This is a genomic window from Bacillus sp. JJ1533 (genome assembly GCF_036965045.1).
Lineage (GTDB): Bacteria > Bacillota > Bacilli > Bacillales > Bacillaceae_L > Ferdinandcohnia.
This window is the reverse complement of record NZ_JBALOV010000005.1, coordinates 65,880-123,550: the sequence shown is the minus strand read 5'-3', so window position 1 is coordinate 123,550 and position 57,671 is coordinate 65,880. Positions and strand designations below refer to the sequence as shown.

General features: G+C 40.5%; 61 protein-coding genes and 3 pseudogenes (1 of these 64 only partly in view). 37 read left to right on the top strand and 27 right to left on the bottom strand.

The window, feature by feature from the left end; all coding sequences use genetic code 11:
- The 5 genes from V7138_RS03305 to V7138_RS03285 form a co-directional block, all read left to right on the top strand.
- Positions 1-324 carry the 3' end of an exo-beta-N-acetylmuramidase NamZ family protein gene (locus tag V7138_RS03305; protein WP_335394248.1) on the top strand. It extends 828 nt beyond the left edge of the window, so 324 of the gene's 1,152 nt are visible here — the last part of the coding sequence; the start codon falls outside the window, past its left edge; it ends in the stop codon at positions 322-324.
- 17 nt (positions 325-341) lie between these two features.
- Positions 342-1,289: a GNAT family N-acetyltransferase gene (locus tag V7138_RS03300; protein ID WP_335394246.1), complete on the top strand. Its 948-nt coding sequence runs from the start codon at positions 342-344 to the stop codon at positions 1,287-1,289.
- Positions 1,290-1,432: 143 nt separating this feature from the next.
- The gene (locus V7138_RS03295; protein ID WP_335394244.1) at positions 1,433-2,269 is read left to right on the top strand and encodes a MurR/RpiR family transcriptional regulator; all 837 of its coding nucleotides are present in this window, start codon (positions 1,433-1,435) and stop codon (positions 2,267-2,269) included.
- Positions 2,270-2,621: 352 nt separating this feature from the next.
- Positions 2,622-3,809: a glycine C-acetyltransferase gene (locus V7138_RS03290; RefSeq protein ID WP_335394242.1), complete on the top strand. Its 1,188-nt coding sequence runs from the start codon at positions 2,622-2,624 to the stop codon at positions 3,807-3,809.
- Positions 3,810-3,834: 25 nt separating this feature from the next.
- Entirely contained in the window at positions 3,835-4,794 is a 960-nt protein-coding gene (locus V7138_RS03285) for an L-threonine 3-dehydrogenase (RefSeq protein WP_335394240.1), read from the top strand.
- A 57-nt stretch (positions 4,795-4,851) separates the two neighbouring features.
- Here V7138_RS03285 and V7138_RS03280 read toward each other — a convergent pair whose 3' ends face one another.
- Positions 4,852-5,046 (bottom strand): hypothetical protein, encoded by a 195-nt coding sequence (locus tag V7138_RS03280; RefSeq protein ID WP_335394238.1) that lies wholly within the window; start codon positions 5,044-5,046, stop codon positions 4,852-4,854.
- A gap of 189 nt (positions 5,047-5,235) precedes the next feature.
- Here V7138_RS03280 and V7138_RS03275 point away from each other — a divergent pair, with 189 nt between their 5' ends.
- Complete coding sequence (locus tag V7138_RS03275; protein WP_335394236.1) at positions 5,236-5,601, top strand: cupin domain-containing protein; 366 nt, start codon at positions 5,236-5,238, stop codon at positions 5,599-5,601.
- Between the two features lie 104 nt (positions 5,602-5,705).
- Here V7138_RS03275 and V7138_RS03270 read toward each other — a convergent pair whose 3' ends face one another.
- Entirely contained in the window at positions 5,706-5,852 is a 147-nt protein-coding gene (locus tag V7138_RS03270) for a hypothetical protein (RefSeq protein WP_335394234.1), read from the bottom strand.
- 223 nt (positions 5,853-6,075) lie between these two features.
- Here V7138_RS03270 and V7138_RS03265 point away from each other — a divergent pair, with 223 nt between their 5' ends.
- Both V7138_RS03265 and V7138_RS03260 read left to right on the top strand, forming a co-directional pair.
- Positions 6,076-6,876 (top strand): DUF817 domain-containing protein, encoded by an 801-nt coding sequence (locus V7138_RS03265; protein ID WP_335394232.1) that lies wholly within the window; start codon positions 6,076-6,078, stop codon positions 6,874-6,876.
- A gap of 426 nt (positions 6,877-7,302) precedes the next feature.
- A pseudogene (locus V7138_RS03260) lies at positions 7,303-7,520 on the top strand (DUF896 domain-containing protein).
- A 50-nt stretch (positions 7,521-7,570) separates the two neighbouring features.
- Here V7138_RS03260 and V7138_RS03255 read toward each other — a convergent pair.
- From V7138_RS03255 to V7138_RS03205, 11 genes are all read right to left on the bottom strand, one after another.
- A complete protein-coding gene (locus V7138_RS03255) occupies positions 7,571-9,802 on the bottom strand; it encodes a YhgE/Pip domain-containing protein (RefSeq protein WP_335394230.1) in 2,232 nt (743 codons plus the stop codon).
- Positions 9,803-9,898: 96 nt separating this feature from the next.
- Positions 9,899-10,471: a TetR/AcrR family transcriptional regulator gene (locus V7138_RS03250; protein ID WP_335394228.1), complete on the bottom strand. Its 573-nt coding sequence runs from the start codon at positions 10,469-10,471 to the stop codon at positions 9,899-9,901.
- A gap of 198 nt (positions 10,472-10,669) precedes the next feature.
- Complete coding sequence (locus V7138_RS03245; protein WP_335394226.1) at positions 10,670-11,692, bottom strand: DUF3231 family protein; 1,023 nt, start codon at positions 11,690-11,692, stop codon at positions 10,670-10,672.
- Positions 11,693-11,797: 105 nt separating this feature from the next.
- Positions 11,798-12,619, bottom strand: a complete 822-nt coding sequence (locus V7138_RS03240; RefSeq protein ID WP_335394225.1) for a carbohydrate ABC transporter permease — start codon at positions 12,617-12,619, stop codon at positions 11,798-11,800.
- Positions 12,619-13,596 carry a carbohydrate ABC transporter permease gene (locus tag V7138_RS03235; protein ID WP_335394223.1) on the bottom strand — a complete coding sequence of 326 codons (978 nt, stop codon included), beginning with the start codon at positions 13,594-13,596 and terminating at the stop codon, positions 12,619-12,621. The genes V7138_RS03240 and V7138_RS03235 overlap by 1 nt, the downstream gene beginning before the upstream one ends.
- A 65-nt stretch (positions 13,597-13,661) precedes the next feature.
- Positions 13,662-14,936, bottom strand: a complete 1,275-nt coding sequence (locus V7138_RS03230; protein WP_335394222.1) for an ABC transporter substrate-binding protein — start codon at positions 14,934-14,936, stop codon at positions 13,662-13,664.
- Between the two features lie 156 nt (positions 14,937-15,092).
- A complete protein-coding gene (locus tag V7138_RS03225; RefSeq protein ID WP_438824306.1) occupies positions 15,093-15,926 on the bottom strand; it encodes a response regulator transcription factor in 834 nt (277 codons plus the stop codon).
- Positions 15,919-17,388 carry a sensor histidine kinase gene (locus tag V7138_RS03220; RefSeq protein ID WP_335394220.1) on the bottom strand — a complete coding sequence of 490 codons (1,470 nt, stop codon included), beginning with the start codon at positions 17,386-17,388 and terminating at the stop codon, positions 15,919-15,921. The genes V7138_RS03225 and V7138_RS03220 overlap by 8 nt, the downstream gene beginning before the upstream one ends.
- A complete protein-coding gene (locus V7138_RS03215; RefSeq protein ID WP_335394218.1) occupies positions 17,385-18,389 on the bottom strand; it encodes a sugar-binding protein in 1,005 nt (334 codons plus the stop codon). The genes V7138_RS03220 and V7138_RS03215 overlap by 4 nt, the downstream gene beginning before the upstream one ends.
- 106 nt (positions 18,390-18,495) lie before the next feature.
- Entirely contained in the window at positions 18,496-18,636 is a 141-nt protein-coding gene (locus V7138_RS03210; RefSeq protein WP_335394216.1) for a hypothetical protein, read from the bottom strand.
- 16 nt (positions 18,637-18,652) lie between these two features.
- The gene (locus tag V7138_RS03205) at positions 18,653-18,931 is read right to left on the bottom strand and encodes an alpha/beta-type small acid-soluble spore protein (RefSeq protein WP_335394214.1); all 279 of its coding nucleotides are present in this window, start codon (positions 18,929-18,931) and stop codon (positions 18,653-18,655) included.
- A gap of 249 nt (positions 18,932-19,180) precedes the next feature.
- Here V7138_RS03205 and V7138_RS03200 point away from each other — a divergent pair, with 249 nt between their 5' ends.
- From V7138_RS03200 to V7138_RS03190, 3 genes are all read left to right on the top strand, one after another.
- On the top strand, positions 19,181-19,459 hold the full coding sequence (locus tag V7138_RS03200) for an HU family DNA-binding protein (RefSeq protein ID WP_010677267.1): 279 nt from the start codon (positions 19,181-19,183) through the stop codon (positions 19,457-19,459).
- A 166-nt stretch (positions 19,460-19,625) separates the two neighbouring features.
- Positions 19,626-19,838, top strand: coding sequence for a uracil-DNA glycosylase (locus V7138_RS03195; RefSeq protein WP_335394212.1), 213 nt, complete (start codon positions 19,626-19,628; stop codon positions 19,836-19,838).
- A gap of 12 nt (positions 19,839-19,850) precedes the next feature.
- The gene (locus tag V7138_RS03190; RefSeq protein ID WP_335394210.1) at positions 19,851-20,138 is read left to right on the top strand and encodes a YwdI family protein; all 288 of its coding nucleotides are present in this window, start codon (positions 19,851-19,853) and stop codon (positions 20,136-20,138) included.
- Positions 20,139-20,219: 81 nt separating this feature from the next.
- On the opposite strand, the gene V7138_RS03185 is transcribed toward V7138_RS03190, so the two are convergent.
- From V7138_RS03185 to pxpB, 3 genes are read right to left on the bottom strand one after another with little or no spacing between them, the layout of a single operon-like run.
- Entirely contained in the window at positions 20,220-21,146 is a 927-nt protein-coding gene (locus V7138_RS03185) for a biotin-dependent carboxyltransferase family protein (RefSeq protein ID WP_335394208.1), read from the bottom strand.
- A gap of 5 nt (positions 21,147-21,151) precedes the next feature.
- Positions 21,152-21,910 (bottom strand): 5-oxoprolinase subunit PxpA, encoded by a 759-nt coding sequence (locus V7138_RS03180; RefSeq protein ID WP_335394206.1) that lies wholly within the window; start codon positions 21,908-21,910, stop codon positions 21,152-21,154.
- Positions 21,897-22,619, bottom strand: a complete 723-nt coding sequence (gene pxpB, locus V7138_RS03175; protein ID WP_335394204.1) for a 5-oxoprolinase subunit PxpB — start codon at positions 22,617-22,619, stop codon at positions 21,897-21,899. Before pxpB ends, V7138_RS03180 begins: the two co-directional genes overlap by 14 nt.
- A gap of 78 nt (positions 22,620-22,697) precedes the next feature.
- Here pxpB and V7138_RS03170 point away from each other — a divergent pair, with 78 nt between their 5' ends.
- Complete coding sequence (locus V7138_RS03170) at positions 22,698-23,069, top strand: DUF423 domain-containing protein (RefSeq protein ID WP_335394202.1); 372 nt, start codon at positions 22,698-22,700, stop codon at positions 23,067-23,069.
- A gap of 39 nt (positions 23,070-23,108) precedes the next feature.
- On the opposite strand, the gene gerQ is transcribed toward V7138_RS03170, so the two are convergent.
- From gerQ to hemQ, 3 genes and pseudogenes are all read right to left on the bottom strand, one after another.
- On the bottom strand, positions 23,109-23,594 hold the full coding sequence (gene gerQ, locus V7138_RS03165; RefSeq protein ID WP_335394200.1) for a spore coat protein GerQ: 486 nt from the start codon (positions 23,592-23,594) through the stop codon (positions 23,109-23,111).
- A gap of 51 nt (positions 23,595-23,645) precedes the next feature.
- Positions 23,646-23,849: pseudogene (locus tag V7138_RS03160) on the bottom strand (cell wall hydrolase); the annotation flags it as partial.
- Between the two features lie 152 nt (positions 23,850-24,001).
- Positions 24,002-24,754 (bottom strand): hydrogen peroxide-dependent heme synthase, encoded by a 753-nt coding sequence (gene hemQ / locus V7138_RS03155; protein ID WP_335394198.1) that lies wholly within the window; start codon positions 24,752-24,754, stop codon positions 24,002-24,004.
- Positions 24,755-25,230: 476 nt separating this feature from the next.
- Between hemQ and pta the strand changes: the two genes are divergently transcribed.
- The gene (gene pta, locus V7138_RS03150) at positions 25,231-26,202 is read left to right on the top strand and encodes a phosphate acetyltransferase (protein WP_335394196.1); all 972 of its coding nucleotides are present in this window, start codon (positions 25,231-25,233) and stop codon (positions 26,200-26,202) included.
- A 111-nt stretch (positions 26,203-26,313) separates the two neighbouring features.
- Here pta and V7138_RS03145 read toward each other — a convergent pair whose 3' ends face one another.
- Positions 26,314-26,742 carry a MarR family winged helix-turn-helix transcriptional regulator gene (locus V7138_RS03145; RefSeq protein WP_335394195.1) on the bottom strand — a complete coding sequence of 143 codons (429 nt, stop codon included), beginning with the start codon at positions 26,740-26,742 and terminating at the stop codon, positions 26,314-26,316.
- A 142-nt stretch (positions 26,743-26,884) separates the two neighbouring features.
- Here V7138_RS03145 and V7138_RS03140 point away from each other — a divergent pair, with 142 nt between their 5' ends.
- From V7138_RS03140 to V7138_RS03115, 6 genes and pseudogenes are all read left to right on the top strand, one after another.
- Positions 26,885-27,418 carry a CarD family transcriptional regulator gene (locus V7138_RS03140; protein WP_335394192.1) on the top strand — a complete coding sequence of 178 codons (534 nt, stop codon included), beginning with the start codon at positions 26,885-26,887 and terminating at the stop codon, positions 27,416-27,418.
- A 23-nt stretch (positions 27,419-27,441) separates the two neighbouring features.
- Positions 27,442-27,564 (top strand): annotated as a pseudogene (locus tag V7138_RS03135) (hypothetical protein); the annotation flags it as partial.
- 123 nt (positions 27,565-27,687) lie between these two features.
- On the top strand, positions 27,688-28,227 hold the full coding sequence (locus V7138_RS03130) for a CarD family transcriptional regulator (RefSeq protein WP_335394190.1): 540 nt from the start codon (positions 27,688-27,690) through the stop codon (positions 28,225-28,227).
- Positions 28,228-28,308: 81 nt separating this feature from the next.
- Complete coding sequence (locus tag V7138_RS03125) at positions 28,309-29,136, top strand: lipoate--protein ligase family protein (protein ID WP_335394188.1); 828 nt, start codon at positions 28,309-28,311, stop codon at positions 29,134-29,136.
- Positions 29,137-29,456: 320 nt separating this feature from the next.
- Complete coding sequence (locus tag V7138_RS03120) at positions 29,457-30,476, top strand: ABC transporter permease subunit (RefSeq protein ID WP_335394186.1); 1,020 nt, start codon at positions 29,457-29,459, stop codon at positions 30,474-30,476.
- A 15-nt stretch (positions 30,477-30,491) separates the two neighbouring features.
- Positions 30,492-32,072, top strand: coding sequence for an ABC transporter permease subunit (locus V7138_RS03115; protein WP_335394184.1), 1,581 nt, complete (start codon positions 30,492-30,494; stop codon positions 32,070-32,072).
- 52 nt (positions 32,073-32,124) lie between these two features.
- On the opposite strand, the gene V7138_RS03110 is transcribed toward V7138_RS03115, so the two are convergent.
- The gene (locus V7138_RS03110) at positions 32,125-32,817 is read right to left on the bottom strand and encodes an RsfA family transcriptional regulator (protein WP_335394182.1); all 693 of its coding nucleotides are present in this window, start codon (positions 32,815-32,817) and stop codon (positions 32,125-32,127) included.
- Between the two features lie 292 nt (positions 32,818-33,109).
- Between V7138_RS03110 and V7138_RS03105 the strand changes: the two genes are divergently transcribed.
- The 3 genes from V7138_RS03105 (at position 33,110) to V7138_RS03095 (ending at position 35,370) form a co-directional block, all read left to right on the top strand.
- On the top strand, positions 33,110-33,337 hold the full coding sequence (locus V7138_RS03105; protein WP_335394180.1) for a DUF1450 domain-containing protein: 228 nt from the start codon (positions 33,110-33,112) through the stop codon (positions 33,335-33,337).
- Positions 33,338-33,546: 209 nt separating this feature from the next.
- Positions 33,547-34,839: an HD domain-containing protein gene (locus tag V7138_RS03100; RefSeq protein WP_335394179.1), complete on the top strand. Its 1,293-nt coding sequence runs from the start codon at positions 33,547-33,549 to the stop codon at positions 34,837-34,839.
- A gap of 24 nt (positions 34,840-34,863) precedes the next feature.
- Complete coding sequence (locus V7138_RS03095; protein ID WP_335394177.1) at positions 34,864-35,370, top strand: YwgA family protein; 507 nt, start codon at positions 34,864-34,866, stop codon at positions 35,368-35,370.
- A 50-nt stretch (positions 35,371-35,420) separates the two neighbouring features.
- Here V7138_RS03095 and V7138_RS03090 read toward each other — a convergent pair whose 3' ends face one another.
- Positions 35,421-36,722: an NCS2 family permease gene (locus V7138_RS03090; RefSeq protein WP_335394175.1), complete on the bottom strand. Its 1,302-nt coding sequence runs from the start codon at positions 36,720-36,722 to the stop codon at positions 35,421-35,423.
- Between the two features lie 93 nt (positions 36,723-36,815).
- Positions 36,816-37,238, bottom strand: coding sequence for a hypothetical protein (locus tag V7138_RS03085; RefSeq protein ID WP_335394173.1), 423 nt, complete (start codon positions 37,236-37,238; stop codon positions 36,816-36,818).
- Between the two features lie 134 nt (positions 37,239-37,372).
- On the opposite strand from V7138_RS03085, the gene V7138_RS03080 reads away from it, so the two are divergent.
- On the top strand, positions 37,373-37,936 hold the full coding sequence (locus V7138_RS03080) for a DUF4256 domain-containing protein (protein ID WP_335394171.1): 564 nt from the start codon (positions 37,373-37,375) through the stop codon (positions 37,934-37,936).
- A gap of 46 nt (positions 37,937-37,982) precedes the next feature.
- Here the strand turns inward: V7138_RS03080 and V7138_RS03075 are convergent, their stop codons facing one another.
- Together V7138_RS03075 and V7138_RS03070 are read right to left on the bottom strand one after the other, a co-directional pair.
- Positions 37,983-38,615, bottom strand: coding sequence for a LysE family translocator (locus V7138_RS03075; protein WP_335394169.1), 633 nt, complete (start codon positions 38,613-38,615; stop codon positions 37,983-37,985).
- 123 nt (positions 38,616-38,738) lie between these two features.
- The gene (locus V7138_RS03070) at positions 38,739-38,927 is read right to left on the bottom strand and encodes a 2-hydroxymuconate tautomerase (RefSeq protein WP_335394167.1); all 189 of its coding nucleotides are present in this window, start codon (positions 38,925-38,927) and stop codon (positions 38,739-38,741) included.
- Positions 38,928-39,023: 96 nt separating this feature from the next.
- Here V7138_RS03070 and V7138_RS03065 point away from each other — a divergent pair, with 96 nt between their 5' ends.
- A complete protein-coding gene (locus V7138_RS03065; protein WP_335394346.1) occupies positions 39,024-39,695 on the top strand; it encodes a site-2 protease family protein in 672 nt (223 codons plus the stop codon).
- A 58-nt stretch (positions 39,696-39,753) separates the two neighbouring features.
- Positions 39,754-40,266 (top strand): YwhD family protein, encoded by a 513-nt coding sequence (locus V7138_RS03060; RefSeq protein ID WP_335394165.1) that lies wholly within the window; start codon positions 39,754-39,756, stop codon positions 40,264-40,266.
- A 385-nt stretch (positions 40,267-40,651) separates the two neighbouring features.
- Here the strand turns inward: V7138_RS03060 and V7138_RS03055 are convergent, their stop codons facing one another.
- Positions 40,652-42,721, bottom strand: coding sequence for a transglycosylase domain-containing protein (locus tag V7138_RS03055; protein ID WP_335394163.1), 2,070 nt, complete (start codon positions 42,719-42,721; stop codon positions 40,652-40,654).
- Between the two features lie 324 nt (positions 42,722-43,045).
- Between V7138_RS03055 and speE the strand changes: the two genes are divergently transcribed.
- From speE to V7138_RS03015, 8 genes are all read left to right on the top strand, one after another.
- On the top strand, positions 43,046-43,873 hold the full coding sequence (gene speE / locus V7138_RS03050) for a spermidine synthase (RefSeq protein WP_335394161.1): 828 nt from the start codon (positions 43,046-43,048) through the stop codon (positions 43,871-43,873).
- Between the two features lie 14 nt (positions 43,874-43,887).
- Entirely contained in the window at positions 43,888-44,763 is an 876-nt protein-coding gene (gene speB / locus V7138_RS03045) for an agmatinase (protein WP_335394159.1), read from the top strand.
- A 162-nt stretch (positions 44,764-44,925) separates the two neighbouring features.
- A complete protein-coding gene (locus V7138_RS03040; RefSeq protein WP_335394157.1) occupies positions 44,926-46,821 on the top strand; it encodes a heavy metal translocating P-type ATPase in 1,896 nt (631 codons plus the stop codon).
- 75 nt (positions 46,822-46,896) lie between these two features.
- Complete coding sequence (locus V7138_RS03035; protein ID WP_335394155.1) at positions 46,897-47,106, top strand: heavy-metal-associated domain-containing protein; 210 nt, start codon at positions 46,897-46,899, stop codon at positions 47,104-47,106.
- Between the two features lie 156 nt (positions 47,107-47,262).
- Positions 47,263-47,640: a cytochrome-c oxidase gene (locus V7138_RS03030; RefSeq protein ID WP_335394153.1), complete on the top strand. Its 378-nt coding sequence runs from the start codon at positions 47,263-47,265 to the stop codon at positions 47,638-47,640.
- A 115-nt stretch (positions 47,641-47,755) separates the two neighbouring features.
- Positions 47,756-48,184 (top strand): DUF1934 domain-containing protein, encoded by a 429-nt coding sequence (locus tag V7138_RS03025; protein ID WP_335394151.1) that lies wholly within the window; start codon positions 47,756-47,758, stop codon positions 48,182-48,184.
- Positions 48,185-49,855: an arginine--tRNA ligase gene (gene argS, locus V7138_RS03020; protein WP_335394149.1), complete on the top strand. Its 1,671-nt coding sequence runs from the start codon at positions 48,185-48,187 to the stop codon at positions 49,853-49,855.
- A gap of 75 nt (positions 49,856-49,930) precedes the next feature.
- A complete protein-coding gene (locus V7138_RS03015) occupies positions 49,931-50,110 on the top strand; it encodes a XapX domain-containing protein (RefSeq protein WP_010677237.1) in 180 nt (59 codons plus the stop codon).
- Positions 50,111-50,231: 121 nt separating this feature from the next.
- Here V7138_RS03015 and cls read toward each other — a convergent pair whose 3' ends face one another.
- On the bottom strand, positions 50,232-51,437 hold the full coding sequence (cls, locus tag V7138_RS03010) for a cardiolipin synthase (RefSeq protein ID WP_335394147.1): 1,206 nt from the start codon (positions 51,435-51,437) through the stop codon (positions 50,232-50,234).
- Positions 51,438-51,598: 161 nt separating this feature from the next.
- Between cls and V7138_RS03005 the strand changes: the two genes are divergently transcribed.
- The 4 genes from V7138_RS03005 to V7138_RS02990 all read left to right on the top strand — a co-directional run bounded on the left by V7138_RS03005 (position 51,599) and on the right by V7138_RS02990 (position 57,580).
- On the top strand, positions 51,599-53,719 hold the full coding sequence (locus V7138_RS03005) for a (Fe-S)-binding protein (RefSeq protein WP_335394145.1): 2,121 nt from the start codon (positions 51,599-51,601) through the stop codon (positions 53,717-53,719).
- 359 nt (positions 53,720-54,078) lie between these two features.
- Positions 54,079-55,257: an acetyl-CoA C-acetyltransferase gene (locus V7138_RS03000; protein ID WP_335394142.1), complete on the top strand. Its 1,179-nt coding sequence runs from the start codon at positions 54,079-54,081 to the stop codon at positions 55,255-55,257.
- A 265-nt stretch (positions 55,258-55,522) separates the two neighbouring features.
- Positions 55,523-56,377 carry a 3-hydroxybutyryl-CoA dehydrogenase gene (locus V7138_RS02995; RefSeq protein ID WP_335394140.1) on the top strand — a complete coding sequence of 285 codons (855 nt, stop codon included), beginning with the start codon at positions 55,523-55,525 and terminating at the stop codon, positions 56,375-56,377.
- Between the two features lie 69 nt (positions 56,378-56,446).
- Positions 56,447-57,580, top strand: coding sequence for an acyl-CoA dehydrogenase (locus V7138_RS02990; RefSeq protein WP_335394138.1), 1,134 nt, complete (start codon positions 56,447-56,449; stop codon positions 57,578-57,580).
- Positions 57,581-57,671 lie beyond the last annotated feature (91 nt).

Sequence of the window (57,671 nt, the reverse complement as noted above, 5' to 3'; positions counted from 1 at the left end):
CGACCTGTCTCCTTCGTTCCGACTTATCAGAAACATAAGGATGCAGTGTGCGAAGGTATTCAGCTTCATGTTACCGACCGCAGGAAAATCAACTCATTGAAAACAGGGTTAACATTACTCGAAACCATTGCTGAGATGTACCCCCATGATTTTGAGTTGCTTCAATTTGGTGAAAAGAAAACCTATATGTTTGACCTTCTAGCGGGGACAAAGGACCTTAAAGAACTAGTTCTGAATGGAAAGACTAGTAGCTTTATAGAATTATGTGAAGCTGAAACGGAAGCCTTTAACAAACAAAGACAGCCTTATCTTTTATACAAATAAGGAAGGGGATGGACCGTGTGGTTTCATTTCGTTATTATGAATCAGGCGATGAAAAGGGAATTGTGGAACTATGGAATGAGTGCTTGCTGAAGGACCCACTCACTCAGAATAGATTTCGAAATCTTGTTCTATTAGATGCGAATTTTGATCCGATGGGATTACGAGTAGCTGTTGATGGAGGAAAAATGATTGGTTGCCTATATGCAATACGGAGACTGCTGCCTATGGCTGGAACCGAGTTAGAACCCGAAAATGGCTGGATTCCCTTCTTTTTTGTACATCCCAATTTTCGAGGTTCCGGTGTCGGCGAAAAATTAATGCAGGATGGCTTGGAATTCCTTGCAACGAATGGTCGGAAGAATGTATTTTTTGCTTCTTACGCACCAAATTACATCCTTCCAGGACTCGATGAAGAAGCTTATCCTGATGGTTATTCCTTCCTTTTGAAGCAAGGTTTTGAAAAACAATATTCACCGGTTGCGATGGATCGAAGCTTAGTTGGTTTTACCCCCTCTTCTGATGTACTTGAATTAAAAATAAAGCGGGAGCAGGAAGGCTACACCTTTTTAACCGCAGAAGATAAAGATTTATATGAGGTCATCCAATTTGCGAATAACGCATTTAATCCTGATTGGGGACGTGCGATTCGGGAAGGAGTCTTGCAGGGACTTCCCCTTCATCGCATTTTAATTGCAAGAGAAGGTGAGAAATTAGTAGGTTTTTGCATTTACGGTGGCTATGAGGGGATTCCAGATCGCTTCGGGCCATTCGGAGTTGACCCGGACCAACAGGGTAAGGGCATAGGCAAGATTTTATTGAATGAATGCCTGAAAAATATGCGGGCTGAAGGTTTGCATGGTGCCTGGTTTCTCTGGACAGGCGAGAAGAGTTCAGCGGGATACCTCTATAAGAAAACAGGATTTGAGATAACGCGAAAGTTCCATGTTATGAAAAAATCGTTATAATTTCCTGTCCCTAAAGAGGCGATAAGTAAGACGCAGAAATTCGATGTTTCATTTTCACCGAGCATGTCAGAAATCCGCTATAATAAAAGTAGAATGAATAAAGAGAGTTGATGATAATGTCCTTTATGACCGGGGGTCTCGTCATGCTTCAGGAAATGCATGAAAACCTTCCACCGTCTGAAAAGAAAATTGCTAAATATATATTAGAAAACCCGCAGGAGACGATTACACTTACGGCCAGTGAGCTTGGAAAAAGAAGCTCAACAAGCAGTGCCGCTGTCATAAGACTTTGCAAATCACTCGATTTAAAAGGGTTTCAGGATTTAAAGCTTCGCATTGCAGGAGATTTGCAAAAGAAGAAAGCTACCGGCTTCCGTGATATTGAGCCGAATGAATCGACGTTGTCGATTATTGAAAAGATGACAAATAATAGTGTCCAAACCTTGAGGGAAACAGCAGAATTGTTAAACAATGAAGAGCTTGCAAGAGCGGTTGAAGTTCTAAAAAATGCAGGGACGATTCACTTTTTTGGAGTAGGTGCATCAAGCATCATCGCCCAAGATGCTCAGCAAAAATTTTTGCGAATAAACAAAAAAGCAACGGCATTTCCTGATGTACATATGGCGGCAACTTTGGTTGCAAATGCTGGTGAAAATGATGTGGTTGTCGGAATATCCTTTTCAGGGGAAACGTTTGAAGTGGCAAAAATCCTTGAGCTTGCGAATAAAAAGGGTGCCCATACAATCAGCTTAACGAAATATGGCTCTTCGATTGTGACTGAGCAGGCCGATATTCGACTGTATACCTCAGCTACAAGAGAACCAACCTTCCGTAGTGGCGCCACTTCATCAAGAATTGCTCAACTACACGTAATTGATATTCTTTTTATGAGTGTTGCTTCACAAGCGTACGACCAAACAGTAAGACACTTAGATGAAACACGAGAAATGATCAATATCTTGCATGACCCAATAAAATAAGACCAGAAATGGTCTTTTTTTTAACTTTGTTTGAATCATGGCGGAGGGACACCGAGCACTATAGAGGGTAGGTGGTCTCCTAGAAACACCCAAAAATTTTACCTAAATTCCCCAAAATCCCACTCGAAACAATACTTCTCCAATTTATAAAACTAACTCTTTGAATCACCAATTCAAAACTAACAAATAATATAATAATAATAAGAAAAAGTGTCCGCTGGGTATAAACATTTGGTGAATAATGTGGTAAAGTATGAAGTATAAATGTTGATATAGAAGGATTTATAATCGTGATAATGTATTTCTGGAGAATACACTTGTGTTTTGTAAACATACAAAAGGAGGATTCTAGATGTCGAAGGTGTTAGACTCATTTTTACGTGAAAATCTGGAGGATTTAAAGAAGAAAGGTCTTTATAATGTAATCGACCCTCTTCAAGGTGCAAACGGACCAATCATCAAGATCAATGGCAAGGAACTGATTAATCTTTCCTCTAATAACTACTTAGGCTTGGCAACGGATGAGCGCTTAAAAGAGGACGCTAAGGGAGCGATCGATACGTATGGCGTAGGTGCAGGTGCGGTTCGTACCATCAACGGGACACTTGATCTTCATCTGAAACTAGAAGAAAAGCTTGCAGAGTTTAAGCATACGGAAGCAGCTATTTCCTATCAATCTGGCTTTAACTGTAATATGGCAGCGATTTTTGCAGTTATGGATAAAAATGACGCGATTCTTTCTGATGAACTCAATCATGCTTCGATCATCGATGGATGCCGTCTTTCAAAGGCAAAAATCATTCGTTTCAACCACTCGGATATGGATGATTTGCGTAAAAAAGCAAAAGAGGCAACTGAGTCTGGCTTATATAACAAAGTTATGGTCATCACCGATGGTGTCTTCTCCATGGATGGTGACATTGCAAAGCTACCTGAAATCGTACAAATCGCAGAAGAATTTGACTTGATTACATATGTAGACGATGCCCACGGTTCAGGTGTTTTAGGAAAAGGTGCGGGTACGGTTAAGCATTTTGGACTTTCTGATAAGGTTGATTTCCAAATTGGAACTCTTTCAAAAGCAATTGGCGTTGTTGGTGGGTATGTAGCGGGTAAAAAGGAGTTAATTGACTGGTTAAAGGTTCGAAGCAGACCATTTTTATTCTCAACTGCTGTGACACCTGCTGATGCTGTCGCTGCGACAAAAGCAATTGAAATCCTAATGAACTCTACAGAACTTCACGATAAGCTATGGGAAAATGCCAACTACTTCAAGCAGCAGTTAAAAGAACGAGGCTTTGATATTGGACATAGTGAAACTCCAATTACACCAGTTATTGTTGGGGATGAAGTGAAGACACAGGAATTTAGTAAGAGATTAATCGAAGAAGGCGTCTATGCGAAATCAATCGTATTCCCAACTGTCCCACAAGGAACAGGAAGGGTACGGAATATGCCGACTGCTGCACATACAAAGGAAATGCTCGATCAAGCAGTCGCAATTTATGAAAAAGTAGGCAAGGAAATGAAGATTATCTAAGTTGACCAACTCGGGGGAATGAATCATGAAGAAAATTATTGTAACCGGGGCTCTGGGCCAAATTGGGTCAGAGCTAGTCATAAAGCTTCGCAAAGAGTATGGTGCCAATCAAGTTATTGCGACAGATATTCGTAAAACGGATTGTGAGGTTGTCCAATCTGGTCCGTTTGAGCTATTAGATGTAACCGATGGAAAAGCTATGTATGAGATTGCAAGAAAATATGATGCCGACACGTTCATTCATTTGGCTGCATTGCTTTCTGCTACTGCAGAGGCTAACCCACTATTGGCTTGGAATTTAAACATGGGTGGACTTGTCAATGCATTAGAGGTTGCTCGTGAGCTGCGCTGCCAATTTTTCACGCCAAGCTCAATCGGAGCATTTGGTCCGTCTACACCAAAGGACGGAACCCCACAGGACACGATTCAGCGCCCCACGACCATGTATGGGGTAAACAAGGTTTCAGGTGAATTGCTCTGTGATTATTACAATCATAAGTTTGGTGTAGATACGAGAGGCTTACGTTTTCCAGGACTCATTTCATATGTGACCCCACCTGGTGGCGGTACTACGGACTATGCAGTGGAAATTTATTATGAAGCACTTAAAAACAAAAGCTATACCTCATATATTGCAGAAGGAACTTACATGGATATGATGTATATGCCGGATGCACTTCAAGCCATCATTGATTTGATGGAGGCAGAAGAATGTAAGTTGAAGCATCGAAATGCCTTTAATGTGACGGCCATGAGCTTTGCGCCAGAAGAAATGGCAGCGGAAATTAAAAAGCATATTCCGACATTTGAGTTAAAATACAAGGTCGACCCGGTTCGCCAAGCCATCGCAGAAAGTTGGCCAAATTCAATTGATGCTACAGCAGCAAAGGAAGAATGGGGTTTTAAAGCCAGATACAATCTTGAAACAATGACAAAGGATATGCTTGATAAATTAAGTATGAGATTCGTGAAAAACGCTGGATAAATAAATGAGGAGTATGAATTTTAGAGATAAATTCATACTCCTTTTTTATCCTTACAATTAAACACCCATTTTTCTGCGAGTATTGCTTGGTTTTTTCGACTGCTGGCTTTTCAATTTTTTTGTTGAAAGGTCTCCATTCATTCGCCCTTTGTTAGCGGAAGACTGAGCTTTTTTGTTTTCAAGTTGCTGTTTCATGGCCTCTTGTAGGCTTATCTTCTTTTTGGGGGCTTCGGATTGATTGTTCTCGGTCATAAGAAATCCCTCCTTATTAGTTATTTGGTTAATCAAGTATAATCTATTTTCGTTTATTTGTGAAACTAGTCAATGTCGGTTGTTTGCACATTGAAAAGAATGGAGTATGTTCTTTGAAAAAATAGGTATGGAAAAAAGAGGATATCCAATAGATCATCCTGAATATTAACGGGTAGAGGAGGTCATATCATGGAATTTTTTAAATTTGATAAAAATAGCGGGAAACAAATATCCCAGTTTCATTCTGATTTCATTATGTCTCGTATTATTCAGACAAGTAAACCAGCTCAGATTGGTTGTATGCACCTCGGTAAAAATGGAATTGTCGGGTATCATCAAGCTGTTGTTCCTCAACTACTTTTAGTGATAAACGGCGAAGGATATGTCAAAAATGAAAAAGAAGAGTACATAAAAGTAGGACCTGGTGATGCTGTTTTTTGGGAAAAGAATGAATGGCATGAAACGAAAACAGATTCAGGGCTAATGGCCATTGTTATTGAAAGTGAAGAGCTAAATCCGTCATTATTCATGCCGGTAAACCATTTATCCATATAAAAAAACTATTCTACTAACTGCAAGGTTTGTTAAAGTTTTAATAAAAGCCTGTACCATTGATTACTTGGTAATCTAGGATACAGGCTTTTATTGTCCCTAAATGGTTAATCGCGCATTGCTCCGGCTTCTCGGGAAGTTATGTCACCTTGTCCTTGGCTGACATCTTTTTGAATTTCTTGTTTCACTTTTTGTGGATCGGTTCCGGCAACATTTGTCTGGGTATTGTTCTTTTTCGGCAATTTTTGCGGCATTTGAATCCTCCTTATTTTGAACTGCAAATTTAGTATTTACAAAAGGCTAAATAATAAAGCATTATCTGTATGAGGAATGCCTTATTATTATTTATTTCAATAACAATTTATTGCAAAACAATAAATTTTATATTAGAATCAATATGAAAATAATGTTGGGAGGTGTCTTCCTAGGACAATGGACCTGTCCTCTGACCCACCCACAAAAAAGGAGGCGCAATTTATGAGAGCAATAAAACAGCTAGTTCGGTTTGGGTGGGAGCAGGCCCTATCGTGTTTATTTCCTGTTGTTATTTTTGCCTCTTTAGCATTGACCCAGGTGATTTCACTTCCTTTCCTACCGAGATATGATTGGCTGCTGATCATTTGTCTCTTAATGCAGTGGGTGATGGTGCAGTCTGGGCTTGAAACACGGGATGAACTAAAGGTTATTACCTTGTTCCATCTGATAGGTCTAGCGCTTGAAGTCTTTAAGACACATATGGGGTCCTGGGCTTATCCAGAGGAAGGTTTTTTCAAATTTTTAGGAGTGCCACTATATAGCGGATTCATGTATGCGAGTGTAGCGAGTTATCTTTGTCAGGCATGGAGGAGGCTTAAGGTTGACCTGGTCAAGTGGCCATCATTTTTGATTGTGGTACCACTTGCAATAGCGATCTATTTAAACTTTTTCACCCACCACTATTGGGTAGACGTCCGTTGGTGGTTATCGGCACTAGTGATGATTGTTTTTTGGAAATCATGGGTCACATATGAGGTTGGTGGAAAGCGTTACCGAATGCCACTCGCTTTTTCTTTTGTACTAATCGGGTTTTTTATATGGGTAGCCGAAAATATCGCAACATTCTTTGGAGCGTGGCAATATCCCAACCAAACCGAGGCATGGAGTCTTGTTCATCTAGGAAAGGTGAGTTCATGGCTGCTGTTAGTGATCGTGAGCTTTCTAATCGTAGCGACGTTAAAACTCGTTAAGGGAAAAAATCCTAGGGTCGATACAAGTCAATCATTAACCCAGTCTAAGTAAAAACGCCATTTTTTCATAGAAAAACATGAGGAACAAGGGGTGTAATATTGAAATTTATCTCATTACTAATCGTACTATTTCATTCCGGAATTTTAATCTTATGGATTAAAAACTCGAGTTATTTATTTTCTAAAGTAGGAATCATGATTTGGGTGATTTCAATTATAATTGGTTTTATCTGTAATAATATGAATAAAAATAGTAGCTTAATAAGAAGTTTATTAAAGCTTTCGTCCTGGTTTATGGTGTTTTTAGTCTTCATTACAATCTGTATTCATTTCATTACAAGCTCCATGCCATGACTTTATTGTACCCCTTGAGGTGGAACAATGGGCCTGTTCTTAGTCGCTCGAACTAGCCCAATCGTGGATGTTATGTAAAAATAAGGTGAAACTAATTGTCGAGCATAGTAGAGGGAGCGATAAAATGATTGAGGGTTTAAAAAGAATCAATGAGTTGGCGAAAAGGCCCGCGAAGAAGGGTTAACACCAGCGGAAAAAGTGGAACAACAAGTATTACGTGAAGATTATCTGCGTGAAATTCGCGGTCAAGTAACTCATACTTTCTCATCATTAAAGGTACTAGATCCACTCGGAAATGACGTGACACCTGAAAAAGTGAAGAAGTTGAAAACTGACGAATAGGACATTTACAAACTTAATGAAAAAGCTAGGGACCCAATCCCTAGCTTTTCTCAAACCGCTTCATTCATTTCAGCTTGCACGTCTTGTTTTTTTAACTTAATTGCAAAGTACCCAATTGTAATTGCCATAAAGGCTACCATGTAACTTAAAAGAATCAAGTTGTTATGCCACATGTAGGCAAAGTCACCGCTTGAAATAACCGCCTTAAAGGATTGAACGGAATATGTCATTGGCAACAATGCATTGATAGGTTGCAACGCATTTGGAATTAACTCAAGTGGGAATGTACCAGCACTTGTTGTTAATTGTAAAATTAAGATGATGATCGCAAGGAAACGACCTGGGTCACCCATCATTGATACAAGCATTTGAATTAACGTTAAAAAGACAAAGCTTGTGATCAATGAGGTAATAAAGAATAATGGAATACTTGCGACCTCAATTTTTAATCCTTCAAGTAAAATGACATCAACGAGAACTGCCTGGATGACGCCAACTATTGCTAATATACCAAATTTGCTAAAGAACCAACGGAATGCATTTTTCGGTTGAACAACAGGTTCTTTAAGTTTAAATACGATTGACATAAGCAATGCGCCTACAAATAAACCGAGTGAAATAAAATAGGGTGCAAATCCTGTTCCGTAGTTAGGAACTTTATTTATTTCTTGTTTTTTGACAGTAACAGGTTCACCCATCATGTCATAGGTTTCATCATTCGCTTCTACAGAATTTGCTTGATCAGCACCTTCTGCTAGTTTCTCTGCAAGTTCAGTTGAACCATCTGTTAGCTGAACTGTACCCTCGCCTAACTCCTTAGAGCCATCTGCAAGTTGTCCGGCACCATTTTGTAATTGACCAGCACCGTTTGTTATTTGGCCCATTCCCGCTGTTAATTCGTTGGCACCGTCGTTAAGTGTGATAGAGCCATTATATAATTGACCAATTCCTTGTTGTAAGCTTATTTGACCTTCGTTAACCTGTTGCAGTCCTGCTAATAAACGGTTAAAGGAAGGACCTGTTTGAGTAGTTAACTGGTCTTCTAAGCCAGTATTTGCTGCTTCAAATTGTTGGTGTAGATCTGTTTTGAATTGTGTGAAGCCCTGATCTAGCCCATTAGAAACTCCTGCTGCGATGCTTGGTTTTAGCTGTTGAGTTAATTGCTGTTCAAGCTGTTGTTGCAGTTGTTCTTTCGTAGGTTGGCCTTGTACCATTTGTGCGATAATGGCTGAAGCCTGCTCACTACCGAGTTTGCTTTCTAGTGCCGTTTTGAGTTGCCCCATTTGTTCTGTTTGAGAGGCAATCATCTGATCTGCTAATTTTTCTGATAAGCTAGCTGTGATACTGTCTGTAAGCTGAGATGCTAGACCAGTGCTAAGATTTGTTTCAAGCTCGTCAAGGCCAACGTCAACTTGATTGACACTTTCACTAAGTTGAGCAGTTATGCTTTCTGCAATTTGTTTTGGAAGTTCTTCCTTCATTTGTGCAACCCCGTCTTGGACCTGGTTTGTTCCATCTACTAAAGTAGGAAGTTTTTCGTTCACTTCGCCAAGACCTGCTTTTACTTGGTCTGTTCCAGAAGCAAGGTCAGTTGCACCTGATGCTGCTTTTTCAACCCCATTTGAGAATTCAATTGATTTAGAGGCTAGCAATGCTAAATTTTCTTCTAGTGTTTTAGATCCATCATTTACTTTCGCAACACCTTCCGCAAGTTGTTTAGAACCGTCACTTGCTTGAGTTAACCCATCTGCTAAGTCTTGTACTTTGTCAAACATAGTTTCTGCATAAGTGGCTGTTACATTTTTAGAGATTTCAGCTTTGATTTTTTCGATTGCTGTTTCTCCAATTTGTGACGATAAAAAGTTTGTGCTTTCATTAGGTACATATTTAAGCTCCAATTTTTGTGGATGGCTATCTAACAAAGTCGTCGCATTCATTGAAAAGTCTTCAGGAATCTCCACTAATAAGTAGTAATCCCTGTTTTCTAGTCCTTTATAGCCCTCTTCCTTTGACACAAATTGAAAATTAAAAGTGTCATTATCAGAAAGCTTATCGGTCAGTTCTTTTCCAAGTTGTAATGGTTCCCCTTCAAAATCAGCACCGCTATCCTCATTTACAATTGCGACCGGTAAGTCCTCCATATGGTCATAAGGATCCCAAAATGCCCAAAGGAACATTCCAGCATATAGGACCGGTACGAAGGCGACTGCTAAAATTGGGATAAGGACTTTTCGATTGGAAAAGATGCTTTTTAATTCAGCAATAAACGAAGATCCCTTCATATTAATTCCTCCTAAATAAATAATTGACTATTTCGTTCAAATGGTCATTTTTGACCAAATAAGATGGGTACTCAATTTGAGGACCCTTGACATGGTTTATTTTTCTAATCCATTGAAGAAATACAGTTTGAATAAATCGGAAATTTCTTCTTTTTCAAGTGGTTCGTGATTTCGTTCCCAATCAAAAATTAACGAAACGTAAAGCTTTAACATCACGAAAGCAGTAATTTCAGGATTGCAAGGCTTGATTTCATCCCGGTCGATTGCTTCTTGAATGATGCCTTTCATATAGTTAATGATCGCTTGCTCAACGCGTTGTACGACCTCTACAACAGCCTGCGTCCCAATATCTCTTTCTTCCTGAAAAAGCTTGATGGTTAATTGATGGGACTTTCGAAATTCTAGCAATCGAAAAAGCACCCGGTGTGCATTCTCATAAAAAGTACTGTTTTTATCCATCGCTTCTTCGGCTACGACCTTCATGTCCCGAATTAACGTGCTGATGATCTCATCGAATAATTCTTCTTTGTTTTTAAAAAAGGTATATATTGTACCTTTTCCAACGTTCGCAAGCTTGGAAACTTGGTCCATTGTCGTCGCTTTGTAACCGAATAAAGAGAATGATTTTGTAGCAGCCTCAATGATGAGTTGCCTTCGATCAATTGCCACCATTGATCACCCCATTTTTAAAAAAATATGACCGAATGAGAAATTTGGTCATTTTATTTACAACGAGAAATATATCACATCGGATACTTCATTGCAAGTATCTATTATTTGGTCGTGTCTGACTACTAGATGTCAAAAGAGAAGAGTCGCATTTAAAAAAGTCCTTATGCTTGTATGCAAAAGGACTTTACATGAGATTTATAAATGATTCTTCTTCCTTATTAATTTATCTCGATCGGAAGCCATTGGAGGTTGTTCCATCCACCCATTCTTTATCAGGATATTTGCTCCATCTTCAGAATACATCTGAACTTCTAAGGATAGCCTGTTATACATGGCGGTAATATCACCTCTAGGACTTTGGCTGACGGCTGTACCGTAATAGCCAATGCTCAATGAAATCAAACCAGATGTAAAGAACATCATCAGTTTATCCGAAAATGTGTGAGTGGTACTATTTGTTATTTCGGATTCCCACCCCATCGGTGTTGGGAGTTTACTTTCCTCTAGCTTACCCCTAAATAATTTTATATGTTTATTTCCAATTTCTAACCCTTTTAAAAAGAATTGCTTAACATCTTTATTTTGTGCAACTTGACTAAATCCAGTAAGTACAGCAACTCCCAAGGCGTTTCTTTGAAGATTTGCAAATAAATTAGAGACTTCAGCTGCTGTTAATGGTCTTTTCTCACCAATCACATCTAACATAAACCATTGTTTTTTCACAAATTCAACTTTTTCCAAATTAGGTAAGTTGGGTGTCCTGCCTAACAATCCTTTAGACAATAATAGGTCTGTTGAATTTTTATATAATTGCATGGTTTCAGTAAGACATTCCATGTAATAGGTTCTAATATCATCTCTTACAGACGCTGCGACACTACCCGCATATGATGTAAGTCCAACCTTAGCCATTTGGTTAATAAAATTCAGTGCAAAAACGTCTGAATAAAGCCTAGGAGCCGTTAAGTCAACATCCTCTTTTAGACTAAAACCATATGGAACAACATTTTTTTCTTCCTGTAAAATGGCTGTGACTTTTTCAATATGTGATTGAGACAAATCTAAGGCGAATTTAATAATTGGCTTAATTTCTTCATCCTCAGCCTTTTCTAAAAAATACGCAAGAACACAGATGCTTGAGCTATCATTTAAGTATTGAACCCAAAGTTGAGCAATTTCACTTGCTGTTAGCCTGATCTGGCTTCCCTTTCCCTCCATACGCTACCTCCAAAAAAGATATACTATAAGGTACAATTCCCATAAATTGCTTATAGTATGTATGGAGAAGCTTTGGGGAGTTTAGGTCTTTTTCTACTTTCAAGACTACCCCTTTACTGACCCTGCAAGAAGGCCACGGACAAAGTATTTGCCTAGGAAGATATAGACAAGTAAGGTTGGCAGAGCTGCAAGTAAGGCTCCAGCCATTTGCACATTCCATTGGACAATTTGACTGCCTGATAAGTTTTGTAAGGCGACCATGATTGGTTGTTGGTCTGATGTCGTAATTGTAACCGCAAATAAGAACTCATTCCAAATATTTGTGAATTGCCAAATGGCAACAACTACAAAGCCGGAAATCGAGAGAGGTACCATAATATATCTAAAAATTCGCAGGAAGCCGGCACCATCAATTTTTGCAGATTCAATCATTTCATCAGGAATGTTGGCATAAAAATTCCTGAACATGAGCGTGGTAATCGGAATCCCGTACACGACGTGCACAAAGACAAGACCTGTAATTGTGTTATAAAGTCCGACCTCACGCAGAAACTGAATCATTGGGATTAATATACTTTGGTATGGAATAAACATCCCGAATAAAATTAAGGTAAATAACGTATTTGCTCCTTTAAAACGCCATTTCGATAAGACATAACCGTTTAATGCGCCTAATAGGGCAGACAGCAAAGTCGCGGGTACAACTAAATAAATGGAATTAAGAAAGTTTGGGACAAGCTTTTCAAACGCGACTTGGTAGCTGCTAAAATCAAGTGTAGCGGGTAAAGTCCACATCTCGCTTAATGAGATTTGATCAAGTGGCTTAAGGCTTGTCACGATAATTACATAAATCGGCATTAAATAAAAAAGGCTGAGGCCAATTAAAACAAGGTATAGCAATGGTCGAGTGACTGTTTTAATCGTCATTAGGCTTCACCCTTTCTACTTGAAATTAAATACGGAACAATAAAAATAGCAACAGAAATGAGCATGATGATTGCAATAGCAGCCCCGTTTGCATAATAATTTCCGCGGAATGTTGTTTCAAACATGTACACTCCAGGTACGTCTGTCACAAAGTTTGCACCTGGTCCAGTCATCGCATAAATTAAATCAAATATTTTTAGGGAGATATGTGCCATAATAATCACGACACTGACTGTAATTGGACGAAGGATAGGAAGAATAATCTTCATGTAGATTTGAAACTCCTTCGCACCGTCCATACGTGCTGCTTCTCTCACTTCTTCAGGTATTCCGCGAAGCCCCGCAAGGTACATCGCAAGTGAGAATCCTGTCATTTGCCAGACCGCGGCAATGATGACAGCGATGATGGCGAAGGGTATTCCGAACTCAATTTTCCCCCAATTAAAGCCAAATAGGATCTCAGTATTGGTATACCATTTCGAATCAAGCCCGATTTTTTCTAAAAATAGGTTAACCCCAGTGGACGGGTTTAACAGCCATTGCCAGACGACTCCTGTTACAACAAAGGATAAGGCCATTGGAAAAAAGAAAATATTTCGGAAGATGGACTCCCCTTTTAATAAACTCTGGTCCAGTAAAATGGCTAAAAGCTGGCCGATTATGATTACTACCCCGATAAATAAGACGGTAAAGACCAGTGTGTTTCGCAAATCGGCTTGAAAACGGAAGTCTCCAAATAAGTAAAGATAGTTTTTCAGGCCAGCAAACGACATATCTGGAACAAGTGAATTCCAGTTACTAAGAGAAACGTATCCAGTCCATCCGATAAATCCATAAACAAAAATAGTAATTAAGAGAATAGAAGGCAAAAGGAAGGCGATTGCCAGTAATTGATCGGTATTGAAAATACGTTTCTTTTTAGGAAGGATTTCTGCTTGTTTTTGGGTGGTTTTTTTCGACGTTTTTGCTAGTTCCATAGATAATCCTCCTCCGCAATTTATAGTGAAAGAAGGGGTGAGAGAGCTCTCAACCCCTTCATACCTTATTTCAATTCAGCTCCAGCTGTAGTAAGTGAATCTATAAATTGATCGACATCCTGCTGCGTGACAAAGATATTAATTGCTTGGTTTACCTTAGTAAGGAAGCCTTCTGCAGCAGCAGAACCATGTGCTAAGCTTGGTGCGAGTTTCGCAGATTTGAAATCTTCAATGGTATCTTTTCCGTATTGATCATATTTCGATACATCAGAATCGACACGTGCAGGAATCGACCCTTTTAATGGGTTAAATGCATCCTGCCCCTCAGTCGAACCTAGTACAGATAAGAATTTCTTCACATCTTCAGCATTTGAGAGTCCCTTTGGTAATCCAAATGTATCTGTAATAACCATAAACATTCCATCTGTTTCAGGAGTTGGGATATACCCAAAATCCTCATTTACTGCAAGCTTTAGGTCGTTTACGAAGTAACCCTTCGCCCAGTCACCCATGACGTTCATAGCAGCTTCACCATCAGCCACTAATTGAGAAGCATCCTGCCAGTTGCGAGAGGCATGGTCTTCGTTAATATATCCAAGCATTTTCTTGTAAATTTCGGTAGCTTCCACAACTTTTGCATCATCAAAAGCTAATTCTCCAGTCCAAAGCTTTCCGTACCCGTCCGTACCAAGCACTCCTAATAGAACTGTTTCATAGAGGTGAGTAGCTGTCCAAGGCTCTTTATCCCCTAAGGCTAATGGTGTAATTCCTTTTGCTTTTAAAGCTTCCGCAACCTCGAAAAATTCGTCAAACGTTGTTGGTGCTTCAAGGCCATTTTCTTCAAATACATGCTTGTTGTACCAAAGCACGTTTCCACGATGAATATTTACTGGGACGGAATAGATTTCCCCGTCTTTACTAACCATGTCAATTAAATCCTGTGGGAATTTGTCATTCCAGCCTTCTGCTTCATATAGGTCGTTTAGCGGTTCCATTTTTCCAGCTGCCACCCAACCATCGTTAAGCTCAGCACCACCATGAACCTGGAATGTAGCCGGTGGATCGTCCCCTTGCATTCGGCTTGCAAGTACAGCCTTTGCGTTTGTTCCAGCCCCGCCTGCAACAGCAGCATTTTCAATTGGAACATCAGGATATTTTTCCTCAAACAAGGCGATTAAAGCCTTTAATCCATCTTCTTCACCAGCACCTGTCCACCAGCTGAAGATATCAAGCTTTGCTTTGTCTTCACCTTTTTCCTCTTTTGAACCTTGCTCAGAGCTACATGCTGCCAATGCAAGAACAAATACAAGAAATAGTGACAAAAGAAACCCTTTTTTCATGTAAAAATCCCCCTTATTTTTAATGGAAGCGTTAACAACCTTAATGTAACATGGATAAGGAGGAGGGGGAGAAACTACAATCTGCACTTTTTTGCGAATGCCTTCACTTTTTTGTTGTAAGAAAAAAATCAGCTTAGAGTTAAGCTGATTTTATGGCTAATTTATGGTTATACTTCGGTATTCTGACGGAGACATACCGGTGTATTTTTTAAATACCCTGCTAAAATAATTGGGGTCCTTGTAGCCAACAGAGTAGCAGATTTCCTTTAGGCTTTTACTTGGGTCATCCATTTCCCGTTTTGCCTGATTGACTCTAACGGTTGTGAGATAATCAATGAAAGTGACGCCCATTTTTTCTTTAAAAAGCTTACTAAAATGATACGGACTCAGTTCCACATATTCCGCAACATCCTCAAGTGTGAGCGATTCATAGTACCGCAAATCAATATAATTTTTGGCTTTTGATAATAGCTCATGAAGTTGATTGTTTTTCCAAAGCTCGGTTGAATGCGGATGATCCTTATTGATTGATGTGATTCCTTCCTTTTGGGCGAGAGCGAGCAATTCCTTCATGCGATTTTTGAGCTCAGATTGTGCTTCGGCCTGTCGTCTTTCTTCCTCAATCTCCTCTTGTACTCTACGAATCGCAGCTAAAATATCATCTTTTCGGCTAGGCTTTAAAATATATTCCTTCACACCCTGCTGCATCACTTCTTTTGCGTATTCAAACGTATTAAAGGCGGATACCATAATAAATTTAATGTCAGGATGTAATTGTTTAATTTGCTTAACAGCTTCCACTCCATCAATCCCAGGCATTTTAATATCCATTAGCATTATGTCTGGCTTGAGTTGTGTAGCCTTTTCAATGGCAATTCTTCCGTTTGGAGCCTCATCAATGACGTCAACATCTGGACATTCCTTCTGAATAATCTTTTTAATCGCCTTCCGTTCAAATAATTCATCATCGACAATAATGACCTTAATCATCAGCAGTCCCCCCTTTATCATCATAAGGAAGCAGAAGTCGAAACGTGGTTCCAACATCTTTAATGGATTCGATTTCGACAATGTCTATTCGTTTATAAAATAGCTGTAGTCTTTGAACGACATTTTTTACCCCAATCCCTGTTGAATGCCCAGTTGAATTTTCGAGTAAAACCAAATCCTCATGTGAAGTTCCTTCTGCCATTTGTCTAAGTTTGGTTAACGTAGGTTCATCCATCCCGGCCCCGTTATCTGAAATCTCCACACATATCCGGTCGTCCCTTTGACATACATTTAGCTTAATAATGCCGCCGTCCTCTTTCGATTCAATCCCATGAATAAATGCATTTTCAATGATGGGCTGCAGGGAGAGTGTCGGTATGTCAATGTGTAAGCAATCAGGGTCAACCTCGACTTTAAAATCAATCCGTTCGCCAAAGCGGGTACGTTGGATATAGAAGTACTCTTTGACAATCTTCACCTCAGTTAAGAGAGTAGAGGATTTATGTAAATCTCCTAAATTATAACGAAGCAACGCAGCGATCGCTTCGATTAACCGAGAAGTGTTTTCAGCCTCTTCCAAGTAAGCCATCTTTGATACTGTATTAAGTGTATTAAACAAGAAATGAGGATTAATTTGGTTTTGCAGGCTTTTTAACTCCAATTCCTTTAGTAATTTATCGAGCTCTGATTGTTGCTTAATTTCACTTACCAATTGACGGATGTTAAGCCTCATTTGATTAAAGGTATTTGTTAATAGTTTTAACTCATCCTTGGTTGTTACCTTGATTTCCTCACCGGAAAAGTTCCCTTCTGATATTTCAGCGGCTGCCTCCGATAATTGCCGAATTGGTTTTGTGATTCCTCCTGATAGCCAAAAGGCCAGGAGCAAACTCAATAATAGAGTTGAACTAAACAAAGACATTCCCATTAAACTAAAATAGCGATTCTGCTTTTCGATTTCTTTATAGAATAATTGATAATCAGTTAGTTCATTATTGACTAATGACAAGGTTGTCTCTTGAATAAAACCCGAAAATTTTGTAGCCTCATTAAGGTGTGACGAGTACCGGTTAATCTCTTTTTTTTGGAACATGCCAATCGTTAAATCGGAAGCCTCAATGTAACTACTTATCATATTTTTATAATTTGATAGAGTAATGGCGTTATTTTCATTCGATAGTCTACTGGTCAATTGCCCTTGATAGGTTATCAACTGTTTTCTCGCGCGATAATAATCTTTGAGGAAGGTGTCTTCTTCTTCAATGATATAGGATTGCATTTTTTCATGAACGAGAGTAACCTGTTGTGAAATATCATTCAATAACAGAAATTTTTCAAAGCTATCATCATACTCTGAAACAATTTTTTCACTGCTTTTATAAAACAAAAAAGCAACGGCATTTAACAGGATAAAGACAATCATAAAATAGAGAAGCAATTTCGTGCGAATTCGAATAATCATGATGGATCCATCCTTATAATACCCTTTGAATCAAGTGGCAGGTCTTGAGCCCGAATGACTCTAGTCTCCGTATGTACTGTATCTGGAACGTTTCGGCCCTCGATTAAATCAATCATCATTTGAACGGATCGGTACCCCATTTGATAAGGTTCCTGCATGATCGTAGCGTCGATTGTGCCTTTTTTCATATAATGAATCGTGTCTTCAATCGTATCAAATCCAATAATATAGATTTGGTCTTGCTTTTGATAATGTTCAACAACCTGGGCAATTCCGATACCATCCAAAGCGCTTGTTCCATAAAAGGCAGTGACTTCTGGATGCTCTTTAAGAATTTTATTCGCAGCTTCAGCAGCTCGAACCCTTGTGATATTTGATTCTTCTATCGCAATAATTTGAATCCCTTCCTCATTCTGAATGGCATCCTTAAAGCCTTGAACACGCAGTTGTTGATGGGAGGCGTAGAAATGTCCAGTAATGATCGCGACATTCGCTTTCCCGGCTGTATCTTGAATTAATGCCTTGCCTGCGATAAAACCTGAATAGTAATTATCAGTCCCAACATAAGAGAATCGCTTGCTTGTTACTGCATCGGTATCAACGGTCATCACCGGTATTCCTTTTTCAACAATTTGATTAATCAGTGGTGTAAATTGTTCTTCTTGAAGCCCTTGTGTCAAAATGCCGTCCACTCTAGAAGCAGCGGCCATTTCGAGCGTCTTAAGATGCTCTTCTGTATTTGCTTGTTTTGGGCCGGTATATTCAAGGGCCACATTTAAATGCTTGGCGGCATCTTTTGCACCATCCTCAACAAGTCGCCAATAATCATTATCAAGCTCCTGTGGAACAAGCACAAAATGATAGCGAGGCTCATTGGCAATGGCTGTTTTGGCTTTGCTACCAAAATGGAAAATTTGATAGGCATAAAAACAGGTAAGCGAAAAGGTAATGAGAAATAACAATGCCCCAATAACGTATAGGAATTTTGAAAGGGTAGACACGTTATGGATCCACCTCCTGGTTGAAAGCGTTTGTATCTCCCATTTTAGCGATAATTAGGTGGAGTGTAAAAGAAAAACTGCCCAACACGTTTTGGGCAGTAAAAGATTATTTGTCTTTTTCTCCAACTTCATTGCCTGTTGTATACTCATAGCTTGCTTCATAGCCGGATTCCCTTGCTTTTGGTCCTTTTGCCACCTTGTATTGGCTGTGATTGGCTTGGCCAACACGATACTTCTTTTTTGCCATTTTGAATTATGCCCCCTTACTGGCGTTTATTTAAGTTTTCCTGTGCCATACGGATCATTTCTTTTACCATGTTGCCACCAATGTTTCCGCCTACCTTGCCAGCCTGTTTGGAGGTAAGGTTACCGTTGTAATCATCATTTAACGGGATGCCTAAATCCCTAGCAACTTCGTATTTCACGTTATCAGGATTAGCTGGGTCTGTTTTATACCCTTGTTTTCTCATGACGTTCGCTTTAAGTTGGTCGAGTTCTTCTCTTGCCTCGGGAACAAGTGGACGACGTTTTCTTCGAGCCATTTTAAAATCTCCTTTCATTTTTTTATAGTATTTCCAAGTATAAAAACGAGAATTTCGGTAAAACTTGGTAGTAACAAATATTTTTTAAATTTTTTAAGGAAATTAGTTTGAAACGCTTGTTTTTTGGCTAATCTAGTGATGTAATAGCTTATACCACAAGTTTAATAGGATATTTTAGCCTAAAATCTTGCGAACCTATGAAAAAAGTGGTAAAAAGAATATGTGCTTATTTGGAGAGGAGATTGAAAAATGAACAAAACAGAACTAATCAGTGCAGTTGCTGAAAGTGCAGAACTATCTAAAAAGGATGCAACAAAAGCTGTAGACGCAGTATTTGAAGCAGTTCAAAATGCATTAAGCAGCGGAGATAAAGTACAATTAATCGGATTCGGTAACTTCGAAGTTCGTGAGCGTGCAGCTCGTAAAGGCCGCAACCCACAAACTGGTGAAGAAATTGAAATCGCAGCTAGCAAAGTACCTGCATTCAAACCAGGTAAAGCTCTTAAAGACGCAGTTGCTGGTAAATAATTTTACATAATTCCTGCGTAAATACCCCTCGGAGACGATCTGAGGGGTTTTTTATGTAATTAGCGTTGTCACTATCCCAATTACTAGATTTTCAAAATGTGAGTTTGACGCACCTCCTTCTCCGTGGGAAAATAGAGGTAACGATTTTTACAAAGGTAGTGAAGGGATGCAGAAGAGAGTCAATTGCTTAAAGTGCAAGCATTTTTATACGACATGGGACCCGAAGTTTCCTCGTGGCTGTCGTGCCTTTAATTTTAAGACACAAGCGATGCCTTCCATCACGGTATTTAGATCCTCTGGTGCACATTGTATGAAGTTTGAAGAAAAGCAGCTAAAGACGAAGCAACAGCCTTCCTGCAACGTAGATATTCGGGCATAGGAGTTGAAATTTGTGAATATATCACTAGGTAAGATTTTAGATAAAATGCAACAGGAATTACAGTCAGCAAAGAGTGAAGCAAGCGAACAAAAGGTAAGAGAGCGGTTAATGGCCATTCGAACCTTATGTGACCTTGTTTTGGATGAGGCGCCAACTGAGGTAAGACGCGTTGAGTCTATGCCAGTTCAGCCGTTGCCGCAGAGTGTGCAGCCAATTCAGACGATGCAGCCGACGACGATTCAAAACACAGCCAAATTAGAAGAAGATGATGCGAATGGGGACTCTCTATTTGATTTTTAAGTAGAGAGCCTCCTTTTTTTGAGTGAAGTTTTGGCTTTGTCCGATATCTAAGTATTGGGCAAAAAAATCCCCAAAGGGACATCACCTTTGGAGGGTCTGAAGAAATTTTTCTCTTTTTTTATACAGTTCATGGGCGGTTTCAATGCTGCATCGCTCAAACCGGATACTGCCACCGGGTGGCAGTTGGGCTATTTTATACATATCAACAGAAATGACGGTTGCAATTCGAGGATAGCCTCCGGTTGTTTGCCGATCCGCTAACAGGATAATAGGCTCTCCATTGCTTGGGACTTGAATCCCACCAAGCGGGATGGCGTCAGAGGCGATTTCAGCTTTGTCTCTATGCTGTAATGGTTGTGTCCCTTTTAACCGGTAGCCCATTCGATCGCCTTGCACAGCTTGATAACTTTCTTTGTAAAATTGTTCAATGGCGTCCTCTGTAAAATAATTTTCGTGTGGCCCTGGAATGGCACGGACGGTGATTTCTTTACTGAAAGTTGGAATAAGGTGGCGAGAAAGACCTGTGTTTTTTCGAGAAGTACAAGAGGTACCGTAAAGAATATCCCCATCTTTGATTTCCGTTCCGAGCTTTGCCTTACCGTAATATGATTTACTTCCGAGCACTTCTTCAGCCTTAAAACCACCGTCAACTGCTAAGTATGCGCGAGCTCCAGAGACTGGTTTACCAAACTGAATCATGTCCCCTTTTTTCACGATAAATGATTTCCATAAAGGCGCTTTGTTTCCGTTCACGGTCATGCTTAGGTCAGCACCGCAAACCGCGATTGCGATCGAGTTTGCTTCTACTTGTAATGTTGGTCCAAGCATGGTGATTTCAATTACTGCCTCACCTCTCGGATTCCCAACAAGGATATTTGCAAGCTGGCTTGAAAAAGTATCCATTGCCCCACTTGTAACAACACCGAATTGCTGGTAGCCATAACGACCTAAGTCTTGAAATGTTGTATAAAGCCCTTTTTTAATGACGGTAAAAAGTGGTTGTCTCATTTTGATCACCTGATTGCCTTAATTGTGATACCTTCATTGCTGAGTGCGTTACGTAAATCCTGTACAAATTGAAGGGCATGGATATTATCGCCATGAACGCAAATGGAGTCTGCTTTGATTGGAATGATGTCCCCAGTTGTCGTTTGGACGGTTTGTTCTTTCACCATTTGTAGGACTTGTTTGATGGCATCATCACTATTGTGAATGAGGGCGTCTGGCCTGGTCCTGGGGGTTAAGGTTCCATCAGATTGATAGGTTCGGTCGGCAAACACCTCTGAAACTGTTTTGAGTCCGACCTTTTCTCCTGCCTCTATTAGCTTGCTGCCGGCGAGCCCGTATAGCGCCAGTTGTGGTTCGAAATTAGCGATTGCCTTAGCGATTGCCTCAGCTAGATTCGCATCGACTGCAGCCATATTATAAAGGGCTCCATGTGGCTTTACGTGTCTGAGCTTGACATCCTGCACCTGGGAAAAGGCAGACAGGGCGCCAATTTGATAGAGAATAAGATCATAGACGTCAGCCGGTGTAACGGCCATAGCCCTCCTGCCGAACCCTACGAGGTCTTGAAATCCTGGATGGGCCCCAATGGAAACACCATATTTTTTCGCAAGCTGTACGGTTTGATTCATCACATGGGGGTCTCCTGCATGAAACCCACAAGCAATATTGGCGCTCGAAATATGGGATAGAACCTTTTCGTCATGCCCCATTTGATAGGCGCCAAAGCTTTCACCTAAATCACAATTTAGATCAATTGTTTTCAATTGTTTTCACCTCAATCTTATATCGATCTTCTTTTACGAGACTTTCAATTTCCTTATATTCTGTGACAGAAATGGGCATAAAACGCAAGTAATCCCCTGCTTTGAGTAAAAATGGATCTCGTTTATCTGGGGAAAAGAGGGGCACCGGGGTACGCCCAATAAGATTCCACCCTCCCGGTGATTCGAGCGGGTACACTCCTGTCTGGTCACCGCCGATGCCCACGGCCCCTTTAGGAACGATAAGTCTGGGATTGGAGAGGCGTGGTGTAGCAAGCTGCGATGGAAGCCCTTTTAAATATGGGAAGCCCGGTAAAAACCCGTTCATATAGACGAGATAGTCGACACTACTATGTAAAGAAATGACCTCTTCGGTTGATAGCCCAGACTTTCGAGCCACATTTTCAAGGTCATCTCCATCGTAACAGGTTGGTAATACGATTATCTCTTTTGGTGAGGCATTCTCCATTGCAGAATTGCCCCTACAAATCTCAGATACCTGCTCAGAAAGATTTTGATAGGAAGTAAGAACGGGATTATAGTAGATCGTGATGGATTGAAAAGCAGGGACAAGCTCGACGACGCCTTGTAATTTCATTTCTTCTATTTGTTTGGTAGTTTGTTGAATTTGGCGTTGCAACCCCTCAGATGCGGGGCTTTTATAAAAAACCTGCAAGGCCATGTCTCCGACAGGAATAATATCTAGGTCCATAACAAAAACACCTCTTACTACTATCTTATAATGAATATGATAAAATGAAATAGAATTTTCAAAAAGGATGGGACGAAAATGAAGCTATTTTTAATATTGGGAGCGATTAACGCATTTTTAGCGGTTGCGCTTGGTGCCTTTGGAGCGCATGGATTAGAAGGTAAGATAACGGAAAAATATTTAAAAACCTGGAATACAGCGGTTCAATATCAAATGTTTCATGCGATTGGCTTGTTTGTTGTGGCGTTTTTAGTGGACAAGTTTTCTCAGGTAAGTCTGATTACGACAGCCGGCTGGAGCTTGTTGGTAGGGATTATTTTATTCTCAGGAAGCTTGTACGTGTTAAGTGTATCTGGAATTAAAATCCTTGGTGCTATCACACCACTCGGTGGTGTTGCCTTTTTACTTGGCTGGGTTTTATTGATGGTCGCAGCAATCAAACATTTATAGCATGCAAAAAGGAGCGTCTTTTGGACACTCCTTTCTTTTTTAGCGTGGTGGATAAGATACTAGGCCTTGGCCTCCGCCGCCAAATGGGTATTGATACTCGATTTCTTCGTCAAAAGTAATGTATTGTAAGTAGACCATTAACAATAAGTAGCGCATGCCTGTTTGTGGGTCGCTTAAAATAAGATGGTCACGACCAGCAGCTTCTATAGCTCCTTTGAATACCTTTTGTTGATTGGTGTTATCAAAGCCCATGTAAACAGTCGCAAGCTTTCCTTTGTTCAGACGAAGAATGTTTTCAATATAGGATTCTTCTAGTGGAAGCATACCCGGTACATTTTGCGCGACACCACCAGTAGGAAATTGTGTTGTCATTGGCGGCACCTGCAAGCCTCCTTGTTGTTGCTGGGACGGATAGCCATACCCGAATTGGCTTGGATCCATGTACCCTCCATATTGGCCATAGCTTTGAGGGTTAAACCCGTAAGCAGCATATGGATTTTGCATTTGTTGATTGTCTTTACTCAATGTAAGCCCTCCTCAGATTATGTTTGTTCTCTTTCTAAAAGGCGAATTGCCTTAGAATACGTCAGGACAATCCTCCCGTGTAGGCTGGTAGAAGCAGTGTGCTTTAAACCTTCCTACGTTCCACTGGTTATACCATTGTGCCGGACAGTTTCCTTCTGGTTCAAAAAACCATAAAGAAAACCTGGCAGGGTGAAATCTTTCCCCTTTTAGTACCCTTCGTGCAAGTGCAATCTCAGTTGGTCGAGCTGCCTGGTATTGTTAAGGTGAAAAATAGGTGTCTACTTTTTGGGATATGTTATTAGACTTTTGGTGGATATATTTTTGAAGATTCATCATTGAATTGTATGAGCGGGGAAAAAGGATTATGAATATGGATGAAAAAAAAGAGAGGAAAGCTCCTCTCTTTTTTAGTTAATATGCAAAAATTGTGGAATTTTTTCTTCAGTTAAAATGTTACCAACGAAGAATGCTCCAAATTCACCGTAACGAGCACTTGCCTCATCAAAGCGCATTTCATATACGAGCTTTTTAAATTGAAGCACATCGTCTGAGAAGAGGGTTACCCCCCACTCGTAATCATCAAAGCCGACTGAACCTGTAATGATTTGTTTTACGAGTCCAGCATATTGACGACCGATTAGGCCGTGGCTGCGCATAAGTTCCCTACGCTCTTCCATAGAAAGCATGTACCAGTTGTCATTGCCTTCACGACGCTTGTCCATTGGATAGAAACACGCATATTTGTTCTTTGGTAGGATTGGGTATAAGCGTCCGCGAACATAAGGATTTTGATATGGATCCTCATTGCTTTCGCCTGCCAAATAGTTACTTAACTCAACAACAGACACATATGAGTATGTAGGAATTGTATATTCAGCCAGCGTTGTTTTGTTGAATTCGTTTTCGATTTCATTCAATTCTTCCATGGTTGGACGAAGAATCATCATCATGAAATCAGCTTTTTGACCAACAATCGTGTATAAGGCATGACTTCCTTGGTTTTCGCTTTGTGTCTTATTCCATTTCTCTACTAAACCAAGAAATTCTTGAATTGCTGCTTGGCGCTCATCACTTGAAAGAGTTTTCCAGGATGTCCAATCGATCGAGCGGAAATCATGAAGGCAATACCAGCCATCTAGCGTTTGTGCTGCTTCAGCCATAACTATTCACTCCTTGTTTTTTATAGAATATGTATTCACCAATACTATATCACAGTTTTCCCTATAGCTAACTTAGTAAACTCCGAACAATTTTGTGAACATAAGGGAGTGTGAGTAATTTGTCAGGTTGTTGGGAAAATTGAAGATAGTGTCATAATACTGTCACAGGATTCCTAAGGCTTTTTGGTTTTCATTTTGTGAAAAAAGCCGTATTCTTATGGTTGGCAGTTTTAACTTTATTCAGTTGGGGTTCAACCCCTACTGAATAAAGTTAAAGCCTCCGGCGGATGCCACGATTTTTCAATGGAAGTTTTTCGAGGCTAAGACCAAAGACTAAATACGCCACATCCTGTGGCAAGTCTTTGTGACCCACTTCAGGTGGGCCTAAAAAAATCGGGCGGCAAATCCGCCAAGGCGCATTTGATTGGGGTATAATGCCCATTACATAAAATGCATTAGATTTAGGAGGAAGAATAGTGAGCGATTTATTTACTCAATTAAAAGAAAAGGTATCTGGGAAGAACATGAAAATTGTATTTCCAGAAGGACTAGATGAGCGTATTTTAACAGCTGTAAGCCGTTTAGCAAGTGACAAGGTATTAGTGCCAGTTGTCATTGGTGAAAAAGCAGCGGTTGAACAAAAGGCAAATGAACTTGGCGTTTCACTTGATGGCGTGGAAATTTATGATGCGAATACATACCCTGAATTCGAACAACTTGTTGCTGCATTTGTTGAAAGACGCAAAGGAAAAGCAACTGAAGAGGATGCTCGAAAAATCCTTAAGGATGAAAATTACTTCGGAACCATGCTTGTCTACACTGGGAAAGCACACGGGCTTGTAAGTGGTGCAGCACATTCTACTGCAGATACCGTTCGCCCTGCTCTTCAAATTATTAAAACAAAGCAAGGTGTGAAGAAAACATCAGGTGTGTTCATCATGGTCCGTGAGGATGAGAAATATGTATTCGCTGATTGTGCAATCAATATTACACCTGACAGCCAAGATTTAGCAGAAATCGCAATCGAAAGTGCAAATACAGCAGATATGTTCGATATTGAACCAAGAGTGGCAATGCTAAGCTTCTCAACGAAGGGATCTGCGAAGTCTCCTGAAACAGAAAAAGTTGTCGAGGCCGTTAAGATTGCAAAAGAAATGAACCCAACGTTAGTATTGGACGGAGAATTCCAATTTGATGCGGCATTTGTTCCATCAGTAGCTAAGAAAAAAGCACCAGATTCCATAATCAAGGGTGATGCGAATGTATTTGTGTTCCCAAGCCTTGAAGCCGGAAATATTGGGTACAAAATTGCACAACGCCTTGGAAACTTTGAAGCGGTAGGACCGATTTTACAGGGCTTAAATCAGCCAGTAAACGATCTTTCACGCGGATGCAATGAAGAAGACGTATATAAGCTTGCTTTAATTACAGCAGCTCAAGCGTTGTAAGGATGAGAGTATAAGGAATAGCCATGTCGGGGACATGGCTATTTTTTATGGGGTATCTTTTGGAGCTAGTGACAGTAAATCGTCAATAATCGAATTTTTAATACCAAACTCTCATATTCCCCAATCCAGTTTTAATACATTTTTAAGATGTTCGATTTGCTCTTCCCCTATTTTTTCTATAAGTTGCTTTTCAATCTTCGCTTTAAGTGCCTCATTTTTCTCGTAGCATTCTTCACCAAGTGGTGTGAGTTCAATCCATTTTTCCTTTTTATTGTGTTCGACATCCATGACGTTGACGAGGCCTTTTGCCTTGAGGTTTTTGATGAATTTATGAGTAGCTTGTCTTGTAATGTCTACATTCTTTGATACATATGCAATTGTTGGTTTCTTTTTATAAATTCTCGACATAATGTACCATTCGGAGTTCGAAATGGCAATGTCGCTCGTCTCATTCCATAATTTTTCGGCAATCCCTCGAAGCTGACCATGCCTTTCACTTAAAAGGTCAATTAAATCTAAATGTTGAAGTACAGGATCCATTTCGTCCACTCCCGTTTTTATAATCGCACCTACTATACAAAAAATTATCACCATTGTCAACTAAGTTGACAAAAAGAAAAATAAAAAGTAAACTAAATATTGTAAACTAGGTTGACAATCAGTGGGATGGGGGTAGTGAGGAATGTTTAAAGTTGGGGATTTGGTTGTCTATTCATCGCTCGGTATTTGTAAAATTAAAGATATTTGTGAAGAAACATATTCGGGTGTTACACGAAAGTATTATATTTTGCATCCAATCGAGGATCACAACTTAATAATTCGTAATCCAGTTGATAATGATAAAGTCCTGATGGTGGGGATCATTGACCGTCAAGATGCCAAAGACATGTTAGAATCCTTTAAACGTCCGGGAATTGCTTGGATCGAGAAAGGAAATGAACGAACAAGAGAATATAACGAGATTGTGATGTCGGGTGATCGGAAGGATATCGCTGGGATCGTGAATACATTAATGTGTAGAAAGTATGAGGTAGAAATGACTGATAAGAAATTAGGAGACCCTGACCGAAGACTTCTTCTACATATTCAACAAATATTGTACAAAGAGTTAGCCATTGCATTGGATACTACGTTTGAGGATATAGCCAAAGAGGTAGAAAGAACCGTTAACCATAAAATTGAACTCTTATTAACTGAAATGGCAACTGAAAAGTAAAAGAATAATGAGGTGTAACGGGGATAAGTTTGCAGGATGCATTTGATGCAAATGAAACCTTTGAAATGCTGATGGGCGATAAGGTAGAACCGCGTCGTCGCTTTATAGAAGAAAATGCACAATATGTGAAAAACCTTGATGTGTAAATCGGGTGAAGCAACATATGCACATTCCGGCTCAAACGTCAACTAAGTTGACATTTTTTGAGAAATGGAGTATGATTAGTATAGTCAACTAAGTTGACAATCCATTGAATAGGAGCATGATACATGTTTAATATTGGGGATCTGGTGATTTATTCAAACATGGGGATTTGTCGAATAGATGATATATGTGAGAAAACATATTCTGGGATTACTCGAAAATATTATATAATGAGCCCAATTGAGGATAGCACTTTGACGATTCAAAACCCAGTAGACAATGATCGTATTCTTATGAAGGGGATCATTGGTAAAAGTGAGTCAGAAGAAATATTGGACTCATTCAAGCTGCCGGGAGTTCAGTGGATTGACAATGGTTCGGAACGCCATAAAAAATATTCTGAAATAGTTTCTTCTGGAGACAGAAAAGAAATTTCAGGTGTGTTAAATACAATCATGAGTAAAAAATATGAATTTGAATTGATCGATAAGAAATTATCTGAACATGATCGCCGACTTCTTCTTCATATTCAAAAAATACTCTTTAAAGAATTAGCGATTACGTTAGATACCTCGGTGAAGGCCATCGAAAAAAAGATCAATCAAATGATTGCCTACAAAATGAGCAAAGCCTCCCATTACGAGGTAGCCAATTTCGTTAATTAAAGGTAAAATAGGGAATGTTAAAACCAGGCTTTGCCTGGTTTTTTGGGTTCAATTGTAATTTATTTATTAGGAGTATGTCTTATGACGGAAAGTCTTTTACACCAGCCGAGCTGGCGGATTATCGATCAATCTAGTCTAGGCTATCAATTTGATGCATTACAATCATTTGCGATAGATGATACGCTTTGTGCGTTTGTAGGAAAAGGAGAATCACCAGCTACTGCACGTTCTTGGGTTCATCATCAAACCATTGTACTTGGAATTCAAGATACAAAGTTGCCTTTTTTAGATGAAGGAATAGAACTCCTTCAGTCAATGGGCTATCGTGTGATTGTACGGAATTCGGGTGGACTAGCTGTTGTTCTTGATGAGGGAGTACTCAATATTTCACTCATATTTCCTGAAACGGAAAAAGGCATTGATATTAATCGAGGCTATGACACGATGCTTGAATTGATTCGAAAAATGCTTGATGGCTATGAAGTGGATATCGTGGCCCGTGAGATTGTCGGATCGTATTGTCCAGGAAGCTATGATTTAAGTATAGCTGGAAAAAAGTTTGCCGGGATATCCCAGCGTCGCCTTCGTAATGGCGTTGCCGTGCAAATCTATTTAGGTGTGACCGGAAGTGGCTCGGAGCGAGCGGAGATCATTCGCCGATTTTACGAGGCAGGACTGCAGGGAGCAGAGACGAAATTTGTCTATCCGAATGTGATGCCGGAAACAATGGCATCCTTGGCGGAATTGATCGATCCAAACATCACTGTTCAAACTGTCATGCTCTTGCTACTTCAAACACTGCAAAAAGAAAGTGAGCATATCTTCGCATCCCAGCTTTCAGCAGACGAAATGCCGCTATTTGAACAAAATTTTTTACGAGTGCTTAATCGAAATGAAAAGGCATTATAAGGATCAAGGAACCGTTGGACGGTTCTCTTGGTCCTTTTTTTATGAGGAATATGGGAGATGGACGTGATTGCTTGATACTTTTGTCTTTGAGTAGGTGTCTCAGAGACAAATACATAAATAGTACCAAGAATATGTTTTCGAGAACAAGTCTTATAAAAAACAGGTCTATGATGGTGTGCCGCCGCTTATTTAACTTTGAAACCTTTCCTCTAATTCTTTCGTCTTATATTATGGGTATTTTCTGAAAATAACATATATGGTAGTCTATAGGTATGTATTCCTATTTTTTACAATTGGCAGTCTGGTAAGGGGGGATTTGGTTGCTTAGAAGATTAAGAGTATTTAGTGGGCGGGATCTTATTTCGATTCTTTATTTTGGTCTTGTTGTTCTTGGCATTGCCTATTTTTTAGGAAATGGGGATGTGGCAAAGTTTTTCTCCACAATAAAAACAATGCTACCTGTTTCCGAAAGCTGGAACACAATCAAGCAGTTTATCAGCAATCTGCAAACCGACGGAAGTCTTGGTGCAACAAAAAATAAGGAGGCGTACGAAGGAATTGTCCTTGAATATTTCCCGCGAAGTTTATCAGTAATTGCTACCGCCTTTTTGTTAGCGATTACTTTAGGGATCGCTAAGGGGATTTTTGATTATCGAAATCGCTATACATACTTAAATTTTTTAGGAACAGGGGTAACCTCCATCCTCAATTCTTTACCGGATTTTTTTATGATTATTGTGTTACAATGGGTCATTTTGATTCACTTTAATTTTATTGACTTTTTCGGTCATGACCAGTGGTTTAACTTCATTTTGCCGGGATTTCTCGTATCCCTATATCCGATGATGTATTTTGCCAGAATCACGTTCACAGCCCTTGCCAATGAAGATGGAGAGATGTATATCCAATATGCACGTGCGAAAGGTTTGACGCAGAGGTTTGTCATCCATAAGCATATCCTAAAAAAATGCTTGCGCTCAATCTTACAGCATATTGGTGTTGTCATGACGTATGTCGTTTCAAATCTATTAATTGTGGAGTGGCTAATGGAATATAAGGGTGCTGCTTGGCGGATGATGGTATCGATTAAACGACTGGATTTAACGAAACCTGAGAATCAGCCATTTCGACAATTTCCAGAAATTGGGCTAATCGTAGAGATTTCGCTCTGCTTTGTCTTGCTTCTATTAATCACCCAAATCGTTAGTGTGATTTGGCAAAACAGGTACGAAGTAGAGAAGCGTAATATTTGGACTACAATCACAAAAGTGATTTTACAATATGCTTTTATTTGGATTTTTGTGCTTTTTATTATCTCGTACTTAAAGGCAGGATACTAGGGAGGAGGGGTGCTTATGAAAAATTGGTCGCTTTGGGCAGGTTTAGTACTATTCGGTCTCATGTTATTTATTAGCCTTGTTGGACCACAGCTTTCGTTTGTTGAGCACACTCCTCCTGAGCATAGAATGAGATTTTACGATGGAGGCGAAATTGGAAGAGCACCATTCCCGCCTTCAAAGGAAGACCTTCTCGGAACAGACCGTGAAGCCCGAGACATCTTAAGTATGATTATTCTAGGAGCAAAAGACACGCTGAAAATTATCGTGTTAATTACATTAATTCGCTACATTATTGCAATACCAATGGCCTTTTTGGCCTCCACGAAAAAAGGAATAGCTTATATGGTGTCCAATGGTTGGTACTCTATGTTTGGAAGTATCCCTACGATTTTTGCGGCGATTTTACTATTGGAAATTTTCCAGGTGGATGGTCTTGAAAACGGTGTGTATTGGAAGGTCATGTTAATAGCGCTCATCGAAGTCGGAAGGGTTAGCTATATTTTTGCTCATCAGATATATGAGGTCTCTCAAAAAGAGTTTGTCCAAGCGAGTGTGACGGTGGGGAGTACGCCGTTTCAATTATCAGTGATGCACTATCTGCCATCCGTTGCTCAAAGTTTGGTCGTCAACTTTTTTAATGATTTGGGCCGGGTTACTTTACTAGTAGGACAGCTTGCATTATTCCAGTACTTTATCGAGCATGCGATTGACTATATTCCTGGTGGTGGGGTTTTTCATGACGAAGCTGGATATAATTCTGCAACTGGAGTGTTTGACTGGCCAGCCTTATTGTCGGCAGCACGATATGAGGTTATGAAAGCTGTGTGGATTCCGTTATTCCCTGCGATAGCCCTTACGTTACTCCTCCTAACATTCCAATTACTAAGTGAAGGGTTCAGGAAGGTGTTTGAAAGACAGATGTCTAGCGGGAAAAATAGGGTTGTGTACCGAATGGCTGAACGAGTAAGCGAGGCGTTCGTTGCAAGTAGAATGGTAGGGGGAGTGACACTAGTCGTGCTTGCGGTAGCAATAAGCGCTATTTTAGTAAAGGATACTATGAATACTTCAACCGAAGCAGATGCACCAGCTGAGGAAGAATTAGGAGTAGTAGAGGAAGAGGAAATCAATGAAGATGACCCATTTGGTGATGGGAGGTATACCTATTACAATAAAAAACTTGAGGCAACGACTATAGCGACCACAGCAAAAGGCGGGTATTATGATAAGCTGGAATTCCTCGAGTCCCAAATGGAGAAGAAAACAGATCGAGACTATGAGACCGATACCTTAACGTTGAAGTGCAGGACAATAGGAACGGGAAGATGTGAGAAACCAATCATCACATTTAAAGAACCAGTTCCAACAGTGGAGGAAGCCTATCAGTTAATCCTCGACCATTTGCCAACTGATGCTACGGTAAAAAATGAATCGCAGAAAAATGAGAGTGAATACATTTATAATGTAACAAGTTCAATGTTGAAAAACAGCTATCATTGGATACATACTGACCCTATGTTGGGTGAATTAGCAGTTATCATGCACATGACACCAGAAAAAACAGTTGAACAAATCGAAATTGATACCGGCTACCGATAAAAAATAAAACCCCTGAACTGTCTGGTAACAAACAGTCAGGGGTTCCTCTAATTTATTCCGCCATTTTTTCCAAATTCCCGTTACGGTCCATTTTAAAGGTAGTGGCTGGGCGCTCTTCGTCTTCAAATAAGACAAGTTTTCGGGCACGGTTCATGATCTTCATCAATGTTTCGTAGTCCTCTTGAATGTTCACTGCGCTTTGTTCAAGCTGTGCAATTTTCTTTTCGAGTTCTTCATTTTTACGAAGTATCTCATTCTTTTCTTTTTTCAATCTCTCATTCTCGGATTTCAGTGCTTCAATTCCGAGATTTGTGTTGCCCATGGATTGAAGGTAGGAAATCACTGAATCCATCGTCAATGTTGGTCTAGCAGTAGAGTATTGTGGCGTCTTCACTTCTTGACGAACACTAGTAGATTCAGATGGAAATAGCGGGAACTCATCCGCAAATTCTTCGAGACTTGGAGTTGGTGGTGTATACAATAGCTGCTTTTTCACCGGTTGATTCTTACCTAGTGCACGCTGGCGTTGTTTCCGATGTTTTTTCGCAAGCTGCAGGTCCTTCTCATAACTGTGGCGGACAACTGCGTTCCAGCGGAATCCGCATGCTGCTGACGTACGATTTAATCTGTCACCAACCTCTTCAAATGCATTCAATTGAGTACTTCCTTCTCTCACATGTTTCAGTACAGTTTCAGCTAATAAAAGATCATTTTCCTCTGTCCAAGCGTCTTGTCTTTCCTTCATTTTCATTCATCTCCCAATATATACGTTAATAGTTGCGTTAGGTTATTACATATATTGGTCAATTGTTTCGAACTTTATACCAAAAACATAAAAGGATAATAGACTTATTTATTTTAAAATCGCAAACTCGTACTTGTGGAGATTTTTTGAAACTTGTTTCGTTCCCTTGCAAATACTATAGGGGAAGAGTAAAATACCGTGTAGTGAAATGAATTAGCTATCGGCATATTAACCATGACCGGTCAACATATTGAACGAATTTGAATTACATGATGAAGGGATTGTACGCAAAATGGCAAACGAATTTCGTATTTGTGATGATTGCCAGGCAACGACTATTCAAACCTTAGTGCCACGTCTAAAAGAAGTTGATGGAGAGGCAACAATTGACATTCGCTGCCAATCATACTGTGGACCAGGCAGAAAAAAATCATTCGCATTTGTCAACAACCGTCCAGTATCAGCTCCAACAGAAGATGAATTAATCGATAAGATTAAAAAGAAGCTAAAAATGGACTAATATCGCCTTTCTCACCTAAGAGAAAAGGTGATTTTTTATGCTCTTCAAGCAGGAGTTTCCAAACTCTTCCTCGAAACTTTCATTCATGTCGAAAAATTTTCCAGCCCTTGATATACTTGGCTAAAGCCGATTTATGGAGAATTTTAGGTTTTTTTGTCAAAGATAAATAGATATAATAATAGCATGCCAGTATGGAAGAGGTTGAATACATGACAAATTCCAATGGGAAATTAAGTGAAGAAAAGGTTTTTAAAGACCCTGTACATAGCTACGTACATGTTCAGGATCGAGTGATTTGGGAACTCGTTGCAACGTCGGAGTTTCAAAGACTACGTCGAATTCGCCAATTAGGAACAACTTATTTTACTTTTCATGGGGCGGAGCATAGTCGTTTCAACCACTCATTAGGTGTATATGAAATTGTCCGAAGAATTATTGATGATGTGTTTCGTGAAAAACCATTGTTAACCGAAGAAGAACGCCTATTAGCCTTAAGTGCAGCACTTCTGCATGACCTTGGCCACGGACCATTTTCACATTCATTTGAGAAAGTATTCCATTATGATCATGAAGAATTTACACAAGCAATTATCGTTGGAGACACGGAGGTAAATCGAGTCCTTAAGCAAGTTGGAGATGATTTTCCGAAAAAAGTGGCCGAAGTGATTGCAAAAACATATAAAAATAAATTAGTTGTGAGTCTGATCTCCAGTCAAATTGATGCAGACCGTATGGATTACTTATTGCGTGACGCGTATTATACGGGCGTTAGTTACGGAAATTTTGACATGGAGCGAATATTGCGTGTCATGAGACCACGTGAAGATCAGGTTGTCTTTAAAAGCAGCGGGATGCATGCGGTTGAAGATTACATCATGAGTCGATACCAAATGTATTGGCAGATCTATTTTCACCCAGTTACACGGAGTGCAGAGGTCATTTTATCAAAGATTCTCCATCGCGCGAAACAGCTGTATAAGGAAAACTACGAATTTCAAACGGCCCCTGTCCATTTTATTTCCATTTTTGAAGATACGTTAACATTAAAGGATTATGTGAAGCTAGATGAAGGCATTATTTCCTTCTATTTTCAAGCTTGGCAGGATGAAGATGATGCGATATTAAGTGATTTATGTCGTCGTTTTCTTAATCGCAATCTGTTTAAATATGTGGAGTTTGATCCAAGTACACAAATGATGAAGATGATGGAGCTAAAAACGCTGTTTGAGGATGCGGGGATTGACCCAAGATATTATTTAGTGGTCGATTCATCGTCTGATTTGCCATATGATTTTTACCGGCCAGGTGAGGAAGAGGAACGACTTCCGATTAATCTATTGATGCCAAATGGCGAGATTCGCGAATTATCAAGGCAGTCTGAAATTGTAGATGCCATTTCCGGTAAAAGGCGAACCGACCATAAGCTTTATTTTCCACAAGATATGATTGAAAAACTACCAGATAAAGTCAAACACAATATAAAAGAAGTACTAGGTATATAAGTTTGGTGAGGAGATGAAGGGGTTTTGTTAACAGAACATGCAAAAGTAATGAAGGCATTCGCTGCTGCTGGGGAAATTACAGGTCGAAAAAAATTACAAAAAATGATATATATCGCGAAAAAAATAGATTATCCATTTTACGAAAAGTATAACTTCCATTTTTACGGCCCTTACTCAGAGGAACTCACAGTACGTGTAGAAGAGCTTTGCAACCTAGGATTTTTAGACGAGGTTAAAGAGAAAAAAGGCGGCTATTATCAGTATCGTTATTCTTTAACGGAAAAAGGGGAGCAGTTTTTAGGCCACTATCAGTTGGACATGCCACCACTTAATGACTGTATGCAGGCGCTAAATAGCCAGTCTGCACGCTTTTTGGAGCTTGTATCCACTGTTTTATATTTTGAGGGACTTGAAAAAGACGAGGTCAAAGAGAAGATATTTACTCTTAAAGCAAAGCAACGTTATACAGACGAAGAGGTAGAAGAGGCCTATCAATATATTGATTCTCTTCGTAATATAGTAAAACATTAAAGAAAACTCGGCAGCTCAAGGTCTGCCGAGTTTTTTCGTAGTCTGCTTGGTTAATGCGGTAGAAAAGCGAGTTGGTAGAAGAACAGTACCGCAAACAGGTAAACGAGTGGGTGAACTTCTCTCCATTTTCCTCTGACAACTTTCATGAGAGGGTATGAAATAAAGCCTAAAGCAATCCCTGTTGCAATGCTTGATGTCAGCGGCATGCTTAAAATGATTAAAAATGCAGGGAAGGCCTCATCGATTTCATTCCATCTGATGTCTTTAATGCTTCCCATCATCAAGGATCCTACAATGATTAAGGTAGGCGCTGTAATAGCAGCAATCCCTGAAACAGCGCTCACTAATGGTCCGAAAAAGGCCGCTAGAATGAAAAGAATCGCCACCGTTACAGAGGTTAACCCGGTACGTCCGCCTGCAGCTACACCTGTTGACGATTCAATATAGGCACTAGTGGGGCTTGTCCCAAACATCGCACCAACTGTTGTACCGACTGAGTCTGCAAGTAGGGCCTGTCTAGCACGCGGCATCACATTCCCCTTCATAAGCCCAGCTTGCTCGGCAACCCCAATCATCGTACCTGTTGTATCAAAAATCGTAACAAGTAAAAATGAGAAGACGACCGCATAGAGTCCGTACTGAATGACATCACCAAATGCAACAACTGGATTTGCGATAATTAAACCTTCAGGCAGTGTTGGTGTATTCACGAATCCTTCTTTAAACTCAAGCTGTCCAGTAAAATAAGCAATAAGTGCAGTGATAATCATCCCGAAAAATAAGGCACCATTTATGTTGCGTGCCATGAGAATGAGGGTGATGGCTAATCCAACGAGTGCTAATATGACAGGTGGCGAATGTAAATCACCTAGTGTCACTAAATTGGTTGGGTGAGCGGTAATGATTCCAGTAAGCCTTAGTCCGATAAAGGCAATAAATAACCCAATTCCTGCTGTAATTCCATGCTTTAGATTTGGTGGAATCGCCTCAATTAATTTTTCCCGAAACGGCGTTAATGATAAAATGACAAAGATGATACCAGCGACAAATACAGCAGCAAATGCTGTCTGGTACGTGATATTTTCATTGGCTCCCACAACCGAATAGGCAAAAAAGGCATTTAGACCCATTCCAGGAGCAATTGCAATCGGATAATTTGCAAATAGTGCCATCCAAAGTGTTCCGACAACAGTCGCGATAATCGTTGCTAAAAATACCTGCTCAAACGGAACACCTGCATCTGAGAGGATAACAGGGTTAACAACAACTACATACACCATTGTTAAAAAAGTCGTAATCCCTGCAAGAACTTCTTTTTTTACATTTGTATTCAATTCTGCTAATTTAAACATTGTAAGTGTACCTCCCAAAAGGCGAACGATTTAAGAAACCTTTTCTATAATATTCGTTTTCGTTCCAGACTGCAAGACATACGTGAAATTCTGTTAGGCTGTTTGGATAAAGTTTAATAATGTCAACAGTTTTACTGTGTCACCTTGAAATGTGAGGAAATATGGTTTGTTTTCATCATCAAACACCATTAAATAGGGATTTTCTTGATCGGTGAAAATAATGGTTACTTCATCTACAAGATCATCAAACCATTGGTTTCTCACCATGATATTAGGCTCTAAAGGGATCCGGATCATGGTCCCTTCTTTTGGAATCGGATTGTATTTAACATATACACCATTAATATCTTCAAGAAAGCTCAAGACTTTTTGTTGGATATCTGTATTAATCGGCATGTGTTTTACAACCCTATCTTGGTTTATATCGAAAATTTGGATATTCTGGTTTGTTTCGGCCCCTGCCCCTGTAGATAACAGAAGAAAAATAAAAATAGAAAACAAGATACTTTTTAACATTTGAACCACCTCGGTGGTAGTGTTCCCAAAAAATAAGGCCCTATTTAAACTGAACGTTAAAAGTTAAGAAACATATAAGGTAGGATATACTTAAACTATATTCAAAACGTAACGATCAATTAGGAGGAAAAAACGTGACAAGTAAAAAGGAGTTATCTGTAGTACAGCGTGAAGAATTGTTAAAAGCATTGAAAGCCCGATTTGAGAAAAACATACATCGTCATGAAGAGGTAGAATGGGCGAAGGTGGAGGCAAAGCTCGAAGCAAATCCTGAAAAACTGTGGTCGCTTCAAGAGATGGAGAGAACGGAAGGCGAACCTGATGTTGTAGGTTATGATGAAAAGAAAGATGAATACATATTTGTTGATTGCTCAAAAGAAAGTCCTAAAGGGCGCAGAAGTGTTTGTTATGACCGTGAAGCACTAGAATCCAGAAAAAAGCACAAACCAGAGAATAGTGCGATCGATATGGCAACTGACATGGGGATTGAACTTTTATCAGAAGAGCAATATCGCTCATTACAGGAGCTTGATCAATTCGATTTGAAAACATCAAGCTGGGTGCAAACACCTGCACATATTAGAAAACTCGGTGGGGCCATCTTTTGTGATCGCCGGTATGACACTGTCTTTATGTACCATAACGGAGCAGACTCCTACTATGCAGCTAGGGGCTTCCGTGGATCCTTAAGGGTATAAAAAAAGGAGGATTGTTCAAATGTTGGACAATCCTCCTTTTGAAATTCTAATGATGGGCTTTTTCTAAAGCCAATTTGATACCAAAGCCAATTAGGATTGTGCCTGTAATTCCTTCAATCAGATTTTGGGCTTTCGGTTTTTTCATAAAAGTACTAATTTGATTGAGTAAATAAACATAAAGGAAAAACCATATGGCAGTCAAGACTGTATAGGTGAAGCCCATGAGAAGAAACGGTAGAAAGGTAGTGCTTCCAGCATCCACGAATTGTGGTAAAAAGGTTAAGAAAAAGACAGCAACTTTTGGATTTAGGAGATTTGTTAGGAAACCTTGTTTAAAGCAAGATGTGTTTTCAAACTTAGTACTCGTGTTCATCTCAACGCTTGCTGCCACCTCCTTTTTCCGTAACGCCCATAATGTCCTAACACCCAGATAAATTAAGTAAATAGCACCGACGTATTTGAAAATGGAAAATAAGACTGCAGACTTTACAATAATCGCTGAAAGGCCTAATACAGCAGCTGATGTGTGAATAAGAAGGGCGCAACAAGTCCCTAAAGCTGTTTTCAGACCCCCGACTCTTCCAATCGTGAGAGTATTCTTTGTGGCAATAGCAGTATCCGGACCAGGTAAAATAATGAGCAAAATACACATAAAGACAAACAGATAAAAGTTCTCCATTTTCCTATCCCCTTAGATTTTCATGTGATTGGTATCATTATATAAAAATGATGCTGGTAATTGAACATAAAGTTTTTATAAAAATGAAAACCCGTGGTTTGTTTACCACGGGTTTTACACATGCTATTCTTGATCGCTTAAACGTTTGCCGGCTACTGCGTAATGGTTTTTTGTCATTTCCTCAATGAAAACAACAATTTTTTCTTCTGATGCTCCAGTTGTTTCAGAAACAGCAGCTGTTACTTTTTCAACGAGCGCCTTTTTTTGTTCTTCAGTGCGTCCTTCTAGCATTTTGACTGTTACGTATGGCACAATTGATCTCTCCAATCTATGATTTCTAAAGCTTTACGAATATTGTATACTGAAAATAGTAACTTTTCTAGAAAAAGGAGAAATTCGGTGGAACAAATCAGTCGATATTTAGCATTTGATTTAGCTTTAATACCCTACGTAGTCATTACTCTACTCGTGGCATTTACAGTCCATGAATTCGCGCATGCGTATGTGGCATATAAGTTTGGAGACGATACAGCGAAAAGGCAAGGGAGATTGACATTGAACCCGATTGCCCACCTGGATCCGTTTGGTACCATTCTAATTTTTCTTGCAGGTTTTGGCTGGGCACGACCTGTGCCAGTGAATCGGTTTCATTTTAAAAAGCCAAGGCTTGCTGGAATCCTTGTTTCAGTTGCAGGCCCTTTAAGCAACCTAGTCGTTGCAGCACTAGCATTGCTCATTTATATTATCCTAATTCGAGTAGGTGTGTTTGCAGCCATTCCACAAGGCATAGGAGAAGGTTTTGAGACATTCTTTAACCTATTTGTACGACTGAACATCGTGTTGTTCATTTTTAACCTTTTACCGTTTCCGCCGCTTGACGGGTACCGCATTATAGAGGACCTGGTACCAGCACGGATTCGCCCTAGACTAACACAGTACGAGGGCCTTGGGATTGTACTCTTTTTAGTATTGGTTATTACGCCGCTCGGCGATCGGTTTTTGTTTCCGTTATTGTACGGAGGGGTCTACGCCGTCACGGATATATTAGTCATGATTTTCCGACCAATCCTCCAATTATAAAATCAGGCAGTCATATGATAAAATAGTCGGTAATGAGTAAAAAGGGAAAGGTGGATGTATGGTGGATCAACAAAAGAAAAAGGTTGCCTTTAATATTATTAAAAATGATCCAACAGATGGTCATAAAGGCTATGGAATTGGGGCGCTTAGCCTCGAAAATATTTCACCCGTATTCATTGATGTAGAAGATGAGGATGTTTTCGTTGATGTCGGTGCAATGCATGCGAGAAGCGTTGTTGAAAAAGGGATTAAGTTTCTGCCAAATAAAGAAGATGTTCCAAATGGAAAGCCGTTTTGGCTAGTTTGGGTCACAATCGATCGAAAGGAAGAGGGTCCTTATTACGCGGGTGTTACCGCTTGTGAAATGACAGTGGATCGTTCCATTCGCCGTGGCTACAAATCGCTGCCAGAGCATGTGAACAAAATGGATAAATCGTTAAAACGCCATATTATGGTTGATTTTATGGACGATAAATCAAAGAAGCTATTGTCGGACTTCCTAATCAATCACAACAAAGAAATTTGGGATAATTCCAGTGATGAGTTAAAAGAGGGGCTAAAGGTGGAATAGAGCTCTTCTAATTGTGACATTTTGGTGAACAAACGTACTAAAGCTTGAGCTTTTTTAACAAAATAAAGTACACTAAATTTACAATGTACACACATTGAAACTAGGACACAGAAACCCCCAGGCCCTACACAGCCTGGGGGTTTCGTTTTTTTGAATCACAGGAAGTTGCGATTCATGAGCGTTAGTAAGATTATGAAGCCCAATTTGAGTAAAAAACACGCTCGAAAAGGTCTTCATAAGAGTGATGAAGCCCAATTAGGGTGAAGGGCACCTCCGAAAAGGTCTTCATAAGGGTGATGAAGCCCAATTAGGGTGAAAAACACCTTCGAAAAGTCCTTCATAAGCAATTCATGCACCTCACGAAGACAAGGAACCCTCTGTCTCATTAGAACCAATCAAACATCCGCTTAAAGAAGCCTTTCTTCTCTTTTTCTTCCTTTTTCTTTGGATTTTGTTTCTTCCCATCTTCCACATTTTTCGAACAATATTCCGTTGGTTCGGTTCCCTTTTTATAATAGGTTAGCCTAGAAACAGGGCAATCCTTTGTTGGAAGCAAGCCTGTGTCTGGATTTACATACACCCCGACAACACCTTTTGTCGGTTTAAACGGTTTTGGTGCAATGCCCTTGTGGGCTTCCTCCATAAACCCGGCCCAAATATTTTTTGCATATTGGTTTTCTTCGACAATCGTCAGCTGTTCATTATTGTCATATCCAGTCCAGATGCCGGCAACGAGCTGAGGCGAGTATCCAATCATCCAGTTATCCGTTTCAGTTGAACCCGATTTTCCAGCGTAAAAGCGGGTTAATTTATCACTAATGTTTGATCCTGTTACAGCTGTATAATCATTTAATTTTTCATCAAACATCCCTGTCATCAGCTGTGTCGTCACAAAAGCGAGATCCTCATCAAGCACCTTTTTAGGTTTTGGGGTATTTTCATAGATGACCTCGCCCTTGTAATTTTCAACCTTAGTGATGAAAATGGGCTTATGACGTATCCCGCCATTATCAAATGTAGCGTAAGCATTGACCATTTCAAGTACGCTTACACCAGAAGTACCTAACGCAAGTGAAGGCACATCCTTAAGTTTACTTTGAATTCCTACCTTTTTCGCAATGTCAACAAGCTCACCGTCACCAAGGAAGAGGTGTGTTTTCACGGCATACACATTGTCGGATAAGGCTATTGCCTGGGCTAAGGTAATTGAATCATTGGCATAGTAATTTTTATAATTCCGTGGTGTATAGGTCGAACGATCAGCATCATACGAAAACGTTGTAAGTTCGCTACGGATTTGTGTGGACGGTGTATAGCCTTTTTCAAGTGCGGCGTAATATAAAAATGGCTTAAAGGTTGAACCAGGCTGACGTTTCGCCTGAGTCGCCCGATTGAATGGGCTTTCCTCGTAATCTCGCCCGCCAATTAAAGCCCGCACCTCACCATTTTTCGGATCCATCGCAACAAAGCCAAGCTGAATCCCGGAATCTTCTTTTATAAAGTTTGCGACTTTTTCTTCTGCGATTTCTTGCAACTTAGGATCGAGTGTCGTGTAGACACGTAAGCCGCCCGTTTCAATCGTTTCTTGGTCAAGCTTCAATTTTGAGTGAAGTTCCTTTTTGACAACGTCCTGAAAATAAGGAGCAATGTCCTCGCGTCCAACTACTTTGTTACCTGTAAAGCTGAGTTCTTCTCCACGAGCTTGCTCAGCGGTCTTTTTTGAAATGACGCCATTTTCAACCATTGAGTGGAGCACAACCTGTTGACGCTGTTTTGCTTTTTCCTCATTTACGAAAGGAGAGTAATGTGTTGGACCCTTTGGGATTCCTGCAAGCATGGATGCCTCTGCCAATGAAAGCTCGCTCGCTCTTTTTCCGAAATAGTAATTAGCAGCTGCTTCAATTCCATAGACACCATGTCCATAATAAATCGTATTTAAATAGCCTTCTAATATCTCTTTTTTGGAATAGTTTAGTTCAAGTCGAATGGTATAAAGGGCCTCGGTGAGTTTTCGGTTCCATGTTTTTTCATGCTCTAAAAAAAGGTTCCGTGCATATTGCTGAGTAATCGTGCTCGCCCCTTGAACCTTTGCCATTGCTTTAATGTCGGCAATGATGGCACCGCCGATTCGCTTGTAATCAAAACCATGATGGTCAAAATAGTTTCGGTCCTCAATCGATACCGTTGCGCCAATAACTGCCTCAGACATATCATCGAGCGATACCCAATAACGGGTTTCCCCTTGATGGCGTTCTTCCCCGATTAAAGTTCCATCCTCGGCATAAAATAAGGTCGATAAAGGAACGGCAAGAGGAGGTGCCCCCTGGGTTTTTGCATAGGAAAGTACGCCTAAAACTCCAACTGCCACAAGGGTACAACCTATTAAGCCAATGAAAAGACAAGCGCGCAAAATTTTTAACGCGATTTTTAATCGATCATTTGTAATCAGTTCCACAGGGTTCACCTCTCTCTTTTTCTATCTGAGATCTCTATCTATCACCTTTTTCACAGGCATATATCAATCAGTATTAAAGGATTACCGCTGTTTTAAACATATATTTACTAAAAGATGAAAAATTTTCTTGCATTTTGGCTGGTTTCCTCTATACTTTTTTGAGTTGAGAGAAATCCGGAAGCTTGCATTACGTATGTGCCAAGGCAAATCCATCAACTTTTGCCTATTTGGAAAACAAGGCAAAAACATCAATTTTTTTGAGGGAATAGGGAACGATAAAGGGATAGAATCCCTGAATTTTTCAATCGAAAGGATGTTATGAACATGGAATTATGGTTTACGGAGAAACAAACAAAAAGCTTTGGTATTACAGCAAAAATTAAACAAACCTTACATACAGAACAAACAGAGTTTCAAAAGCTTGATATGATCGAAACGGAGGAATTTGGCAATATGCTCGTACTTGATGGCATGGTGATGACCACTCAAGTCGACGAGTTCGTGTACCACGAGATGGTCGCGCATGTACCGTTATTTACACACCCAAATCCTGAAAACGTACTAGTCGTTGGTGGCGGTGACGGTGGGGTAATTCGTGAAGTGTTAAAGCACCCAAGTGTGAAAAAGGCGACTTTAGTTGATATTGACGGAAAAGTAATCGAGTATTCAAAGAAATACCTACCTGAAATTGCAGGTAAGCTTGAAGACCCACGCGTGGATGTGAAGGTTGACGATGGCTTCATGCATATCGCAAAAAGTGAAAATGAATACGATGTAATTTTGGTTGACTCTACTGAGCCTGTAGGTCCAGCGGTAAATCTCTTCACAAAAGGCTTTTATGCAGGCATTTCAAAAGCATTAAAAGAAGACGGCGTATTTGTTGCGCAAACAGACAACCCATGGTTCACACCGGACTTAATCCGTAACGTGCAACGCGATGTAAAGGAAATCTTCCCAATCACACGTCTTTATCTTGCGAATATCCCAACCTATCCAAGTGGTCTATGGACATTCACAATCGGTTCGAAAAAATACGATCCATTAGAGGTAAGCAACGATCGCTTCCATGAGATTGAGACAAAATACTACACAAAAGAAATCCATAAAGCAGCGTTTGTATTGCCAAAATTTGTTGCTGACTTAACGAAATAATTGGGGGATTTTCGATGAGATTTGATGAAGCTTATTCAGGAAATGTGTTTATCAAAAGCCACCCGAATTTTGAGGAGAGCGAAGCCGTCATTTATGGTATGCCAATGGACTGGACAGTAAGCTACCGTCCAGGTTCACGATTTGGCCCAGGGCGAATTCGTGAGGTATCGATTGGACTTGAGGAGTATAGTCCATACCTTGATAAAGAGCTAGATGAAGTAAAATATTACGATGCGGGGGATATTCCGTTACCATTCGGAAACCCGCAGCGCAGCCTTGATATGATTGAGGATTTTGTGGATCAGGTTTTAGCAGCTGGAAAATATCCACTTGGCATGGGCGGCGAGCATCTCGTATCTTGGCCAGTAATGAAGGCTGTTTATAAAAAGTACCCAGATCTAGCGATTATTCATATGGATGCCCATACCGATTTACGCGAGAATTACGAGGGAGAGGCACTTTCCCACTCAACACCCATTCGTAAAATCGCGGAATTGATTGGACCGGAAAATGTCTTTTCATTTGGAATCCGCTCAGGGATGAAAGAAGAATTCCAATGGGCGAAGGAAAACGGGATGCATATTTCAAAGTTTGAAGTGCTAGAGCCATTGAAAAAGGTCCTGCCAAAGTTAGCGGGCCGACCTGTATATGTAACGATTGATATTGATGTGTTGGATCCTGCCCATGCACCGGGAACGGGTACAGTGGATGCTGGTGGAATTACGTCTAAAGAGCTACTTGGCGCCATCCATGAAATTGCAAAGTCAGATATTCGAGTGGTTGGGTCTGACTTGGTGGAGGTAGCACCCATTTATGATGCGTCTGAACAAACCGCAAATACGGCAAGTAAGTTGATTCGCGAAATGATTTTAGGATGGATTCAAAAATAATACGAAAGGTCATGGATTTGAAAGATGAGTCCATGACCTTTTTTGCTTTAGGACTCCCCAAGCCAAGTCGGTTTGGGGAGTTTTTCTAATTTTGACGTGGGTCAAATAGTTTATCACGACTTCCTTTTATTATAAAGGTATAGAAGGAAAGGAGAGGATAAAATGATTAATTGGATAAATCGACAAAAAACAAAGATCACTGCTATTTCAGGAGCATTGCTTGTTCTAGCATTGATTTTTCACTTAACAGGATTTGACTTGGTAAAATCGGCTTCACTTATTATTGTGACGGTCATCGCGGGAATCCCGATCTTCATAAAAGCATTTCAAGCATTAAAAATGAAAGCATTCAGCATTGAATTGCTCGTCACAATCGCTGTTATTGGTGCTTTGTTCATCGGTGAATTTGTAGAATCAGCCGTCGTTACCTTCCTGTTTTTATTCGGTGATTATTTAGAAGCGCGGACGTTGGAGAAAACACGTTCTTCGCTAAAAGACCTAGTTGACATGGCGCCACAGGAAGCAATTGTTGTCCGAGAGGGCAGCCAAGTTACGATCCCAGTTGAAGAGGTGCTTGTCGGGGACCGAGTGATTATCCGCTCTGGTGGAAAGGTTCCGGTCGATGGCAAAATCGTTTCAGGTCAGGCTTTACTAAATGAGGCAGCAGTTACAGGTGAATCTGTACCGGCTACCAAGAAAATAGAAGACAAAGTATTCAGCGGAACCATCGTCGACAATGGCTATATTGAATTGATCGCAGAAAAGGTGGGAGACGATACGACTTTTGCCAAAATTATCGAACTAGTGGAGGAAGCACAGGAATCTAAATCAAAGACTGAAAAATTCCTTAATAAATTTGCGAATGTCTATACACCGGCTGTCGTTGTTTTATCCGTCATTGTCTATCTGTTCACAAGAGATCTCCATATCTCGATTACCTTCCTTGTCATCGCTTGCCCTGGTGCACTAGTAATTGGAGCCCCGGTTTCAAATGTTGCTGGAATCGGAAATGGAGCGAAAAACGGTGTCTTGGTCAAAGGTGGAGAGGTTATGGATATCTTCTCGAAAGTAGACACCCTCGTTTTCGATAAAACGGGGACATTAACGAAAGGGAAACCAGAAGTAACAGATATTAAGACGTTCGGGGACTTTGAAACAAATGAATTATTACCGCTCGTTGCCCAAGCAGAAACTATTTCAGAGCACCATTTGGGACAGACGATTGTAAAAGAAGTGAAAGCGAGAAAACTAGCTTTAGAGATTGAACCAGAAGAAGGTGAAGTCATTAAAGGAAATGGGATCCGGGCAAAAGTAGCAGGACATATCCTTGCAATTGGAAATCGGAAACTGATGGAGTCAGAGGGTATCGAAGTTCCGGAAAACGTCGGAGCCTATGCCATTGACCGAGAAAGAGCTGGTAATACTGCCATTTTTGCTAGTGTTGATGGCAAGATCGCAGGCATTTTCTCAATCGCGGACCAAATTCGTGAAGATGCGCAAAGAGCACTTGCCCAGATGAGAAAAAACGGCATTAAGAAAATCGTCATGCTCACTGGTGATAATAAGCATACTGCAGAACTTGTTGCGACTACCTTAGGCTTGGATGAATTCCATGCAGAGCTGCTTCCGGAAGATAAAGTGGAATACGTAAAAAAATTAAAAGCAGAAGGTCGTGTCGTAGCCATGGCAGGGGACGGAATCAATGATGCTCCTGCAATCGCAACTGCAGATATCGGCCTCGCCATGGGTGAAGGCGGTACAGATATTTCGATGGAAACAGCAGACGTCGTGTTAATGGCGGATAAGCTCATGCAATTTTCACACGCTTACTCCTTATCGAAAGCAACCATCCGCAACATGAAACAAAACACCTTCTTTGCAGTTGGCATTGCCTTTGTACTCTTAACCGGGGTACTTATGGGAACTGTTCATCTCGCATCTGGCATGTTCATCCATGAAGCAAGTGTCCTATTAGTTATCCTGAACGCGATGAGATTAATGGGATTCAACCGCAAAACAATGAAGAAGGAACACGGCTTACAGGTAGCAACTGTCTAAAATTTGACCCAGGTCAAAGAATGACATGAAAAACCATCTTACAATAAGTATAGAAAAAGAAAAGGAGAGGTTAAAATGGAAACCATTAAATTACAATTAGAACCGCTTACTTGTCCATCTTGTATTAAAAAGATTGAATCAAAGGTTGGAAAAATGGAAGGTGTACAAGAAGCAAAAGTATTATTTAACTCAAGTAAAGTGAAGGCTACATTTGATTCTAATCGAGTCACTAAAGAACAAATCACAGAAACCATTGAAAAACTTGGTTACCCAGTACTACATTAATGATGAAACGGACAAGCGGCTTTGAAGCTTGTCCGTTTTGCTTTTATGTGACCAAAGCCCCGCGCGAAATATATTTTAACAAGTATGACAATTCTTTTTGCTTACGTGAATATAATACATTTGAACTACATTTTCACCTAATAAAGGGGGAGTTCGATGGTCGGGGTTCGTTTTTTGAAAATGGCGGCATTGTATTTTGTGATTGGTGTTTTAATCGGGATGGGTATGTCAATGTCACACTCGTACACCCTAACAGGAGTTCATGTTCATATTAACTTACTGGGCTGGGCGTCTATGGGGCTGGCGGGAATTGTCTATTATTTATTCCCTCAGGCGGGAGAATCAAAGCTTGGAAAGATCCATTTTTGGCTTCATAACATTGGTTTGCCGGTGATGATGATTGGACTCACGATGTTACTGCTTGGCAATCCAGCAGTTGAGCCTGCCATTGCAATCGGTGGTACAGTTACTACTCTGGCAATCATCCTTTTTGCCATCAATATCTTCATAAACGTCAAAGTTACTAAGCAATAATCCTCCTAAAACACTTCTCTTACTCGGCCTAGGCCGAGTTTTCTTTTTTAATTTGAAATCCCCTTACTAAATGCCGTATACTAGTAAAGTTAAGGATTTGTAAGGATGTGTAGACATGAGTACTGGAACTCCCATTACACTTAAATTTGTAACTGAAATTAAGGAAGGCCTGCGTAAAGAAAATGTTGCTTTTGACGCAAATGGTCTATACTACATAAAGGGTAATAATACGTACTTGCAGTTTGATGAAGAGCAAGAAGCAGGTACGGTTAAAACGGTCATCAAAATCTCGGAAAAAGAAGTACTCATCCTTCGTTCGGGACAGGTGAAGATGAGGCAAGTCTACCGAAAAAATGAAACCACGAACGGTTCTTTTCAAAACCAGCTTGGAACGTTTGACCTCAAGACAAAAACGAATAATATCGAATTCAAATGGTACAAAAACTCTCGAAAAGGGACGTTATTTTTAGCATATGAGCTTTCACTTCATGGTGAAAAGTCAGGATTACATAAGATAACCATTACATTTAAGGAGCGAAACTAGATGAATGTTGTTGATCAAGTAAAAGAGCGCTTGAAAGCGGAAATTAAAGATGCAGCTTTAAAAGCTGGACTAGCTACGGAAGACCAAATTCCTGAAGTTGTGTTGGAGCTGCCAAAGGATAAGGCACATGGGGATTATGCGACAAACATGGCGATGCAGCTTGCACGTGTGGCAAAAAAGGCACCTCGTATGATTGCTGAAGACATCGTTGCCAACTTCGATAAATCAAAAGCATCCATTGAAAAAATTGAAATTGCAGGACCAGGATTTATCAATTTTTATATGAACAACTCTTATTTAACCGATTTAATTCCTGCGATTTTAACAGCAGGTGACGCGTACGGTGAAACAACAGTAGGCAATAAACAAAAAGTACAGGTCGAGTTTGTTTCGGCAAACCCAACAGGTGACCTTCACCTTGGACATGCTCGTGGAGCAGCGGTTGGTGATTCTTTAAGTAATATTTTACAAAAAGCGGGTTATGAGGTATCCCGTGAATATTATATAAATGATGCAGGTAACCAGATCAATAATCTAGCGAAGTCTGTAGAGGCTCGTTACATGCAAGCACTTGGCAAGGAAGCTGAAATGCCTGAGGACGGGTACCATGGACAAGATATCGTAGGTATTGGAAAGCGACTTGCTGAAGAATTTGGCGATAAATATGTCCACATGGATGAAAACGAAAGCTTCGACTTTTTCCGTGAGTATGGCTTGAAATATGAGATGGAGAAGCTTCAAAAGGATTTAGAAGAGTATCGAGTTCGCTTTGATGTATGGTATTCTGAGACTTCTCTATACCATAACGGAAAAATTGACCGAGCACTTAATGCGCTTCGTGAAGCTGGTCATATTTATGAAGAGGATGGCGCTACTTGGTTCCGTTCAACGACTTTCGGTGACGATAAGGACCGTGTGTTAATTAAAAATGACGGCTCTTATACGTATTTAACTCCTGATATTGCATACCATCAGGACAAGCTTGAGCGTGGCTTCGAAAAATTAATCAACGTATGGGGTGCTGACCATCATGGTTATATCCCGCGTATGAAGGCTGCGATTCAGGCATTAGGCTATGATAAAGAAACACTTGAGGTAGAAATCATTCAGCTCGTTCACCTGTTTAAAAATGGTGAAAAAATGAAGATGAGTAAGCGTACCGGTAAGGCTGTTACGATGCGTGAATTGATTGAAGAGGTTGGGTTAGACGCGGTGCGCTACTTCTTCGCAATGAGAAGTGCGGATACACATCTTGATTTTGACCTTGATTTAGCTGTGTCCCAATCAAATGAGAACCCTGTGTACTATGCGCAGTACGCACATGCGCGTGTATGCAGCATGCTCCGTTCAGGCGATGAAATGAAGATTGCCTTAGACGGAAACTATGCGCTCGAACATATCAACTCCGAAAAAGAAGTTGACCTGTTGAAGAAGCTTGGGGAGTTCCCGGCAGCTGTAACAGAAGCAGCTGAAAAGCGAATTCCACATCGTATCACAAACTATGTCAATGAACTAGCGGCTGCACTTCATAGCTTCTACAATGCCGAGAAAGTGCTTGACCAAGACAATCTTGAAAAAACAAAAGCACGCCTTGCGCTAATGAAGGCCGTTCAAATTACATTAAAAAACTCATTACAATTAATCGGTGTATCTGCACCTGAGAAAATGTAAACTAAATGATGAGGCCCTCACTTGAGTAGAGGGCCTTTTTGTTGGGAAATATAATGTAAAAGGGAGGATACATACATGAAAGAGGTTATCTTGGCCCTGGTCACGGGTCTAGTTGTAGGATTTTTATTTGCTTTATTAAAATTACCAATCCCAGCACCACCAGCACTTGCAGGCGTTACTGGAATTATCGGGATTTATTTGGGATTTAAATTGTTCCAATGGATCGCACCACTCATTCAATTTGGTCCGAAATAAAAGGCACCCGTGCGAACGGGTGCCTCATTAGTTAGTGGCAGTTAATTTAAAATAGCGGCAGTAACCTACTCCCGGGCGGGCGTCAATTTTTGTTAGTGACAGTATATTCCACGCCATCGCCCTATAAAAAGTGGGAAATCCACGTTGCGAACTTAATTTTAAACTTATTTTCCGACTTTAGTTCCTCAATTCGTTCGCGGGTTAGCTCTTTTGAAGTTTCGAAATCACTGAGCACCATATTTTTGACCTCTTGAATGACTTCTTTGTCATGGATATAACAATTGATTTCATAATTCGAATAAAGACTTCTTTTGTCGAAATTGGCGGTACCGATGTCACAAAGCTTGTCATCGATACAAATCACCTTTGCGTGGTAAAAGCCCCTCGTGTACATATGAAACTGAATCCCAATCTTTGAGAGTTCATCCATATAGGGAATGGCGGCTTCTTTGACAAGAGGATGATCCGGCTTTTTCGGTAAAAGAACACGGATCTCTACATTGCGTTTCGTAGCGGCAATCAATTCCTGTTTAAGCTGATCACTTGGCACAAAGTAAGGAGAGCCAATGATAATCTCATGTTCGGCTTGCTTGATCATACTGATATAATCATCCTCAAGATGAGCACCGTTTGTTGAAATAAATCTCGTTTGCGACTTTCCTTTAGGGAGCGGCGGAAAATAGCTGTCACGATTTGAAATGGCTTCCTTCGTGGCGTTATACCAATCCTCTAAAAACTGTGTCTGCAGGTCCGCGACTCCTTCACCAGTTAGCTTCAAATGATAATCGCGCCAGAAACCAAATTTCGGATCCTTTCCAAGATACTCTTTTCCGATATTGAATCCACCAATATAACCTTCTTTTCCATCAATGACAGAAATTTTCCGATGATTTCGTGCATTTAGTTTGTAAAAAAAGTAAGGGAAATTAGGCTTATTACTATAGGCAAATGAAACTCCTGAGCGAGTCAGGTCATTTTCCATGTCCTTCGTAACCCCGTGGGCACCAACCCAATCCAGAAGGAGCCGGACTTTAACCCCTTGCTCGGCCTTTTTCGTTAAAAGGGAAACAAACTCCTTACTGATGTCATCGTCCTTCAAAATATAAAACTCGACATGAATATGTTCGGTTGCGTTTTGAATGTCTGTAAAAAGATCGGTGAAGAGAGAATTACCCGTTGCATAAAGAGCCACGTCACTATTTCGCAATGGAAACTCATCATCAACTTGTTTTTTTAAATGACTTTTTCTTCCGAGACTGTAATCAAGGCGGAGTAACAGTAATAGAATAATGATAATAAGGACAATCCAGAAGATTATGCGCAACAAATTTACCCCTCCTATATTGGCGTTCACTTAGTTTACACGAAAATTAGAATGATTATTTCAGATTTGGAAAGAAAAAGATTGACTGAATGCTCATTCATAATATAATGGATATATGAACTATATAGTCAGAAAATTAATACCCTTTAGAAAGGAGCTTAAACATGAATATCCTCTTGGTTATAAATCTTCTTGCATTCCTTACTGTAACCGCTTACGCCATTTATCTTTTTGTATACCTCATTAAAACAAGAATTGCTTATATCAAGCTCGGTAAAAAAGTCGAATTTGATGGGAAAGTAAAGGAACGTCTGGAGCGGATTTGGATCAATGTCTTCGGACAGAAAAAGCTTTTAAAGGATAAAAAGAGTGGAATTATCCATGTCATGTTCTTCTATGGTTTTATTCTAGTCCAATTTGGTGCAATTGATTTTATTTGGAAAGGCCTAAAGCCGGGCTCCCATCTGCCTCTTGGACCATTGTATCCAGGCTTTACCTTTTTCCAAGAACTCGTCACATTTATGATTTTAGTCGCGGTCGTATGGGCATTCCATCGCCGATATGTAGAAAAGCTTGTAAGGCTAAAAAGAGGCTTTAAATCAGGTCTTGTCCTTTTATTTATTGGAGGCTTAATGCTTTCTGTTTTACTTGGGAACGGTGCTGGAATCGTCTGGCATGGCCATGAAGCCACATGGACTGAGCCCATCGCATCCGTCATTGCACTTGCATTAGGCGGACTTAATGAAACAGCTGCGATTGTCTTTTTCTATATCGCTTGGTGGATTCACTTACTCTTCCTGTTAAGCTTCCTTGTCTATGTGCCTCAATCGAAGCACGCGCACTTAATTGCGGGGCCTGCGAATGTGTACTTAAGCAGACAAACAAGCCCAGGAAAGCTTGAAAAAATTGATTTCGAGGATGAAACACAGGAAACCTTTGGGGTTGGGAAAATTGAAGACTTTACGCAAACACAATTAGTTGACCTCTACGCATGTGTGGAATGTGGTCGCTGTACGAATATGTGTCCAGCAACAGGCACTGGAAAAATGCTTTCACCAATGGATTTGATTGTGAAATTACGAGATCACTTAACTGAAACCGGTGCAGTTGTGACTTCGCGTGTCCCATGGGTACCGGCAGTTGCTTTTAACCATACAAAAGGAAATCAGCTTGCACTAGCATCCGCAAGTCAAGGCGCGAATGAAACGGCTGCAACGGCAGAATTAGCTTATAGCCCAAGCTTAATTGGCGATGTCATCACAGAAGAAGAGATTTGGGCATGTACGACTTGCCGTAACTGTGAAGACCAATGTCCTGTTATGAATGAGCACGTCGATAAAATCATTGATTTACGCCGTTATTTAGTTCTTACAGAAGGAAAAATGGATGCTGATGCGCAGCGTGCGATGACGAATATCGAGCGTCAAGGAAATCCATGGGGCCTCAACCGGAAGGAAAAAGAAAACTGGCGTGAAGTCCGTGACGATGTTCATGTACCGACTGTAAAAGAAGTGAAAAAAGCAGGCGAGGAATTTGAATACCTCTTCTGGGTTGGTTCTATGGGTGCATTTGACAACCGAAGCCAAAAAATCGCCCTTTCATTTGCAAAGCTGATGAATGAAGCGGGTGTGAAATTTGCGATTTTAGGAAACAAGGAGAAAAACTCAGGTGACACACCACGTCGACTTGGAAACGAGTTTTTATTCCAAGAGCTTGCGACCAATAATATCGCTGAATTTGAAAAGGCAGAAGTGAAGAAGATTGTTACAATCGACCCACATGCCTATAATATTTTCAAAAATGAGTACCCGGATATGGGGCTTGAGGGTGTAGAGGTTTTCCACCATACAGAGCTCTTATACGACCTTGTAAAAGAGGGCAGATTGGTTCCGAAACACGCGGTGAACGAAGTCATTACATGGCATGACTCCTGTTATTTAGGACGCTACAATGATGTATATGACCCGCCTCGAGAAATTCTGAACCAAATTCCAGGTGTCAAGCTTGTTGAAATGGAACGCAATCGTGAAAAAGGAATGTGCTGTGGCGCAGGTGGCGGTCTAATGTGGATGGAAGAAGACACAGGAACCCGCATTAACGTAGCAAGAACGGAGCAAGCGATTGCCGTGAACCCAACTACAATTGGTTCCGGTTGTCCTTTCTGCTTAACCATGCTAAGCGATGGTACAAAGGCGAAGGAAGTCGAAGACCAAATTGGCACATACGATATTGCAGAAATCCTTGAAAGATCAGTAGTGGGGGAACAAAAAGAAATTGCATCATAATGGAAAATTATGATTTATCTTCCACTATTGATGTTGTAAAATAGGAATATAGGAAACATTTAATCTTTTATAAATAGAATAAGAGAAAAAGAGGTGTACGTTCGTACGCCTCCTTCTTTCCATGAGTTCCGAGCGAGCGTTCAGTCGGATTAATGTAAGCGGTTACCGATTTTGCTAATCGTGCCAGATTAGAGGTAGATGAGAACAAAAGAGTAACGAAAACAAGGGAATCATACCCGATTTTAGACCGACGAGAGCAAAAGGTAACGAAAACATGAAAGTCATGAAGAATGTTGATTCAAACCGAAATGCATGTTCAAATTAGCTAATTCTTAACTCAATATCAAGGAGGATGGAGCATGGGAAAAACGGTCATTGTCAGTGGAGTTCGTACCCCATTTGGAAAATTAGGGGGAAGTCTTAGCTCGTTAACAGCATCTGAGCTTGGGGGAATTGCCATTAAGGAAGCCTTACAGCGAGCTGGAATCAAAGGTGAAACTGTGGATGAAGTCATCTTCGGGTCGGTTTTACAGGGGGGTCAGGGACAAATACCTTCACGTCAAGCAGCACGAAATGCGGGAATCCCGTGGGAAGTGAAAACAGAAACCATCAATAAAGTGTGTGCATCAGGGCTTCGCAGTGTCACACTTGCTGATCAAATCATCCGTGCTGGTGATGAAGAAGTAATTGTTGCAGGTGGTATGGAGTCTATGAGTAACGCGCCTTACTTTTTACCGAAAGCACGCTTCGGACTACGAATGGGAGATGCGAGTTTAAAGGACTTAATGGTTCATGATGGCTTAACCTGTAGCTTTCAAGGTGTTCATATGGGTACTTACGGCAACGAGGTAGCATCAGAACTAGACATTTTACGTGAGGAGCAAGATAAGTGGGCACTTCGCAGTCACGAGCGGGCGATTGCGGCGATAGAGTCAGGTAAGCTTGCTGAAGAAATTGTGGCAGTAGAAGTAAAAGGACGTAAAGGTGCGGTTACAGTTATTGACCAAGACGAAGCGCCACGTGCGGACACAACACTTGAAAAATTAGCAAAGCTCAAATCAGTGTTTAACGCTAACGGCACACTCACAGCTGGAAATGCGCCTGGTGTGAATGATGGAGCGGCAGCTCTTGTTCTGATGAGCGAAGAGCGAGCAAAACAAGAAGGAAAAGTACCTCTTGCAACAATACTAGCCCATGCTGCCATTTCGGTTGAAGCAAAGGACTTCCCGAAAACTCCAGGACTTGTCATTAATGAATTATTAAAAAAGACAGGAAAAACAGTCGAGGAAATTGATTTGTTTGAAATCAATGAAGCCTTTGCTGCAGTGGCATTAACGAGTGGGAAAATTGCTAATCTTGACCCTGAAAAAGTCAATGTTAACGGTGGGGCAGTAGCACTTGGTCATCCAATTGGTGCTAGTGGGGCCAGAATCATCATTACACTTATTCATGAATTAAAACGTCGTGGCGGCGGCATTGGGATTGCAGCCATCTGTAGTGGTGGAGGCCAAGGTGACGCAATCATGGTTCAAGTATAACTTTATTCAGCAGAGGTACCTACCTTTTTAGGTAATGGGATTGGTGTAGAAGAGTAATCAATTCAGAGGTGGTTTAAAACCTGGCTGAAAAAGTTAAAGCCTCCGGCGGATGCCTCAGATTTTTTAGAGGAGTTTTTCGAGCAATAAGATTAAAGACTAAAATCGCCACATCCTGTGGCAACGTCTTTATGACCCACTTCCTGTGGGCCTAAAAATCTGGGCGCAAATACGCCAAGGCGCATTTGATTAATAGGAGGTATGTTAAATGAAAGTACAAAAGGTAATGGTTATTGGTGCGGGACAGATGGGCTCAGGGATTGCACAGGTTTGTGCAATGGCAGGCTATGGTGTCAAGCTTCACGATTTAAAACAAGAATACGTAGACCGCGGGTTTGCTACAATTACGAAAAATCTTACCCGTCAAGTTGATAAGGGGCGTATGAGTGAAGAAGATAAGATAGCGACTTTAGGAAGACTTACGCCATCACTTGATCTAAATAATGCAAGTGATGTCGACCTTGTCATCGAAGCGGCCGTTGAAAATATGGACGTGAAAACAAAGCTTTTCTCACAACTAGATGAAATTGCACCTCAGAACGCTATTTTAGCAACAAATACTTCCTCTCTTCCAATTACAGAAATTGCAGCGGCAACAAAGCGCCCTGAAAAAGTAATTGGCATGCATTTTATGAATCCAGTTCCAGTTATGAAATTAGTCGAAATTATTCGCGGCTTAGCGACTGCCGATGAAGTCTATCAAGTCATTGAAGACATGACAAAGACGTTAAATAAGGTTCCAGTAGAGGTGAATGACTTCCCTGGATTTGTGTCCAACCGCATTTTGATGCCGATGATCAATGAAGCGATTTACACCCTTTATGAAGGTGTTGCCACAAAAGAAGCAATAGATGAAGTGATGAAGCTTGGTATGAATCACCCGATGGGACCACTAACACTAGCTGATTTTATCGGACTTGATACATGTCTTTATATTATGGAAACCCTTCACGAGGGCTTTGGCGATGACAAATACAGACCATGTCCATTGCTTCGCAAATACGTGAAAGCAGGTTGGTTAGGTAAAAAATCAGGTCGAGGTTTCTACACTTACGAAGGATAGGGGTGAAGCGGAGTGACAACTCTTACAAACAACCCATATCATCAAGATCCCACATTGGAGGGAAGCAGCATGAATTTTCATTTTACAGAAGAACAAGCAATGATGCGAAAAATGGTCCGTGATTTTGCCAAAGAGGAAATTACGCCATTTATAGAGCGTATGGAAAATGGGGAGTTTCCACGAGAAATCCTTTCAAAAATGGGGGCTCTCGGTTTAATGGGGATTACGACCCCTGAAAAATATGGCGGTGCTGGGATGGATTTTACATCTTATATCATCGCGATCAATGAGCTCTCTAAGGTGAGCGCGACAATCGGGGTTATTTTATCCGTTCATACCTCTGTTGGTACGCATCCGATTTTATATTTTGGTACAGAGGAGCAAAAGCAAAAATACATTCCGAAGCTTGCCAGTGGCGAATATCTTGGCGCTTTTTGTCTCACCGAACCGAGCGCTGGCTCAGATGCTGCTAGCTTAAAAACAAGGGCTGTAAAGCAGGGTGACCATTATGTACTGAATGGTTCAAAGGTTTTCGTCACAAATGGTGGCGAAGCGGATGTGTATATTGTGTTTGCCCGAACAAATCCTGCTGAGACTGGCAGCAAGGGAATCACGGCATTTATTGTTGAAAAAAGTACCCCTGGCTTTGTATTCGGAAAAGATGAGCATAAAATGGGGCTCAATGGTTCGCGGACCCTTCAAATCACATTCGAGGATGTAAAGGTGCCAGCTGAAAACGTGCTGGGGCTTGAAGGCGAGGGATTTAAGGTCGCCATGGCGAATCTAAGTATCGGCCGGATTGGCATTGCTGCTCAGGCTCTAGGAATTGCGGAGGCTGCTCTTGAACACGCAGTTGAGTATTCAAAGAATCGTTATCAATTTGGAAAGCCAATCGCATCCTTGCAAGGTGTTGGTTTTAAGCTCGCAGATATGGCAACAGCTGTGGAAGCGTCAAGACTACTCGTCTACCGCGCAGCATTTTTACAGGAGCAAGGACTGCCTTGTGCTAAAGAAGCGTCCATGGCAAAGCTATTCGCATCTAAAACCGCGGTAGAGGTCGCAACCGAAGCGATTCAGGTATACGGCGGCTATGGCTATACAAAGGACTATCCGGTTGAACGATTCTTCCGGGATGCAAAAATAACGGAGATTTACGAAGGCACCAGCGAGATTCAACGAATTGTCATTAGTAAGCATTTATGATGGGGCTAATGTGCAAATGATGGGATGGAGCGTCGCAACTAATTAGAATTTGACGTCAAAATCTGGCTGTAGACGCAAATAAGTGGGATTT

Coding starts and splice junctions, on each gene's coding strand:
- V7138_RS03100 (WP_335394179.1), top strand. CDS start 33,547: ATGACAAATTCCAATGGGAAATTAAGTGAAGAAAAGGTTTTTAAAGAC.
- V7138_RS03145 (WP_335394195.1), bottom strand. CDS start 26,742: ATGGATCCTGTACTTCAACATTTAGATTTAATTGACCTTTTAAGTGAA.
- V7138_RS03170 (WP_335394202.1), top strand. CDS start 22,698: ATGAAGCTATTTTTAATATTGGGAGCGATTAACGCATTTTTAGCGGTT.
- V7138_RS03000 (WP_335394142.1), top strand. CDS start 54,079: ATGGGAAAAACGGTCATTGTCAGTGGAGTTCGTACCCCATTTGGAAAA.
- V7138_RS02995 (WP_335394140.1), top strand. CDS start 55,523: ATGAAAGTACAAAAGGTAATGGTTATTGGTGCGGGACAGATGGGCTCA.
- V7138_RS03195 (WP_335394212.1), top strand. CDS start 19,626: ATGCAGAAGAGAGTCAATTGCTTAAAGTGCAAGCATTTTTATACGACA.
- V7138_RS03280 (WP_335394238.1), bottom strand. CDS start 5,046: ATGACCGAGAACAATCAATCCGAAGCCCCCAAAAAGAAGATAAGCCTA.
- V7138_RS03125 (WP_335394188.1), top strand. CDS start 28,309: ATGACGGAAAGTCTTTTACACCAGCCGAGCTGGCGGATTATCGATCAA.
- V7138_RS03235 (WP_335394223.1), bottom strand. CDS start 13,596: ATGGAACTAGCAAAAACGTCGAAAAAAACCACCCAAAAACAAGCAGAA.
- V7138_RS03245 (WP_335394226.1), bottom strand. CDS start 11,692: ATGGAGGGAAAGGGAAGCCAGATCAGGCTAACAGCAAGTGAAATTGCT.
- V7138_RS03105 (WP_335394180.1), top strand. CDS start 33,110: ATGGCAAACGAATTTCGTATTTGTGATGATTGCCAGGCAACGACTATT.
- speE (WP_335394161.1), top strand. CDS start 43,046: ATGGAATTATGGTTTACGGAGAAACAAACAAAAAGCTTTGGTATTACA.
- V7138_RS03075 (WP_335394169.1), bottom strand. CDS start 38,615: ATGGAGAACTTTTATCTGTTTGTCTTTATGTGTATTTTGCTCATTATT.
- V7138_RS03210 (WP_335394216.1), bottom strand. CDS start 18,636: ATGGCAAAAAAGAAGTATCGTGTTGGCCAAGCCAATCACAGCCAATAC.
- V7138_RS03005 (WP_335394145.1), top strand. CDS start 51,599: ATGAATATCCTCTTGGTTATAAATCTTCTTGCATTCCTTACTGTAACC.
- hemQ (WP_335394198.1), bottom strand. CDS start 24,754: ATGGCTGAAGCAGCACAAACGCTAGATGGCTGGTATTGCCTTCATGAT.
- V7138_RS03205 (WP_335394214.1), bottom strand. CDS start 18,931: ATGGCTCGAAGAAAACGTCGTCCACTTGTTCCCGAGGCAAGAGAAGAA.
- V7138_RS03115 (WP_335394184.1), top strand. CDS start 30,492: ATGAAAAATTGGTCGCTTTGGGCAGGTTTAGTACTATTCGGTCTCATG.
- V7138_RS03185 (WP_335394208.1), bottom strand. CDS start 21,146: ATGAGACAACCACTTTTTACCGTCATTAAAAAAGGGCTTTATACAACA.
- V7138_RS03015 (WP_010677237.1), top strand. CDS start 49,931: ATGAAAGAGGTTATCTTGGCCCTGGTCACGGGTCTAGTTGTAGGATTT.
- speB (WP_335394159.1), top strand. CDS start 43,888: ATGAGATTTGATGAAGCTTATTCAGGAAATGTGTTTATCAAAAGCCAC.
- V7138_RS02990 (WP_335394138.1), top strand. CDS start 56,447: ATGAATTTTCATTTTACAGAAGAACAAGCAATGATGCGAAAAATGGTC.
- V7138_RS03225 (WP_438824306.1), bottom strand. CDS start 15,926: ATGATTAAGGTCATTATTGTCGATGATGAATTATTTGAACGGAAGGCG.
- V7138_RS03140 (WP_335394192.1), top strand. CDS start 26,885: ATGTTTAAAGTTGGGGATTTGGTTGTCTATTCATCGCTCGGTATTTGT.
- V7138_RS03090 (WP_335394175.1), bottom strand. CDS start 36,722: ATGTTTAAATTAGCAGAATTGAATACAAATGTAAAAAAAGAAGTTCTT.
- V7138_RS03110 (WP_335394182.1), bottom strand. CDS start 32,817: ATGAAGGAAAGACAAGACGCTTGGACAGAGGAAAATGATCTTTTATTA.
- V7138_RS03200 (WP_010677267.1), top strand. CDS start 19,181: ATGAACAAAACAGAACTAATCAGTGCAGTTGCTGAAAGTGCAGAACTA.
- V7138_RS03025 (WP_335394151.1), top strand. CDS start 47,756: ATGAGTACTGGAACTCCCATTACACTTAAATTTGTAACTGAAATTAAG.
- V7138_RS03030 (WP_335394153.1), top strand. CDS start 47,263: ATGGTCGGGGTTCGTTTTTTGAAAATGGCGGCATTGTATTTTGTGATT.
- V7138_RS03285 (WP_335394240.1), top strand. CDS start 3,835: ATGAAGAAAATTATTGTAACCGGGGCTCTGGGCCAAATTGGGTCAGAG.
- V7138_RS03220 (WP_335394220.1), bottom strand. CDS start 17,388: ATGATTATTCGAATTCGCACGAAATTGCTTCTCTATTTTATGATTGTC.
- V7138_RS03130 (WP_335394190.1), top strand. CDS start 27,688: ATGTTTAATATTGGGGATCTGGTGATTTATTCAAACATGGGGATTTGT.
- V7138_RS03270 (WP_335394234.1), bottom strand. CDS start 5,852: ATGCCGCAAAAATTGCCGAAAAAGAACAATACCCAGACAAATGTTGCC.
- V7138_RS03255 (WP_335394230.1), bottom strand. CDS start 9,802: ATGAAGGGATCTTCGTTTATTGCTGAATTAAAAAGCATCTTTTCCAAT.
- V7138_RS03040 (WP_335394157.1), top strand. CDS start 44,926: ATGATTAATTGGATAAATCGACAAAAAACAAAGATCACTGCTATTTCA.
- V7138_RS03230 (WP_335394222.1), bottom strand. CDS start 14,936: ATGAAAAAAGGGTTTCTTTTGTCACTATTTCTTGTATTTGTTCTTGCA.
- V7138_RS03085 (WP_335394173.1), bottom strand. CDS start 37,238: ATGTTAAAAAGTATCTTGTTTTCTATTTTTATTTTTCTTCTGTTATCT.
- pxpB (WP_335394204.1), bottom strand. CDS start 22,619: ATGGACCTAGATATTATTCCTGTCGGAGACATGGCCTTGCAGGTTTTT.
- V7138_RS03275 (WP_335394236.1), top strand. CDS start 5,236: ATGGAATTTTTTAAATTTGATAAAAATAGCGGGAAACAAATATCCCAG.
- V7138_RS03240 (WP_335394225.1), bottom strand. CDS start 12,619: ATGACGATTAAAACAGTCACTCGACCATTGCTATACCTTGTTTTAATT.
- V7138_RS03290 (WP_335394242.1), top strand. CDS start 2,622: ATGTCGAAGGTGTTAGACTCATTTTTACGTGAAAATCTGGAGGATTTA.
- V7138_RS03295 (WP_335394244.1), top strand. CDS start 1,433: ATGCTTCAGGAAATGCATGAAAACCTTCCACCGTCTGAAAAGAAAATT.
- argS (WP_335394149.1), top strand. CDS start 48,185: ATGAATGTTGTTGATCAAGTAAAAGAGCGCTTGAAAGCGGAAATTAAA.
- V7138_RS03060 (WP_335394165.1), top strand. CDS start 39,754: ATGGTGGATCAACAAAAGAAAAAGGTTGCCTTTAATATTATTAAAAAT.
- V7138_RS03035 (WP_335394155.1), top strand. CDS start 46,897: ATGGAAACCATTAAATTACAATTAGAACCGCTTACTTGTCCATCTTGT.
- V7138_RS03265 (WP_335394232.1), top strand. CDS start 6,076: ATGAGAGCAATAAAACAGCTAGTTCGGTTTGGGTGGGAGCAGGCCCTA.